The organism is Vibrio sp. TRT 2004 (assembly GCF_050113735.1).
Taxonomy (GTDB): Bacteria; Pseudomonadota; Gammaproteobacteria; order Enterobacterales; family Vibrionaceae; genus Vibrio.
On sequence record NZ_JBNJOH010000035.1, the window covers coordinates 1 to 47,047 of the forward strand.

Below are 47,047 nucleotides of genomic sequence, written 5' to 3' on the forward strand. Positions count from 1 at the left end.
AGTGCCCACACAGATTGATAGGTTTATATTGTTAAAGAGCTGCTCTTCTTTGTGACCAACATCACTTCGGAAGAGGCAGCCATTCTAGCGTTTCAATTCTAAGTGTCAAACACTTTTTTGAATTTTTTATTTCAAACTTTTCAATTCGAAATTTTGCTAGTTGGCTTTACTGATTTACCGCTGAGGCCTTGTGGCGTCTGCCGTGTCAGTGGATGCGCATTATAGGGAGTTGAGTTTTAAGCGCAAGCCCTTTTTCAAATTAAATTGAAAAAAAAGACCGTTCGCTGAATTTATATTCAAAACCATTAAAAAAGGGAGCGAAACGCTCCCTTTTTAACCATCTTATCTAGGTTTTAGATAAAGGCATACGCATCAGCAAACATGTTTTCAGCTAACGCCTGCTTGTTAAGCGTGAATTGTTCTCGCGCTGCGCCTGCCATTTCAAAGCGTCCCGCTATATAGATGTCGTACTGTGCAAGCGACTCGAAGTCTTGAGCAACTGCTTGTAAGACATTACCAACCTTCCCTTGCCACTCTTGCCCAGCGTCTTCTACAACAGGGATAAAGTGAACATGGCTGTTCTTGCTAGCAATCTCTTCTAATTCTTGTTTTGCATAAAGTTGGCGTTCATCACGCCCACCCCAGTATAGATGGATTTCGTTCTCTCGATTTTGAGCCAAGCAATGATCTAGGATTGAACGAACGTAACTAAAGCCTGTGCCACCAGCAATGAGCAATATTGGTCGTTCACTCGCTTCTCTCACCCACGCATCACCATGAGGCGCGTCTATTGTCACTTCGCCATCATTTTCCATTGCTGCTTTCATTGCTTCGACAACTTCCTGGGCATAAGCGTTGTGCTCGGCAGCACCAATATGAAGTTCTAATTCTCCTTCATGTCGGCATGGGCTGCTGGCGATTGAAAATGGGCGTTTGTCTTTTTCTCCCATTACAACCATTAGATATTGGCCAGCTTTAAAGCTAACAGGGCTCTCTGGATGTAATAAGATCTGGTAAGTATTGCAAGCCAACGGCTGAATTGACTTTACTTTGCATTGAATAGTCATGGTCTTCCTCTCGCTTACTCTTCAAAAGTAAGCACTAATCTACTTTCTGCGAAGGCTTGGCAGGCAAATATCCAACCCTGCTGTTGCTCTTTCTCTGTGAGCATTGGTTCCAGGTGATAAGAGACTTTCCCTTCGAGTTTACGACATAAACAGGCGGCGCATGCGCCAACCTGGCAGCGGTGGGGGAAGCGAATGTTATTGTTGAGCGCAGCTTCCAACACCGTTTGTCCATTCTGTACTTCAAATTGTATATTGTCTGGAAGCAGAATGACGGAATGGCTCATAGAATACTCAACTTATCCCAAAACGCATCGATTTTCGCCACAAGTTGTGGATCTTTCTTGATAGGTGTACCCCATTCTCGCACGACTTCCTCACCTTCAATCTTATTGGTTGCATCAAGAACAAGTCGAGAAAGGTGTTTATCCGTTTGCTGAACTTGTTTGGTATCACGAGCAGGATCCATACGTGTCGTGACAGCCCAAATAATATCGTTCCAGTCTTTGGCGTTGACATCTTGATCGCAAAGAATGACAAACTTAGGTTCCCCATGCTGCAATAAGTAGTCTTCTACTTTCTGGGCGAGTTCTTGCGATTGGCCTGAACGCGTCTTTTTCATCGTTACGATGGCAAAGCCGTTGTTACGTGCTTTCTCTGGAATATAGAAATCAACGACTTCAGGGTGGCTGTCGATAAATGCGGCAATCGCCGCCTCATCAAGTGCGGTATGCTGACTCTCGCTACCCTGCGATGATGCAAGTTCTGCATCCCATTTAATTGTTGCGTCGAGCCCCATCTTAGAGCCTAGGCCAACAACCGGAGACGCAAAATCTAATGAGTCGATGGGTGTATTTTCGATAAACAAGGTATCACGAGTCGGCTCCATATGCTGTGTCATCGCTTCAACGACTTGATTCCAGTCGCGTGCGTTCACCTTTTCATCGCATACAATAACGAATTTTGTATACATGAACTGACGTAGGAACGACCATACTCCCATCATGACTCGCTTAGCATGACCTGGATATTGTTTCTTCATCGTCACTACTGCCATTCGATACGAACAGCCCTCAGGTGGCAGATAGAAATCTTCTATCTCAGGGAACTGTTTTTGCAGTATCGGTACAAAGACTTCGTTGAGAGCGACACCTAATACGGCAGGTTCATCTGGCGGACGACCTGTGTAAGTACTGTGATAAATGGCGTCTCTGCGCATACTGATATGAGTAATGGTAAAGACGTGGTGCTTTTCCTTTTCGTTATAGTATCCAGTATGATCACCGTACGGCCCTTCATCAGCAAACTCGTTCGAATCAATGTAGCCCTCCATGACGATTTCAGCACTAGCAGGAACTTCAAGATCATTGCTGAGTGATTTCACCACTTCTGTCTTCTTACCACGTAGCAGACCGGCAAACGCATACTCAGATAAAGTATCTGGTACAGGCGTTACCGCACCTAAGATAGTCGCAGGATCTGCACCAAAGGCAACGGATACAGGGAAGGGTTTACCTGGATGAGTTTCCATCCAATCACGTAGGTCTAAAGCACCACCGCGATGCGCTAACCAGCGCATGATAATTTTGTTCTTCGCAATTTTCTGTTGGCGATAGATACCTAAGTTTTGGCGTTTTTTATTTGGCCCTTTAGTAACGGTCAACCCCCAAGTAAGCAATGGCGCCACATCATCTTGCCAGCAACTCATTACTGGAATTTTATCAAGATCAACATCGTCACCCTGCCAAACGATCTCCTGACACGGTGCCTTGCGCAAGCGTTTAGCGGGCATATTCAGAACTTGTTTGAAGACCGGCAACTTATCGAGTGCGTCTTTAAAGCCTTTAGGCGGCTCAGGCTCTTTTAGATACGCAAGCAACTTTCCAACTTCTCGCAACTCTTTGACATCCTGACGTCCCATACCAATAGCCACTCGTTCCGGTGTGCCAAATAGGTTGGTTAAGACTGGCATGTCATAGCCAATGGGATTTTCAAACAACAGTGCAGGACCACCCGCTCTAAGCGTTCGATCGCTGATCTCTGTCATTTCATAGTGAGGGTCAACAGGATGGGAAATTCGTTTCAGCTTCCCTTCTTGCTCTAGATGAGCGATAAAATCGCGTAAATCCTTAAAACTCATAGGCCTACTAATGGGCTGGTTAATCTGCATGCAGTATAACAAAAAAGAGGAATCGACCGATCCCTCTTTTTTATGTGGTTATTTCATCAATGATTACTGGCCGATAACAGTTAAAATTGCTCGACTGTTTACTTGTTGGTTGGTACTAGCCAACTCTTCTAGCCAAGATGAGTAACCCTGACGAGCTAACTCGCCAGCAATAAATCTCGCATCATCAGAAATCGCCATTCGAGTAATTAAAAACTCTTTTACCTCTTTAGACATCGGTCTTATCTTGGTCAACTCTGTAATTGCAGCTTCTTTCAAGCTCGGATTCTGCGTAGCTTGGATCACCTGATTTAGCGAAAAATCATTACCAACCTTAGCTAAGCGAACCAATTCAGATTCACTGTTAAAGTCTGCCTTCATTAACCAGAGCAACTTATACACTTCTGGATCTTCACTTACTTGCGCTAGACGAACCATTACTGCCGAAGATGGCAGCCAGCTGATTACCGCTTCACGAGTCAGCTGTTGGCAAAGACGAGTAATGGCTTCTGGTGATAGGCTATCGAGCTCTCTAATCAGCAAAGCTTCTCGAGCCTGAACCTGATATTCACTTCCTTGTAACCATTGCTTAAGAACCAACTCTCCTCTTTCTGCCTCTAATACGAATGCCAGTGTGGATTGGTCTTGGTGCCATTGTTTTAACAGTCGATTGGCGATGGCAGGATAGTTGAAAGCAGGCACCGTAAACTCATAGCCCTCACCTCTTTCTAGGAGCTGATAGGTAGGCACCATTGATTTTTGTTGCTCAACAAACAGCGCCATTTTAGGCGTCATGATCAGGTTTTGGTCTTCAATCTTTTTGAGCAATAGATAACGAGACACTTCTTGGACAGGAAGTGAGAGTCTTTGTAGAGCGAAGTTAAGGCCATCAATATCATCTTCGATAGCCAAAGAGAGTAGCTCAGCCACTTTATCATGCACTTGTGGCTCTTGAAGCCATTGTTCTATACGCTGCGGCTGCATCTCAGTTGCAGTGACAGGCGGAACCCCAAGCAGTATCAAGACAGACAGGAGTACCGACGACAACATTCCTTGTTGCATGTTAACCTCCTTGTAACATTTCAATCCATTGTGCTCGCAATCACTGGATAATGCAAACAAAAACGCCACCTAGCAAAGGTGGCGTTTATCAAGATCATTTAATGCTTATTGACGACGCATCGCGTCAAAGAATTCATCATTCGTCTTGGTCATAGCAAGCTTATCGATTAGGAATTCCATCGCATCGGTTTCACCCATTGGATGAACAATCTTACGTAGGATCCACATTTTCTGTAGCTCTTCGTTCTTAGTTAGCAACTCTTCACGACGAGTACCTGAGCGGTTGAAGTCAATCGCTGGGAAAACGCGTTTTTCTGCAATCTTACGGTTCAGGTGTATTTCCATGTTACCTGTACCTTTAAACTCTTCGTAGATAACTTCGTCCATCTTAGAACCCGTATCCACAAGTGCCGTTGCTAGAATAGTTAGGCTTCCGCCCTCTTCTACGTTACGAGCTGCACCGAAGAAGCGCTTAGGACGGTGCAATGCGTTAGCATCAACACCACCAGTCAGAACTTTACCTGATGAAGGAACAACTGTGTTGTACGCACGTGCTAGACGAGTAATCGAATCAAGCAGGATTACAACGTCTTTCTTGTGTTCAACAAGACGTTTCGCTTTTTCGATAACCATTTCAGCAACCTGAACGTGACGAGACGCTGGCTCATCAAACGTTGATGCAACCACTTCACCTTTAACTAGGCGTTGCATCTCAGTTACTTCTTCTGGACGTTCATCAATAAGAAGAACCATCAGCACACACTCTGGGTGATTGTAAGCAATGCTCTGTGCAATGTTTTGCAGCAGCATTGTTTTACCCGCTTTAGGTGGCGCTACAATCAGACCACGCTGGCCTTTACCGATTGGCGAAGCAAGGTCTAGAACACGAGCAGTAATATCTTCTGTCGAACCGTTACCACGCTCCATCACCATACGCTCGTTAGCGTGTAGTGGCGTCAAGTTTTCAAATAGAATCTTGTTACGCGCGTTGTCTGGTTTGTCATCGTTAACTGTATTGACTTTTAAAAGTGCAAAATAACGTTCACCGTCTTTAGGTGGACGAATTTTACCGGCAATAGAGTCACCTGTACGTAAGTTAAAGCGACGGATCTGGCTTGGTGATACATAAATATCGTCTGGGCCAGCTAAGTACGAACTATCCGCACTACGTAAGAAACCAAAGCCGTCTTGAAGTATTTCCAGAACCCCGTCGCCAAAAATATCTTCACCGCTTTTCGCGTGCGCTTTAAGGATCGCGAAGATAATGTCTTGTTTTCTTAGGCGCGCAAGGTTTTCAAGGCCTAAGCTCTCGCCAAGTTTGACAAGATCAGACACAGGTCTGTTCTTCAGTTCTGTTAGATTCATGGTGGTGGATACTTGTTTAGTCAAAATAGGATCTGTTTTTTTGGTTAAGATGGATTTGGTCACAGGATCGACCAAGAAGAGAAACTTGTTTATTTAACGTGCGATAAACTAGCACTAAATACTAGCCTAGTCTAGATTTTGTTGGTGTTCAAAAACAAAACCGTGCATTAGATAAAATGCACGGCCTTATTGGGTAACTGATTATAGGTTTGCGTCCAAGAACTCTTTTAGTTGAGTTTTTGATAGCGCACCTACTTTCGTTGCAGCCACGTTACCATCTTTGAATAGAAGCAACGTTGGGATACCACGAATACCAAACTTAGGTGGAGTACCTGCGTTTTGGTCGATATTTAGTTTACCGATAGTGAGTTTGCCTTCGTACTCGTCAGCGATTTCGTCCAAAATAGGCGCGATCATCTTACATGGACCACACCATTCTGCCCAAAAATCTACAAGAACTGGGCCTGCAGCGTTAATTACATCGGCTTCAAAACCGTCATCAGTTAGCTGCAAAATCTTATCACTCATCTTCCACTCCAATGTGTTTTTTCGGAACTGGTTGGATGATAACCAGTATTTAGATGCCCTATTGGAATGTATTTACTTCCGTATTGCAAGTGTAAGCTGATATTCTATAGCAATGAAAAAGACGCATATCACAGAGCAAAAGTTCGCCGATTTAGGTTTACACCCTAAAATTACTGAAGGTTTGGAGAAAAAAGGGTTCGATTTTTGTACCCCAATCCAAGCTTTGGCGTTGCCGGTACTGCTCACCGGCCAAGACATCGCAGGACAAGCCCAAACGGGTACAGGTAAGACATTGGCTTTCCTTACTGCTACTTTTAACCACTTACTGACGACGCCTGAACATGAGGGTCGCAAGCCAAATCAGCCTAGAGCAATTATTATGGCTCCAACGCGTGAACTGGCTATCCAGATTTACAACGATGCAGAACCTTTGATCGCTAGTACTGGTATCAAAGCTGCACTCGCTTATGGTGGCGAAAGCTACGATAAGCAATTAGCAACGCTTGAGAATGGTGTCGATATCCTGATCGGTACAACTGGTCGTATTATCGATTTTTACAAGCAACGTGTATTTAACCTAAACAACATCCAAGCTGTCGTTTTAGACGAAGCTGATCGCATGTTCGATCTTGGTTTTATTAAAGATATTCGTTTCTTGTTCCGTCGCATGCCTGAGCCAAAAGAACGTTTGAATATGCTGTTCTCTGCAACACTGTCTTACCGTGTTCAAGAGCTGGCGTTCGAGCATATGCATAATCCAGAGCACGTTGTTGTTGAGCCAAATGTGAAAACAGGTCACCGTATTCAGGAAGAACTGTTCTACCCATCCAACGAACACAAAATGGCTCTGCTTCAGACGCTTATTGAAGAAGAGTGGCCAGATCGTGCAATCATCTTTGCAAACACTAAACATAAGTGTGAATCAGTCTGGGGCCATCTTGCAGCAGACGGACACCGAGTAGGCCTGCTAACGGGTGATGTTCCTCAGAAGAAACGTGAGCGCATCTTAGAGCAATTTACGCTTGGTGAAGTTGACTTACTTGTTGCAACCGACGTTGCTGCACGTGGTCTTCATATTCCACAAGTGACGCACGTATTCAACTTTGATCTACCTGACGACTGCGAAGATTACGTACACCGTATCGGTCGTACTGGTCGAGCAGGCGCAAGCGGTCACTCTATTAGTTTCGCGTGTGAAGATTACGCAATTAACCTTCCACCAATTGAAGAGTATATCGAACACTCTATTCCTGTTTCTGATTACGACCCTAGTGCTCTGATCCAAGATCTACCAGCACCTATTCGCATGCGTTCAAACCGTCCGCAGCAGCAACGTCGTACGAACACTGGAGGTTCGAGATCAGGAAATCGTCGTTCGAACCATCGCTCTCGTCCACGCCAACAAAAGGATTCTTAAGTCGTCTATGAGCCAAGCAGTTTCATCTCCGCTATACGCAGCCATCGACCTCGGGTCGAACAGTTTTCATATGCTCGTTGTGCGTCACATTGATGGCAGCGTTCAGACTATGGCTAAAATAAAACGCAAAGTTCGTCTTGCGGCTGGCTTAAGCGACAATAACTCGCTAAGTCTAGAAGCCATGCAACGCGGATGGGACTGCTTGAGTCTTTTTGCTGAACGACTTCAAGATATCGATAAGGAAAACATCCGTATTGTTGGAACGGCAACACTACGAACAGCGACGAATGTGGATGTTTTTCTTGAGAAAGCCAACCAGATCCTCGGCCACAAAATCGAAGTCATCTGTGGTGAAGAGGAAGCTGCAACAATCTATAAAGGTGTTGCGCACACGTCAGGGGGGAGCGGCCGTCGCTTAGTGGTAGATATTGGCGGTGCCAGCACCGAGCTCATTATCGGAGAAGGCTTTGAAGCCAAAGCATTGACTAGTCTGAAAATGGGCTGCGTCACTTGGTTGGAGCGGCATTTTAAAGATCGCCAGCTGACGGTAAGCAATTTCAACAACGCGATTCAAGCCGCTAAAGAGACCTTACAACCTATCTTGCAGCAGTACACGCAAATCGGATGGGATGTTTGTGTTGGTGCTTCAGGTACCGTTCAAGCTCTTCAGGAGATTATGCTGGCGCAAGGTATGGACGAAGTCATCACCCACTCCAAACTCAAGCGTTTGCAGAAACAAGCCATGATGGCAGATCACCTCGAAGAGCTAGAAATTGAAGGATTAACTTTAGAACGCGCCTTGGTATTCCCAAGTGGTCTATCGATCTTGATAGCAATCTTCGAGCTGTTAGAAATCGAGTCCATGACGCTTGCTGGCGGTGCTCTACGCGAAGGTTTGGTCTATGAGATGGTGGATGAACTAAAGCAAGACGATATTCGTGCACGCACTATTTGCAGTGTTCAAAGTCGTTATCAGCTTGATGTTGATTATGGTCAGCAAGTTGCCGACATGGCAGCAAGACTACTGGCAGAATGTCAGCCTGACTGGATAACTGAGGCACAAGCAAAAGTCCTATTAGAGACAGCCGCCAAGCTACATGAAATCGGTTTGACCATCGACTATAAGAAAGGTGGTGAGCATAGCGCTTATCTACTTCAGCAACTTGACCTACCTGGTTACACTCGAGCGCAAAAACACCTGTTAGGTGAACTGGCACGACGTTATCGTGAGCAGCTAACTTCTTTGCCAGAGCAACACGCTCTTTCAGGTTCAAGCGCCAAACGGGTATTGCGCCTGTTACGCTTAGCGGTCTTGCTTACTCATCGCCGTAATCCTGATCTTGAGCCAAACATTACCTTTGGTTCTAATGATGACCAGCTAACACTGACTATCAAATCTGAATGGCTAAAAGCCAACCCACTGACCGCCGCAGAGCTTGAGATTGAAGCTAACCGTCAAAGTGATATCGGCTGGCCTTTATCGATTGTTGAATACTGAACTTCGAATCAATAAAAAGCCCGAGAGACATCATCACTCGGGCTTTTTTTATCTTTCCAGACTGAAATCAGTTGGCTCCAACCACTTTAAACTCAGGGTTAACCGCCGTCAGTTTTTTCACTAGGTAGTTAAGTAGCACACCATACATTGGAACAAACAGACCTAAACTGATCACCAGCTTAAATCCATAATCCACCAGCGCAATTTCAGTCCAGTGTTCAGCCATAAATGGATCAGGGCTTTGGTAAAACGCAATCGCAAAGAAGGCAATGGTATCGAGCGCATTACCAAACAAAGTCGAACACGTAGGAGCAACCCACCACTGTTTCATCTGACGCAGACGATTGAACACATGAACATCTAAGATCTGACCGAGTAGATAAGCCATAAAACTCGCAATCGCGATACGAGCGACGAATAGATTAAACTCGCCAAGATGTGCAAGACCTTGGAACTGCCCTTCAAAGAACAATACTGACAAAGCGTAAGAGACCGCTAACGCAGGAAGCATCACTAGAAAAATAATTTTTCGGGCAAGCTGAGCACCGAAAACGCGCACAGTGAGATCCGTTGCCAAAAAGATAAATGGGAAAGTGAATGCACCCCAAGTGGTATGGAAACCAAAGACGGTGAAAGGTAGCTGAACCAAGTAATTGCTGGAAGCAATAATCACTAGGTGGAACAGGACTAATAATAAAAGGGCTTTGCGCTGCTGCGCAGGGGTAAAGTTACTCATGCGATACCTTTTTAGTTTGGTTTGGGGGTGAGGGAACCCAAATCGACCACTTACGTAATAACGAAAGTCGCCTTACCAACAATGTAATGAAAAAATTCTCGATATTGACCATATAAAACGTGAACAATATCGCGGCGGGCGATTATACATTAACCAATCATCGCCGCAAGCATGAGTTTTCGAGCAATCGTTGACGTGTTCTTTTTTCTTAGAAACCACGTTCAAATAGTGAAGCGAGGAAATCCAACTCTTCTTTGCTCTCTTCGATAGAAAGCGCTTCTAGCCATAGACTTTCGCTGTAGTGTTCAGACTTGAGGAACAATTGACAACCTTCAAAATCAATCAACCAAGAGTGAATGTCCGCATCCCACTGTTTTTCAACCACAGTAGCCGAGAGTAGCTGGAGCATTCGCTGAGCTAAATCGGGAAAACTATCAAAATCAAAGCGAGGAGAACGAATGATAATACGACCTTCATCGGCCAGATAAGTATGCAGGCCAAACTCCGTTTGTTGCTCATTAGTGATGAGATTTTCAGCCATGGTGGGTCAAATGCTCCTGAATTAAATCTAAAAATGGATCTGCATATTTCTCTAATTTGCGTTGCCCTACCCCATTTACCGCCAACATTTCGCCATACGACGTCGGTAATATTTCCGCCATATCAATCAAGGTGGCATCGCTAAAGACAACATATGGCGGTAAGCCATCTTCGTCGGCAATGGACTTACGTAATCTGCGTAATTTAGCAAACAGCTTTTTATCGTAGTTTTTGCTCGATAATTTATCGGATTTCGCCGCGCGAGCGGCGGTATCAAGACGCGGAACGGCCAACTCCAAGGACATTTCACCGCGTAGCAACGGACGAGCTTCTTCAGTGAGCTGCAACGTCGAATTACGGGTGATATTTTGAAATAGCAATCCTTTGTGAATCAGTTGACGAAAGACACTGACCCAGTAGTCATGGCTATTTTCTCGTCCCAGACCATAAGTTGACAACTTATCGTGGCCATTTTCACGGATACGAATATTCTGCATACCGCGTAATACCTCAACCACGTACCCCATCCCAAAGGATTGGTTGACTCGGTAGACACATGACAAAGCTTTCTGAGCCTGCTCTGTGGCATCAAAGTGTTTAGGTGGATCAAGGCAGATATCGCAGTTTCCACATGGTTTGTCGCGGTACTCACCGAAATAGTTGAGCAATACCTGACGACGGCAGGTTTGCGCTTCAGCGAATGCACTCATGGCATTGAGTTTATGAGCTTCAACCTGCTTTTGCGGGCCTTCATCCTTTTCATCAAGCATACGGCGCAGCCAACTGATATCCGCAGGATCATAAAGCATCATCGCTTCAGCAGGTAAGCCATCACGGCCAGCTCGCCCCGTTTCCTGATAATATGACTCGATGTTTCTCGGAATATCAAAGTGAACAACAAAACGGACGTTAGGCTTGTTGATACCCATACCAAATGCGACTGTCGCCACCACAATTTGAATATCATCGCGTTGAAATGCATCTTGGACATAGGCGCGTTCATCGGCCTCTAAACCTGCGTGGTAGCTTGCCGCACGAAGACCGTTATTGCACAGTTTCTCCGTTACCATTTCGACTTTTTTACGGCTGCCACAATAAATAATCCCACAATTACCGCGCTGCTCTTCAAGGAAACGCACCACCTGAGAAATCGGTTTGTGCTTCTCTACCAAGGTATAACGAATATTTGGTCGGTCAAAGCTACCTAAGTAAACATGGGGGTCGTTGAGTTGAAGTCGCTGCGTAATATCAGAACGTGTCGCATCATCCGCTGTTGCGGTCAGAGCCATCACCGGCAGATGAGGAAAGTACTGTTTCAGTTGACCCAGTGACGCGTATTCCGGTCGAAAATCATGTCCCCACTGAGAAATACAGTGCGCCTCATCGACCGCAATCATAGATAAAGGTAAGCCTTCTAGACGCTCGATAAAATCTCGCATCAATACTCGCTCGGGTGACACATAGATAAGTTTAATCGCGCCAGAGTTCATGCGATTGTAGACGGAGATCAATTCTTCACGCGGCATCGTTGAGTTAATACACTCAGCCGCCACGCCGTTGGCTTTCAGTTGGTCAACCTGATCTTTCATCAAGGAGATCAACGGCGAGATAACTAAGGTTATTCCACTGCGCACTAGAGCGGGGATCTGGTAACACAAAGATTTACCGCCACCCGTAGGCATAATCACTAAACTGTCTAGCCCTGCGACCGCAGCATCGATCACTTCTTGCTGACCATCACGAAAGCTTTGGTAACCAAAAACATCTTCTAGGATGCTCTGTGGCGTCGGCTGTTCGGCTGGAGATTGCTGGGCTAAAAGAGTCGAGGTCATGAATTATCTCAATAGAATTGCAAGGCAAAGGCGTGTCAAACGCGAGGGGCACATTGTAGTGGGGTTTAGCGGTGAATAAAACCGCAAATTGTTAGGTGATTTTGATAGTCATTCGTATACTGCATGTTTCAATTTGTAAATTTCCTGATTACGAGTAATGTCGATGACTCCAGAAGAACAGCAAAGAGCCAAACAGGGTGTCTTTCTTGCCATTGGTGCTTACACCATGTGGGGTATCGCCCCAATCTATTTCAAGGCTCTGGCAGATGTATCTCCACTAGAAATTCTCAGCCATCGCGTCATTTGGTCGTTTTTCTTACTTGCCGCCCTGCTCCATTTGGGTCGCCGCTGGCGCAATGTCCGAGATGTCATCAAATCGAAGCAAAAACTCCTCTATCTGGTGACGACTGCACTTCTTGTTGGAGCCAACTGGCTTATCTTCATCTGGGCTGTCAATGCTGATCATATGCTCGACGCAAGTCTCGGGTACTACATCAATCCTTTGATTAACGTGTTACTTGGAATGCTATTTCTGGGAGAGCGTCTTAGAAAGCTTCAGTGGTTCGCCGTTGCTCTTGCTGCATGCGGTGTGCTAGTACAGCTCTTTGTCTTTGGTTCTATTCCAGTCGTTGCGATTGCGCTAGCTCTGAGCTTTGGTTTTTACGGTCTATTGCGCAAAAAAGTCAGCCTAGAAGCACAAACAGGACTGTTTATTGAGACCTTGGTTCTACTACCTGCTGCAGCGATTTATCTGCTGTGGATTGCTGATACGCCAACATCCAACATCATGGAAAATCCACTAAACCTTAATGTGTTGCTGATTTCCGCAGGCGTTATTACCACACTGCCCCTGCTCTGCTTTACTGGTGCTGCGACTCGACTAAAGTTATCGACACTGGGCTTTTTCCAGTACATTGGACCAAGCCTGATGTTCTTGCTTGCGGTATTGGTTTACGGAGAAGCATTTACCGTCGATAAAGCGATTACGTTCGCCTTTATTTGGGGAGCTTTGGTGATCTTCAGCGTCGATGGATTAAGAAGCAATCAGCAGTCAAAACGAGCTCTTAAAGCCAACTGATCGTTTTTTACAAGACAATCTCTACCACTAACTATAAGCTTGGTGAAATAATCACCAAGCTTTTTTGTTCTATGGATAAGGTCAACTACCACACGACGCAAAATAAAGAGATAAGCCTGATAGAAGCAAATTATCAGTCATTTGCTTTTTCGCGCCACTATCATCTTGATTTTCATATTGGTCTTATTACTGGTGGAGAACAAAAATTTCACTATCAAGGCGAAAAACATCATGTCGGCAAAGGCCAGCTAGTCATCATGCCTCCCGATGAACTGCATGATGGTCAATCCACCCTTGATTCCGGTTATCAAGTTCGAGTGTTCTCGCTAGAGCCTCAATGGTTGAGCAAGCTTGCCCAACTTAAACAACCAAACAGTTTGATTCACTTCAACCGACTCGTCGTATCGGACACTCAAGTATTTCAGTCACTCTCGCAGCTTCATCAATTATTAGCGAATGACGATGTCAGCCAACTCGCGAGAGATTGCTTGCCATACGAAGGATTTGAACGGCTCTTTAGTCACTACGGCAGCCTAGAACAAAAACGCGCTGTACCACTTGGCAATCAGTCGATGGCGACGCTCAAAGAGTATTTAATGCATAATCTTGATCAACCCGTTCGACTCGAACAGTTGTCTCAGTTGTGCCAACTCAGCCCGACCCAGTTTCAACGCCATTTCAAAGCAAAAGTGGGACTCACACCCTACGCTTGGTTAAGTCGTTTACGAATGGAACAAGGAATGAAACTCCTCAAGTCAGGTATCAGTGGAACCGAAGTGGCTCATCAGGTCGGGTTCTACGATCAAGCTCATTTCAGTAAAGCCTTCAAAGCAACTTTTGGTGTTCCACCTTCACAGATTAACTAGTGTCAGTTTTTTACAATCCTCGCTAAGAATTTGTTGACACACTGGATGTATTAATCACGAATCAATTTACCGTCATGAATGAACTCACCATCCTATCCACTCTTGCCATCGTACACTTCATTGCGCTGATGAGCCCAGGGCCTGACTTTGCCTTAGTGGTCCAAAATGCCACTCGCTATGGCCGACAGACTGGCTTTTACATCGCTCTCGGCCTCTCTTTTGGCATCTTGCTGCACTCCATTCTCAGCCTAACTGGTGTCAGCTATTTGGTTCACCAGCAGCCGGCTCTGTTCGCTCTGTTGCAACTGGCTGGTGGCAGCTATTTAACCTATCTCGGTTACGGTGCTCTAAATGCGACAATCGTTGCCTTTCGTAGAAACCATTGCGAAGGCGAGAAGGACGAATCTTCCTCTTTGTTACTCACCAACAAGCGCGAAGCTTTCTCTCGTGGTTTTGCCACCAACATTCTTAATCCCAAGGCGCTGGTGTTTTTTGTCAGTTTAATGTCGAGCCTAGTTCCTGCCGGCATGTCTTTAGGAGGCAAAGGTATTGCCCTAATGATTCTTTGGAGTTTGTCGTTATTTTGGTTTTCTTTTCTTGCTTGGGCGCTATCCACACAGCGTATGCAACGCAAAGTTAAAGCATTTGCTGTCTACATTGATGTCTTATGTGGTGTTATTTTTAGCGTGATTGGTTTAAGTATTTTGTGGCAATCAGCATCAAATTTACTGGCGCAGCTTTGAGTCACCCTCACAATTGTTTGAGCAACCTCACACCTTGCCATCAGACTCATATCGGAAATAGTACCGAAATGCCCGCCACCTTGTGCGAGATTTCTCACATGCAAGTAAGTAAAAATAACTTTTTCATTAAGAAAAATACATCACAACCAACTCAAGCCATTGATAAATAAAGATACGTACAAATTTCGAGCGAATTTTTATGTAGAAAAACGTTTGCGTAGTATTGCTGAACATCTACGAATCGGTAATATGAACCTTGTCGGAAGGATGCTGACACGGAACAGGAAATTACCACGGATTAGGTAATCTTCAGGAAGAAGATACGGTTATTCAGGATGAATAGTCGGCATGGAAAGCAAATTGGACATTGAACGGACGCAATAGTAACTAGGATGGTTGCTACTAAGGATGGGAAATGGACACCTCTGGATGAGGCAAGGACTGATCATCAGGATGATGAAAAGGACACCGCTCAGGGAACAAGCGAAGTGAGCTAACGAGGATTGTTAGCAGACCAGGATAGGGTCAAGGACACCGCTAGGATGGCGATGAATGGACTAAGCTGAAGGATGTCAGCATACTATCAAGGATTAGATGCATGGAGCACCTATAGTAGCCGGATTGCTGCGAGTAAGACTATAACCCCGATGGGCGCAAGCCCTCGGGGTTTTTCTTTATTCTTCAAAAGATAAATGAAGTTAACGCCACCTTTACAGCTTTTCTAACTTAGCGTAAGCAGTGACTAACCATTTGATCCCTTCACCATTAAAGGCGACCTGAACTCGGCTCTGCGGGCCACTGCCTTCAAAGTTGATGATCGTTCCTTCACCAAACTTAGGGTGAAGCACTCGAGAACCTAGGCTAAAGCCTGTTTCATTAAAGTTCTCTTTGACCACGGTTTGACTAAAGCGTCCCGAGCTTGCTGGGCGGCTCACTTGCGCTTTCATACGCACTTCATCAAGACAGGTTTCCGGTAGTTCGCGAATAAAGCGCGATGGTTTATGGTACTTGTCTTGACCATATAAGCGGCGCATCTCTGCATAAGTGATGTAAAGCTTCTCCATTGCACGGGTCATACCCACATAGCAAAGACGTCGCTCTTCTTCTAAGCGACCCGCTTCTTCTACCGACATTTGGCTTGGGAACATACCCTCTTCGACACCAACCATGAAGACAAGTGGAAACTCCAGACCTTTCGCACTGTGCAGCGTCATTAGCTGCACGGCATCATCAAATTCATCAGCCTGACCTTCACCAGCCTCTAGAGCGGCGTGCGTCAAAAAGGCCGTCAATAGCGTCATTTCTTCCGCTTCTTCTGGCTTTTCAAATTGGCGGGTTGCCGTGACAAGTTCTTCCAAGTTCTCAATACGAGCCTTGGACTTCTCGCCTTTCTCCTGTTCGTACATTGCGAACAGACCAGAGTATTTGATGACGTGGTCGGTTTGCTCATGGAGCGACATCTCACATGTGTCATCTTCAAGCGCAAGAATCAGCTCGACAAAGCGACTTAATGCCCCCGCAGCTCTTCCTGCCAGTACTTTTTCGTCTAGCAAAGCGATACTCGCTTCCCACATGGTGCAACCACGGTCGCGTGCAGCAAAGCGAATTGTCTCGAGTGTTTTATCTCCAAGGCCACGCGTCGGTGTATTGACCACTCGCTCGAAGGCTGAGTCATCATTTCGATTACTCATTAAACGCAGGTAGCTAAGTGCATCTTTAATCTCTTGACGCTCGAAGAATCGCATACCTCCGTAAATACGATACGGGAGACCCGCCTGAATTAACGCTTCTTCTAACACACGCGATTGGGCGTTATTGCGGTACAGCATAGCGGCATCGTTGAGTGCTCCGCCTTTGTCTTGCCACTCTTTAATTTTGTTGACGACAAAACGGGCTTCATCCAGCTCGTTATAAGCGGAGTAAACAGAAATAGGCTCACCTTCAACCCCATCCGTCCACAACTCTTTGCCCATACGTTCGGTATTATTGGCGATCAGAGTATTAGACGCTTCGAGAATCGTTTTTGTCGAACGGTAATTCTGCTCAAGGCGAATGGTATTAACGCTAGGGAACTCACGAGTAAATTTTTCAATATTTTCGATTTTAGCGCCACGCCAGCCATAAATGGACTGGTCATCATCACCAACAATCATTACATGAGCTTCAGACCCTGCCATCATGCGTAACCACGCATACTGAATGTTGTTGGTATCCTGAAATTCGTCGACCAGAATATGCTTGAAACGAGCCTGATAGTGTTCACGGATATGCTTTTTATCCCGCAGTAACTCATGCGCTCGCAGCAATATTTCGGCAAAGTCGACCAATCCTGCTCTATCACAAGCCTCCTGATAAGCGGTATAGAGTTGCAGATACGTTTTTGTCAAGGGGTCATGGTACGCATCAATGTGATTAGGACGTAGACCCTCATCTTTTTTGCCATTGATCCACCAGCCTACTTGGCGAGCTGGCCACTGCTTCTCATCGAGATTCTGTGCCTTGATTAAGCGACGCAATAAACGCTGCTGATCATCACTATCAATGATCTGAAAATCTTCAGGTAGCTGAGCATCCAAATAGTGAGCGCGTAGAATACGGTGACAAATTCCGTGGAAAGTCCCATTCCACATTCCAGATGCGCTGCCCATCATCAGTTCTTCGATACGCCCACGCATTTCTGCTGCCGCTTTATTGGTAAAAGTGACCGACATAATTGAAAAAGGCGAAGCTTGCTCAACCGACATCAGCCATGCAATACGGTGAACTAACACACGTGTTTTACCACTGCCCGCACCGGCTAGGACAAGTAAATTTTCTAGGGGGGCGGCAACAGCCTCACGCTGTTTATCGTTCAGGCCATCGAGAAGTAATGAAGGATCCATGGGGGCTCAGCTACTGGTTATCTATACATGAAAAACCATTATACCCGAGTGACTTCAAGATGCTAGCAGCAGTAGACCCAAGTCTATTGATTGAACCTTTACGGATTCACGACGAAATGCGCCCCATTTCACCATAAAAATATCTCAATACGAATCTATTAAAATCATCAGGTTAGATTCACGAAAAAAATAAATGTAGGATTTTTTATTATCACAGTGAAAGTTTTTAACTCTATTTTCTATCCTTTTAACTAAGCAAGTTGCTCAAATACTTCGTGATTAGCTTGCCAACATAAGTAAAGGAACTAAGTCTGAGGAAAATACTATGAAAAAGTCTAATCTTGCTGTTACCGCTGCTGTTACAGGTTTAATCGCTCTAGGTGGCACAATGCTAACGGCGGCTCCTGCTATCGCAGCAGAGAAAGAGAAATGCTATGGCGTTGCAAAAGCGGGCAAAAATGACTGCGCAACTAAAAACAGTTCATGTGCTGGTACAGCAAAAGAAGATAACCAAGCAGACGCATTCGTAGTCGTGCCAAAAGGACTATGTGGCAAGCTAACAGGTGGTAGCACACAGTCTTCTTAATCCCCAAAACTGGGTGGCTATTGCTCAACTAGCCACCTTATTTCCCTTCAACTTCAAGGAATATGGCGTGAACTTAGATCATTTTCACAATAAAGTTGGGGTTGGATTGCGTTCTCCACACCTTGATTACTTCACCAGCGAAACTCCGCCCATTTCTTGGTTAGAAATTCATAGCGAAAACTACTTCCAACCCTACTCTGCCGCTAGGCAAAGCTTGCTCAAGTTAACCGATACGTACCAAATTAGCTGTCATGGCATTGGTTTGTCACTCGGAAGCGTTGCACGCGTCAGCCGCCAGCATCTAAAACAGCTGCAGCAACTAGTCAAAGAAGTAAACCCGTTTTTAATTTCTGATCATCTTAGCTGGAGTGAAAATGGTGGGCACTACTTTAATGATTTGCTGCCACTGCCATACACCGAAGAGGCACTGGCTATTTTTTGTCGAAATGTCCTTGAAGTGCAGGAGGCATTACAACGTCCAATTCTGATAGAGAATCCATCCAGCTACGTTAAGTTCAATCACTCGACCATTAGCGAATGGGAGTTCTTGAGCGAAGTACAAAACCGAACTCAATGTCGCCTGTTACTCGATCTCAACAATATTCATGTATCCGCGTTTAACCACGGTTTCGATAGTCTGCACTACTTACAGTCTATTCCTGCTCATGCGGTCGATGAAATTCATCTTGCTGGTTTCACCATCAAACAACTCGACAAAGGGGAAATTTGGATCGACACCCATAGCAAACCTGTGAGTGAAGAGGTTTGGCAACTTTACCAATACTGGCTGGAACAGTATGGCGAGCGCCATACCTTGATTGAATGGGATTTGGATATACCAGAGCCACAAGTGCTTCTCCAAGAAGCCGCGAAAGCAAGCCAATATTTAGAGAGTTGGCAACGCACTGAAAGGAAGGTCTCATGACAATTAACCCAAATGAGCTTTCTCTTGCCCAGTTACAAAGTACTTTCGCACAAGCACTGCATTACCAAGCTCGGGGAGAGGACTGCAACATCAGCAGTGATACTTTCACTGCCGATGAACGAATGCAGATTTATCGCAATAACTTCATCATTAGTCTGAGAGAAGTTCTAGAAGCGACTTACCCTATGCTTTATGCATTATTAGGCGCAGAGTGCTTTGCTCAGCTTGCCAGACAGCATGTACTTAATCATCCACTTGAGTGCGGCGATGTCAGCCACTATGGTGAACAGTTTGAGCAGACACTAGAGCAATTTCCATCAGTATTAAGCGAGGCGCCCTACTGCCTCGACGTCGCCCGATACGAGTGGCAGATTGACCTCGCTCAACAGCGGCATAACCAAGTTAAGAATCCCCAAGACTTGCTGCCTCTCGAGCAATTGAGTCAGCTATCTGCTGAGCAACATCAACACCTTCGCCTTCATCTTAAACCCGGTGTACTTGCCTTTCAGTCTAGTTACTCGCTCTTTTCACTACAGCAAGCCATTGAAAAAGAGGACTTCAGTAACTTAACTCTCGATACACCTCAGCAGGGGGTAATTGTTTGCACTTCAGATGCTGGAGTGTGGACTTTGGCGCTCGAAATGGAAGCCTATCAATTACTCACTCATCTAGAGTCTGGTTGTGTCTTGGGGGAGATTCCTCCAGAACAACTGACCTATATCAATACCTTAGCTCAGCATGACCTCATTGCTGGTTTCTCACTCGCAGTATAAAAGGAAAAAATTATGTCTAGCTCAATAAAAGACTTACTTGAGAGATATGACCAAGGAGTGGATAAGCTGCAAATGGCGTTTGTACCCCTGTTGCTGTTGTTCTGCCGCCTTTGGGTTGCTTGGGTATTTTTTAATTCAGGCCTAACGAAAATAGCCTCTTGGGAAAGCACACTATTTTTATTTGAATACGAATATCAGGTGCCAGTTCTACCGTGGGCACTGGCCGCCTATCTAGGTACTGCGGCCGAGCTTATTTTACCAATCTTTCTAGCCCTAGGGCTGTTAACCCGACCAATGGCGGCGGTATTGTTTGTATTCAATATTATCGCCGTCGTGTCTTACCCTGTTTTGTGGGAAAAAGGCTTCTATGACCACCAGTTATGGGGATTGATGATGCTCATCGTTGTAGTTTGGGGCCCAGGGTCCATTTCAGCGGACAAACTTCTGCGCCGCAAGCTAGGCTAATTTTCCGTACTCAAATCATCTTTTACTGAGTTAACCGCATCTCGGGAAGCGTGACCTATTGCTTTAGTGGTATCACGTGTGGCGTGACCAATCGCAGTTGTCGTATCACGGGTCGCATGACCTATTGCCGTACCCGCTTCTTTAAGCTCTGCACAGCCGCTCAACATCGTGATTAAAACCGCACTGAATAACAGTGTATTTGAAAATCTGAACATACTACCTCCATGTGACGAGTGCCGACATAGTAACAAAAAAAGCATCGCTACAGCAGCGATGCTCTTCATTATTGATACTGTTGTTATTTTTGAGATCTATTAAGCAGCAATACCCGCATGACGAAGTAATGCGTCAATCTGCGGCTCACGGCCTCGGAAACGCTTAAACAGTTCCATTGGCTCTTCGCTGCCACCCATCTCTAGAATATTGTTCAGGAAGCTCTTACCCGTTTCAGTGTTGAAGATTCCCTCTTCTTCAAAACGAGAAAACGCATCCGCTGAAAGTACCTCTGCCCACAGATAGCTGTAGTAACCCGCACTATAGCCACCAGCAAAGATATGACTGAAGCTGTGCGAGAATCGGTTCCATTCTAAGCTCGGTAGAACGGCCACTTTAGATTTTACGTCTGCCAATGTTTCAAGCACTCGTGGACCGATATCTGGATCAAATTGAGTATGCAGAGTGAAATCAAACAAACCAAATTCTAGCTGACGAAGAATAAACATCGCAGACTGGAAGTTTTTCGCTGCTAGCATCTTCTCTAGCATCTCTTTTGGTAAGGGTTCACCCGTTTCAAAATGGCCAGAGATAAAGGCGAGAGCCTCTTCTTCCCAGCACCAATTTTCTAAGAACTGACTTGGCAGTTCCACTGCATCCCAAGGAACACCATTTATGCCAGAGACCGCGCCAGTCTCAACCTGAGTCAACATATGATGGATACCGTGGCCAAATTCATGGAACAAGGTGACGACTTCATCATGAGTAAATAGTGCAGGTTTATCACCAACTGGACAGTTAAAGTTACAAGTCAGGTAAGCAACCGGTGTTTGCAGCTCACCCTGCTCATTGATGCGACGAACACGACATTCGTCCATCCAAGCACCGCCACGCTTATGCTCACGAGCGTACAGATCGAGGTAGAAGCTACCACGAAGCTGGTCATCAGCGTCAAAAATATCAAAGAAGCGCACTGACTCATGCCAGGTGTCGACACCTTCACGCTCTTTAACTGTCATGCCGAAGACTCGATTTAGCACTTCAAACAGACCACTCACCGCTTTTGCTTCTGGGAAGTAAGGACGCAGTTCCTCATCAGAAATCTGGAACAAATGCTGTTTCTGTTTCTCACTGTAATAAGCGATATCCCATAAATTCAGCTCATCTACACCAAATTCACTTTTCGCAAACTGGCGTAACTCTTCAACCTCTCGCTCACCCTGAGGTTTTGCTTTGCTTGCCAAATCGTTGAGGAAGCCAAGGACCTGCGACGGACTTTCTGCCATCTTGGTTGCTAACGACTTTTCACTGTAGGTATTGAAACCCAGCATACGTGCAATTTCAAAACGCAGCTTCAATTGCTCATTGATGATTTCAGTGTTATCCCATTCACCCGCTTTCGGTCCACGGTCTGATGCTCGAGTCACATAGGCTTCATATAGCTCTTTGCGTAGCTCTTGATTGTCGCAGTAGGTCATTACCGGAAGATAAGATGGAATGTCCAACGTCAGTAAATAGCCATCCAGCTCTTTCGCTTCAGCAGCGGCTTTGGCTGCCGCCAGTGCCGACTCAGGCATACCTGCCAACTGTTCTTCATCTTCAATGTGCTTAGTCCAGCCCATAGTGGCATCAAGCACATTGTTGGAGAACTTCGACCCTAACTCAGACATGCGCTTACTGATTTCGCCGTAGCGATGCTGTTCATCGGCTGGTAAACCAATCCCAGACAACTCAAAGTCGCGTAACGAGTCGGTGATCGTTTTCTTCTGCGCTTGAGTTAACGAAGCAAAAGCTTCACTCGATTTCATCGCTTTATACGCTTCAAACAGACCTTTGTGCTGACCAACCCAAGTACCATATTCGGATAAAAGCGGCAGACAGCTCTCGTACGCGTCACGAAGCTCATCACTGTTCATGACTGAGTTCATATGACTGACAGGAGACCAAATACGACTTAAGTGATCATCCACTTCTTCAATCGGCGCAACAAGGTTGTCCCATGTTGGTTCCGTATTACCCGCCAAAACCTGTTCAATTTTAGCGCGGCAATCAGCAATCGCCTTTTCTACCGCTGGCTTAACATGTTCCGGTTTAATCTGAGAAAATGGCGGCAAATCGGTAAAGTTAAGAAGTGGGTTCGACATAAATCATTCCTTTTTTTGGATAACGCAAACCTAGATAAAATTGGTTATCTAGAGCATGTTGGTCTGTGTTAATTCTTATTGGTCTTAAATAGTAAATATAGGTAGGTTCAGCAATTTTCAATAGTAACGTATACTAACTACCATCATTCATCATGCTCTTTGCACCTATTCTGAGAGAAATATTTTGTTAAGTTACCGCCATAGCTTTCACGCAGGCAACCATGCCGACGTCATTAAGCATATTGTTCAAAGTCTTATCCTCGACTCTTTGAAGCAAAAAGAGAAGCCGTTTGTCTATCATGACACCCATTCAGGTGTAGGTCGCTACGATCTAACCCACGAGTGGTCAGAGAAAACTGGTGAGTATAAGCAAGGCATTGCACGCGTTTGGCAACAAAATGATATCCCAGACGAAATTCACAGCTATTTAGATTCGATTAAAGTGCTGAATAACGGTGACACGCTACGTTACTACCCGGGTTCACCTCGTGTTGCTCGTGCTCATTTACGTCAGCAGGATCGTATGGTACTGACTGAGCTGCACCCAGCCGATCACCCATTGCTTGAGCAAGAATTCCATCGAGATCGTCAAGTGAGCATCTACAAAGAAGATGGCTTCAAACGACTAAAAGCCAGTTTGCCACCGCAAGAGCGACGTGGTTTGGTGTTAATTGACCCTCCCTACGAGCTGGCTAAAGAGTACCGTGATGTAGTGCAGGCAATTTTCCAAAGCTATAAGCGTTGGGCGACGGGTATCTATGCCATTTGGTATCCTGTGGTTAACCGTTGCGATATCGAAGATATGATTGAAGGTCTACAAGGTCTTGGCATTCGTAAGATTCTTCAAATCGAACTCGGTGTTGCGCCAGATACCAATGAACGCGGTATGACTGCCTCTGGCATGATTGTCATTAACCCGCCTTGGAAACTGGAAAGCCAAATGCAGGAAATTCTGCCGTTTCTTAAGCAAGCAATTGCGCCTGCGACGGGTCACTATAAAGTGGAATGGATTGTTCCTGAATAACTCGACTGGCGGCGTAACCGCACCAAGATTAAAGCAAAACAACGCAGAAAAATTAAGCAGGATAGATTGAGTTCAACCGATCTATCCTCCATATCTACAATAACAAATTATTATTTGCAGGATGCTTGCGACCTGACTCACCAGAATGAGCCGAGTCGCTGCACCTCAGAACATGGAGAAAGTCATGGCGACTCATTTTGATTACATCTGTATCGGCGGCGGCTCAGGCGGCATTGCATCAGCAAACCGTGCGGCAATGTACGGCGCAAAAGTAGCCCTAATTGAAGCTCAAGACCTAGGTGGCACGTGTGTTAATGTTGGCTGTGTTCCTAAGAAAGTGATGTGGCACGGAGCCCAAATTGCTGAAGCAATGCATTTATACGCGGAAGACTATGGTTTTGATGTTGATGTAAAAAGCTTTGACTGGAGCAAGTTGGTTGAAAGTCGTCAGGCATACATCGGTCGTATTCACGAATCTTACGATCGCGTTCTTGGCAACAATAAAGTTAATGTCATCAAAGGCTTTGCTAAATTTGTCGACGAGAAAACCGTTGAAGTGAACGGTGAACACTACACTGCCGATCATATCCTGATTGCCGTGGGTGGACGCCCAACGATTCCGAACATCCCTGGTGCAGAATACGGCATCGACTCTAACGGTTTCTTCGAACTAAACGAGCAACCAAAACGTGTTGCTGTTATTGGCGCAGGCTACATTGCGGTTGAGATCGCAGGGGTACTGAACGCTTTAGGGACAGAAACGCACCTATTCTGCCGCAAGGAATCTCCGCTACGTAGCTTCGACCCAATGATCATTGATACTTTGGTTGAAGTGATGGCAGCAGAAGGTCCAACTCTGCATACTCACTCAGTACCGAAAGAAGTGGTAAAAGAAGCGGATGGTAGCCTGACTCTGCACCTAGAAAATGGCAATACACAAAACGTTGACCAATTAATCTGGGCTATCGGCCGTCATCCTGCAACCGATGCGATCAATCTTGCATCGACTGGCGTACAAATCAATGATCACGGTTACATCAAAGTAGACGAATTCCAAGCCACTAACGTTCCTGGCATCTACTGTGTTGGCGACATTATGGAAGGTGGTATCGAACTCACTCCTGTCGCCGTTAAAGCGGGTCGTCAGCTTTCTGAGCGCCTGTTTAATAATAAACCAAACGCTAAGATGGACTATGAACTCGTACCTACAGTTGTATTCAGCCACCCACCAATCGGTACTATCGGCCTAACGACTCAGGAAGCCGAAGAGAAGTACGGTAAAGAGAACATCAAGGTCTATACTTCTGGCTTTACAGCGATGTACACCGCCGTCACTCAGCATCGTCAACCATGTAAAATGAAGCTGGTATGTGCTGGTGAAGAAGAGACAGTCGTTGGCCTACATGGTATCGGTTTCGCGGTAGATGAAATGATCCAAGGATTTGGCGTAGCGATGAAGATGGGCGCAACTAAAGCAGATTTTGACTCTGTTGTGGCTATTCACCCAACGGGCTCTGAAGAGTTCGTGACAATGCGTTAATCTGCATGAGTCTTGAAAAGGATGCCTCGGCATCCTTTTTTATTACCCTATATCATTTAGAAACCAACTAAAGTCACTTTCCCCAACGCCATATCGCCAAACTGACAAGCAAAATCGATTCGTTTACCGGCTTCTTTGCCATACAGTGTTTTTAGCTTATCAAATACTTCAGGTATGTAACTGACGTTCTTGAGGCGTAAGCTCTTACGCGTTTGGCTATCAAGAAAGGCAAGAGCGGAAAGCGATAGCACCTTTTGGCAGCCATCCAGCATCGCTTTACCAACCAGTTTACTGTGCAAAGCCTGAGAAATATCCTGAGTCGAAACTCCATTCTTCGCTTGTGACATGATACATATTGCTGGCAAATCTAGCATAGCAACCGCTCTTGGACGCTGCGTGGCACTATCCTCATACACGGCCAACAAACAGGGAATTTTACTTTCATCGAATGGCTCTGGAGGCAGCTGACACAGTACCAACTTTTCACCCAGCTCGCGTTGCAACAGCTTTTCGAGTTGAGAGAGTTTAGGTAATGCCAACTCTTTGTGGACTTCACCAATAGAGTCCAAGGTTTTCTTACTTTCCTCCACACCTTGAACCAAAGGCAGTAAGAGCTTATGCAGATCGGCATCTTCAAATGGCTTTGTAAGAACAAAACTTGCTCCTGCCTCTTTGGCTTGTCGGATTTGCAACTGGTCATCGACCGTCGTGATCATCCCGATTTTTATCGCATCACCCAGCTTCATCAGTTCGTTAATCAAGGTAAGGCCGGACATTTCAGGCATATACCAATCGGTTAGCACAATCTCAGGATGCCACTCCTGAGCAATCTTTACTGCTTCGCGAGCATCGCAGGTTTTTTTGATCGATAGACGGCAGTAACCAAAGCTTTCTAAGCCTCGCCTGACAATCTCCAATGTCGCTTTACTGTCATCTACTATCAAGATTTTCACGAGCTGACGTACCCCAAAAGAACAGAACTGTCTAAATTATAGGCATATTTTTTTAGACCAACTAAACTTACAGACGACAAACCTCTCAGCTTACGATATTAATTTATGGATTTAGCACAACTGATGACCTCAGAAAATCTAACAGCCCTTGCGATTGACCTCGGGCTACTGGTGCTTTTGGGCTGGTTTATCATCCTGCTGCTGATCTTACGAGAATTTCGTCATTTTGCGGCTCAGATGACGGGAGGAAATAATCTCGATAAAGACACCTATGAGCTTTGCCAAACTTCCGTCGATAACGCCTTGAACTACACTGCAGATAACAGTGATACGTTGAATGATCTGATCCTCATTCAGCAGGCTCTAGAGGCTCAAGTTACTCAAATTAAGATGGCTAAGAATGAGCTCAGCGATCAGGAGCAAGCTTCCATTGATGAACTAAATCTAAAACTCAGCAAGTCGCACAAGTTAATTAAAAAGCTCAAAGGCGACTTAGATAAAAGCGTCAAGGGACTACGTCAAGCAAGAAATAAGCTACTGAAACAAACGGATACGGTGGATGAGCTTCAGCAAGCAAAGAAACAGCTTGAGAAGCAGTTCGAACAACTAGAGCAGGAATATATTCAGATTACCGAAGCGGGTGGTACCGATAACTTAGCGAAAGAGCTGCAAAAAGAGAAACAACAGATGCTAGCGACCATCGAAGCTTACAAACAGAAGTTAGCCGAAAAAGGCGATGTCGATTCTCTCACCGCAAAACTAGAAGCATCTCAACAGCAGTTGCATCATATGACAAAAGAGAAGGACTTTGTTGAAAAGAAATATCTCGAACTGGTGCAAGAGTCGCAAACGAAAAATCAGTAGCGCACACTACTGATTTTTCCTCTACTTCACACAAACCACATTGAGCAGCGACGTTCCTTTCAATTGGTTGACCTTGCCACTGCTAAATAAGCCTGTTTTTTCGGCGCCCCAATAAGGTAAATGGACTGGCCACTCATCTTTTGTCATCACATTAGAGTCGAGGAGAGCCTGCCATTCTGACGCTGTCGCCATACGCATTTTCATACGGTAACAAGTTTTGTACGCACCTTCATAGTCTAAGCGATTCCAAGGGATCTCATGTTCCATATAAAACTGTTCGTCTTTAAGCATCCAATATGGAACGACATACTCCACTCCCGCTATCGATGCTGAACGACGAACTGTAATGGATTTATCTTCTGCTGGTTCATTCGTCGCTTTAGGTTGAGGAACCACCGCTGGCTGAGCTTTGGCTGGAGCGGGAATCACTGTCGTCGCTTGACCTTTACCCTGACTCAACTCACTGACAACCGGTTTAGGCTTAGACGGCTGAGTTTTTGGCGTCGCACTGGGCTTTTTAGCGGAAGCCCCTTTTACAATTTCACGAATGAATGATTGCTGATAGCCAGATTGCTTCTGAACCTTATCTAAATCTTGTCTAGCCGTGGTGAAGTCCTTATATGGACCAATGAGGCAGCGGTAGACTTTTGCCTCCGGCTTATTCCATACATCCGTCGTAATATGAGGATAGATTTTCTTAGCCTGGGCAACCGAAAATGGCTGACTAAAAACACCACACTGAATCCAAAATGTCGATTCTTGGCCTACCGGCTTGGATTTGCCCCACAAACCTTTCCCTATTGGACAAGTCTGATCCAAAAGCGGCAACTCATCCGCCGATACCTGAATTGCATCGCAAAGGATTTCTTCTGCCAAGGTTGGTAATGACACGGTAGGCAACGCCAATATTGCGAGAAAAGACCAATACTTGAAAAATGATTGCTTCGGCTTTGAGGCCATATCTATACCCATACTATCTAAACTAATCTAAGTGTACTCACCTAGGATGATAACTATAGTGACGCAGTAGAGGTTTTACTGCCCAGAAAATGAGAATGCAAAAAAAGAGCCGTAATAGATTACGGCCCTTAGTTTAGTGAGTTTTTTATCGCCAAATCTTAGGCTTGGATCACCCTTTGTAGATTTTTGGGTTAAATACATCACGTAACCAGTCACCAAGTAGATTGATAACCAGTACCAATGTAACCAGTACGATACCTGGGAAGGCTGTGATCCACCATGCACCAGAGAAAATGTAGTTAAATCCAATACTAATCAAGGCACCCAGTGAAGGTTGGTCTACTGGCAGACCCAAACCTAGGAATGAAAGTGCCGCTTCAGACATGATAGCATTTGCCACCTGTACAGTAGAGATAACCAAAATCGGCGACAGACAGTTCGGTAGGATGTGACGGAACATGATACGTGGTGCTTTAAAGCCCATTACACGTGCCGCTTCTACGTACTCTTTCTTCTTCTCGGCAAGCACGGAAGCACGAATCGTACGCGCATACTGAGGCCATTCAGCCACACCGATGATAACCACCAGCATCACTACCGCATATTGGCTATAAAAGTCACTACCGAAGCTCGCCTTAAAGATAGCAGAAACGATGATAGCAACCATCATGGTTGAGAAAGATAGCTGCACATCAGCGAAACGCATCAAGAAGCTATCAATACGTCCACCGAAGTAACCTGCTGATAGACCAATGATGATACCAAGAACTAACTGCAAGCCTACAGCTAGAAAGCCGATGGTCAGCGATAGACGAGAGCCGTATAGGATTGTAGAAAGGATGTCACGCCCCTGCTCATCGGTACCAAGAACAAAGCGCTCGTCACCACCGTCCATCCAAGATGGCGGCAGTTCAGAATCCATGATATCGATGGAGGCAAGATCGTAAGGGTCTGTCGGTGCCAATACAGGTGCGGCTAACGCCATGACTAAAAACATCATAAACACAGTAAAGCTCGCCATCGCAACTTTATCGCGTTTGAAGTAATACAAGAAATCCGATTGTTTGAAACGCTCCCAATGAGAAGGAGCAGCTGCTGTTTGACTCATGATTATGCTCCTTTACCTGTCAGGTTTACCGTCGGGTTGATGATGCCATACAGCAAATCAACAATGGTGTTGGTTACCACGAAAATCAGACCAACAAAAATGACGTACGCAGTGATAAGTGGTGTATCAACGCGGTTGATTGCCTCTAGGAAAAGGAAACCTGTACCAGGCCATTGGAAAACCGTTTCAGTCAAGATGGTATACGCAACCATAGTACCAATCTGTACACCACCTACGGTAAGTACAGGTAGCATGGTGTTCTTCAATGCGTGCTGGTAATAGATTTTATTCAGAGCCAGACCTTTCGCTTTGCCAAACTTGATGTATTCCGAGCTTAGTACTTCAAGCATTTCAGAACGTACAAGACGAATAAACAGAGGTAGCATGATTGATGCGAGCGCGATACATGGCAAGATCAGGTGCGCTAAGCCGTCGAGAGTAAAATATCCAGACTCCCAGCCTAGAACATTTGCCGTCTCCCCTCGACCATAAGATGGTAACCAGTTTAGCTCTATCGAGAAGACGTACATCAGCATAATTGCGGTCAAGAACACCGGAATCGATATGCCAATGCTACTGAAAGCCATCACCACTTTGGTCAATATACTTTTTGGGTGAATGGCAGAGTAAACGCCCAATGGAATCGAACAAGCAACGATAATTACCGTTGCGCCAAATACCAGCTCAAGCGTTGCAACCAGCTTATCTAGAATGACTTCAACCGCAGGGCGTTTGAAGAAATAAGAAGTACCTAAATCACCTTGTAGCGCAGAGGTTACAAAGCGAGTGTATTTTGTAATGAAGGGATCATTCAGACCCAGCTCGTCACGCAGAGCTTGACGCTCAGCTTCCGAAACTGATTGACCAACAAGCTCACGCAATGGGTCGCCGAGGTTATCCTGAATGGCAAACGCCACTAGACTGATCACAAACATCACTATCAGTGCCTGAAACAGGCGCTTGACCAGAAACGAAAACATTCCTTGCCCCTTAACTTTCCATAGATTTCAGTCTGCGAACCCGAATCCCTTTCACCGGCTGGGCGAAGAGGGCTGCTGGTCGCAATCTTCAGTCTTAAAAATGGCACTTAACCCGACTGAAACAAAGTTAAGCACCAAAAATTAGCGGGCATCTGCATGACGCAGATGCCCTACTTACTTCAACTTATTTAACGACTAGGTCACCGAAGTAAGGGAAGTCCATCGCATTCACGATTGGAGCGATATCTACATTAGATTTCGCACCCCATGCTAGGTTCTGCCAGTGTAGAGGAACAAACGCAGCTTCGTTGTACAGAGTCGCTTCTACTTTCTGAAGCATTTGCGCACGCTTAGCTGGATCCGTTTCTACGTTTGAATCCATAACCAGCTTGTCAACTTCAGCGTTTGAGTAGTGGCCACAGTTGTACTGACCTTTACCCGTTTCTTCGTTACGAGTCATTGTTAGGAACTCAGAGAAGTTCGCTGAATCTTCTGTATCTGAGTGCCAACCGATCATCAGCATGTCTGCCGCACACTTATCAAACTCTGGCCAGTATTGCGCTTTAGGCATAGTTTTTAGATCAACCTTAATGCCAATCTTAGATAGCATCGCTGCCGCTGCCTGAGCAATTTTCGCATCGTTCACGTAACGGTTGTTTGGCGCCATCATCGTTAGCGTAAAGCCATCTTCGTAGCCCGCTTCCTTCATTAGAGCTTTCGCTTTCTTCAGGTCATAACGAGGCACTAGATCTGCACTGTAACCTGCGTAGCCTTCAGGGCCTTGTTGACCAGCAACAGTCGCGAAACCTTTCATGATTTTCTGAACAATGCCTTCGTTGTTGATTGCATGAACAATCGCCTGACGAACGCGAACATCTTTAAGTGCTTCGTTACTGTTTTGGTTCATTTGGAAGGTGATAATACGTGTCCCTGGTAGTGTTACTAGGTTTACGTTTTTCGCATCTTCTACACGCTTGTGGTCATTTGGTGCTACAGGCGCGATCATATCTACGTCACCAGAAAGAAGAGCCGCTACGCGAGTTGCATCTTCCTTGATTGGAACAAGAGTTAGCTTATCAACATTACCTTTAGACTCTTTGTCCCAGTAACCTGGGAAGCGTTCAAACTCAACTTTTACGCCTTGCTCACGAGAAGTAACGATGAATGGACCTGTACCAGAAACGTTGGTCGAAGCGAATGAGTTACCGTGCTTCACAACTTCGCCTTTATCTTTACCGTCAGCCGTTGTACCTGAGTAGAACTTGCTGTCCATTGGGAAGATGTAAGTCGCAGTTTGAAGAACCAGTGGGTAAGCACCCTTAGAAACAAGTTCAACTGTGTAGTCGTCTACTTTGACCATCTTTTCATATGGTTCAAAGATAGCTTTAAAGTCTGGAGAATTTTTCAGACGCTCAAACGTCCAAACCACGTCATCTGCCGTTAGCTCGTTACCAGAGTGGAACTTAACGCCTTGACGCAATGTGAAACGGAATGTTGTCTCATCAACACGTTCCCATTTTTCAGCAAGACGAGGTTCAAAATCTAACTTTTGTGTGTAACGAACTAGTGGATCAAACACCATGTGAGACATTTGCAGTGTGCCGCCAGATAGCTGCTCATGCGGGTCAAGTGATACTGGATCTGCGTCATACGCGACGGTGATATCTGCTGCAGCTGCGCTAAAGCTTAAGCCTGCTGCCATCAAAGCCACTGCTAGTTTGCTTTTCATGGTTTTCATGCATAACTCCTTATGCGGGATTCATCCCTAGTTGTTGTATTTGCTTCTGTTTATGTCCCGTCAACCGATGTAGACGGGAAAGACTTACGACTTACGCCGTTTTTACTTCTTCTCTTAAGCCTGTAAATTCAGGCATTAAAGAAATCAGTTGTTTACTGTATTCGTGCTGAGGTGTTCTAAACAGCTGCTCAGTTGGGGCAACTTCCAATAATGTCCCCATTTGCATCACACCCACTCGATCGCACATCTGGCGAATGACTGGCAAGTCGTGACTGATAAACAGCATGGTAAGGTTCAACTCGTCTTGTAAATCTTTAAGTAGGTTGAGTATCTGTGCCTGTACCGACACATCGAGTGCCGATGTCGGTTCATCACAAATTAGCAGACGCGGGCGCGTCGCAAGTGCACGGGCAATCGAAATACGCTGACGCTGACCGCCTGAAAATTCATGTGGGTATTTCACCCCAGCCATCTGACTCAGACCAACGTGATCAAGTAGATCGTTAACGATCTGTCTGGTTTCTGCTTCACTGTTAGTCAACTTATGGAAACGAATCGGCTCTGCGATGATATCGAAAATCTTCATACGCGGATTCATTGAAGTGTATGGATTCTGAAACACCATCTGCATCTGACGGCGTAAAGGACGACGCTCTTTCTCTGATTTCAGTGATGTTAAGTCGATCCCTTCGAATGTTACCTTGCCTGAGTTAGGCGCATACAAACCAGCGATGACACGTGCAATCGTCGATTTGCCCGAACCAGACTCACCAACTAGACCAAATGTTTCACCTTCAAATACTTCAAAACTGACGTTGTTAGATGCTTGAACATATTCACGACGACTTTCAAATAACGAATCTTTCGTCACAAAACGTAGATTTACGTTTTCTACACTAAGCAGAGAGCCAGTGTATTGACGGTGATCCTGACTTTGACCTAGCCAGTGATTTTTCACATCTAGCGGCTCCATTTCTTGAGCTTCTTCGATGTAACTTACCAATGGAAAGCGATCCAGCTTCATATCTGAACGTGGAACCGCAGAAATCAAACTGCGTGTATAGGCGTGATCAGGGTCGCCAAGTACTTTTGTCGTAGGACCAAACTCAACCAAGTCACCACGATACATAACCGCAACGCGATCAGTCACGTTGGAAACCACACCCATATCGTGTGTTACCAACATACAACCTACGTTGTTCTTGATACACAACTCACGAATAAGCGATAGGATCTGATCTTGAATAGAAACGTCTAATGCCGTCGTTGGTTCATCGGCAATGATCAAGTCTGGCTCACCCGCAAGCGCAATCGCAATCACAACGCGCTGACGCATACCACCAGAGAACTGGTGCGGATACTGTTTCAAACGGTTTTCTGGTTGTGGAATACCCACCTGCTGCATTAGAGAAAGCGCACGCTTATAGGCTTCCTCATCCGTTACCTTCATGTTGGCATGAATGGTTTCTTTCAACTGCTGCTCAACGGTAAATAGTGGGTTTAGAGAAGTCATTGGATCTTGGAAAATAAATCCAATTTTTGAACCGCGAACACTGCGCATCTGCTCCGGACTTAGTCCAGAAATCAACTCACCATCTAGATAAACATCGCCGCTTGCAATTCGCCCAGGGGGGCTTAATAGATCGATAACCGCATTTCCAACGGTCGATTTGCCCGCGCCTGACTCGCCCACTACGCCGACGATTTCACCACGTTCGATATTGAATGAGAGAGATTTAACTGCGGCATGAACACCATGACGCGAAGGGTACTCTATTCGAAGGTTTTTAACTTCTAAAAGTGACATTACCAGACCTCTACTGCTTTGGCAGCTTTCTGCCCTGTCTGAAAAGTGAATCCATTCATACCAGTCCTATACCTAGGTTTCGATACCAAAATTAGGTATAGCGTTCTGGTAATTTATAAGCTCATCAATTTGGCAAAAAATTCACAGAAAAGCAACAAATATAGGATAAAAAGTCGAAATAGAACAAGAAGCAAGCAGTTTTAGGAAATAAATATGCAATCACACTAGATCATTGCTCAATTCAAAAATCTTAAAAACGCGCTAAAAAGGCTTATTTTTAAATGCCTATAGTTATTTAATACAGCTTTTGGTTATAAGAAAGCCAAAACAACAATAGAATAAAAATTCACACAATCAACCTTTGAGCGCTTTAACAAAATAAAAACAAAACACCAGTCAAAGAATAAAAAGCCGAATCAAATCACAAATTAAAGCCACAAAGGCGAAGCTTATAATAAATAAATCACACAAAGTCAGACTAAAACACTGCTGTTTTTGTGCGAAATTTACTCACATTAAAATAGGAATAATACAAACTGATGAGTTGGAGTATATAGCGGTAGTTTGTTGGTTTACTCACTATTTCTCTGAGCTCTATTGAAGGCAATGTTAAGGGATGAAAAGCAATCTTTGAGATGCAAAAAAGCCCTAGTCTTTCGACCAGGGCTTCTCAATAATGGTCGGTGAAGAGGGATTCGAACCCCCGACCCTCTGGTCCCAAACCAGATGCGCTACCAAGCTGCGCTATTCACCGACTTGTGTTTTATCTCGACTTTCATCAAGAATGGAAGCAAAGCTACCATAATAATGGGGTGGCTAACGAGACTTGAACTCGCGACAACCGGAATCACAATCCGGGGCTCTACCAACTGAGCTATAGCCACCATCAATTTTAGGTTTACCGCTTTAATGTAGCCATAAACTAAGATAGTGGTCGGTGAAGAGGGATTCGAACCCCCGACCCTCTGGTCCCAAACCAGATGCGCTACCAAGCTGCGCTATTCACCGAGCAAATAATGGGGTGGCTAACGAGACTTGAACTCGCGACAACCGGAATCACAATCCGGGGCTCTACCAACTGAGCTATAGCCACCACTGAAATTTTTACCGATACACCTTTAGACGAATGGCACGCCCGAAAGGATTCGAACCTTCGACCTTTGGCTCCGGAGGCCAACGCTCTATCCAACTGAGCTACGGGCGCATGCCCTATCGGCGGAGTGGAATAATACGTATATCACACAATGTCGTCTAGTACTTTTTCAACTTTTTTTATCGTTTGGTGCCTTTTTGGGCAATTAAAGTGTGATAAACCCCTATTTCCCACCAGATATACCCCTTGATGCGGTTAACTTGTTGTTTATTGCAACAAGTTATCAGGATATAATCACCCATTATTTACATTGATTTAACAGCAAATCATCTTATGAAGGGCTGTTGGTCAGTCACAATCTAATAATAGGTAAGCACGAACTTACCTTCAGGAATGTAAAGTGAGTTTAATGGATATGTCTCGAAAATTATTAACCGCTTTGGTCGCTGCGATTACTTTTTCTAGCGCCTCTTTTGCAGCCAGCGTAAGCCAAGAAGAATATGATGCAATTGCAGAACGTATCAAACCTGTTGGTGATGTCTATCTTGCAGGCGCAGAGCCAGTGAAAGCTGAACCTACTGGTCCACGCGACGGTGCGACAGTGTACGGTACTTTCTGTATCGCTTGTCACTCTTCAGGCGTAAGTGGTGCACCAAAAACCGGTGATGCTGGTGACTGGGCTCCGCGTATCGCTCAAGGTAAAGACGTGCTAACTAACCACGCAATAAATGGCTTCAATGCGATGCCTGCTAAAGGTTCATGTATGGACTGTTCAGATGACGAAATCATCGCTGCAATTGAGCACATGATTAAAGATCTATAAACCGTTCTATATCGATAAGATGGAAAAGGCTTGGATTGTCCAAGCCTTTTTTGTTTTTGCTACTTTTTGAACATCGCTCTTAGATTGGCGATATGTGCTTGGCCTTTTGCCATCCGTTCTTCGGCAGAGACTGGTTTCTTCGTTTGTTCCCACTCAACGTCGTCAAAAGGTAGTTCATCTAAGAATCGACTTTGAGTCGGCTTAATCAACTCACCAAACTGTCGGCGCTCCTTGCACATGGTAAAAGTCAGCTCTCGCTGAGCTCGGGTAATACCTACGTACATCAAACGGCGCTCTTCCTCGACATTGTCTTCATCTATGCTGGTTTGATGTGGCAGTATCCCCTCTTCACTACCAATTAAGTAAACATAAGGAAATTCCAGACCTTTAGAGGCATGCAATGTCATCAGTTGAACCGCATCGCTATCATCGTCCTCTTCACCACGCTCCATCATGTCACGCAGGGTCAAACGCTGAACCACCTCTTTAAGGCTTTTCTCTTCTTGGTCATAGTTGTCACCTTCAAGATCCGCCACTATCCAAGAGTACAGATCGGAGACGTTCTTCATGCGCATTTCTGCCACTTTCGGACTCGACGACGTTTCGTATAACCAATCTTCATAGTTAATGTCTCGAACCAAAGAGCGTACTGCCTCGACGGTATCGCCACGCTCAGCCTGATCCGCAATTTTAACCAACCAAGTCGTAAAGCGACGTAGGTTTTCTAGCCCTCTCCCTGAGAGCGTTTGCTCTAAGCCCATTTCGAAACTTGCGTCAAATAAGCTTTTGCCGCGCATGTTGGCATAACTGCCCAGTTTTTCTAAAGTTACTGGACCAATTTCACGTCTTGGCGTATTCACAATGCGCAAAAATGCATTGTCATCATCAGGATTCACCAACATTCTCAGGTATGCCATGATGTCTTTAATTTCTGCGCGGGCAAAAAATGACGTTCCTCCCGAGAGCTTGTACGGCACACGGTTTTGCATCAACGACTTTTCAATTAAGCGTGACTGGTGATTACCACGATAAAGAACAGCATAGTCCTTGTAATCGGTCCGATTAAGAAACTTATGAGCAATCAGTTCGCCCGTGACACGTTCCGCTTCATGATCTTCATTCTTAGCCAGTAGGACTTTGAGTTTTTCCCCATCTGGAATTTCAGAGAACAACGATTTTTCATAAACGTGTGGATTGTTGGCGATTAAAATATTCGCCGCTCTCAGGATGCGGCTCGTTGATCGGTAGTTTTGCTCTAACTTAATCAAACGAAGATTCGGAAAGTCTTCACCAAGCAGGACAAGGTTTTGAGGCTTTGCTCCACGCCATGAGTAAATTGACTGGTCATCATCACCAACCACGGTTAAGCGTCCACGTTCACCTACGATAAGTTTGACCAAATCATATTGGCTAGTGTTGGTGTCTTGGTACTCATCCACCAACAAGTAACGAATTCTATTTTGCCAACGCTGACGAACTTCTTGATTGGTTTTTAGTAGCAATACTGGCAATGAAATCAGATCATCAAAGTCGAGCGCGTTATAGGCTTTCATCTGTTTCTGATACATCTCAAAGCAGAACGCAAACAGTTGTTGCTGCTCACCTTTCGCCTGAGCTTTTGCTTGCTCCGGCGTCAACATGTCGTTCTTCCAATTCGAAATAGTGCTCAACAATTGGCGTAACAGGTCTTTATCACCATCGAGCTGTTTCTCTGTCAGCTCTTTCAGTAATGCCATTTGGTCCTGATCATCAAACAGAGAAAAACCTGCTTTTAAACCGAGCGCTTTGTATTCGCGTTTAATGATGTTGAGACCAAGGGTATGAAAAGTCGAGACCATCAACCCCTTTGATTCTTGCTTACCCAATGTCTGGCCAACCCGTTCTTTCATTTCCCGGGCGGCTTTATTCGTAAAGGTCACAGCGGCAATGTTACGAGCCTTGTAGCCACACTGCTGGACCAAATAAGCGATTTTATTGGTAATCACGCGCGTCTTACCTGAACCCGCGCCCGCTAATACTAGGCATGGACCAGATACATACTTTACCGCTTCGTCTTGATTTGGATTCAGCTTCATCGTGTTCTCAGGTGAATAATTCAAATGGTGACTATAATAATGCTGCAACACAGTGATTGCTATGCTCTCAACAACAAGAATTTTGCTTAGTTAGCTAAATAATTTGTTGCATATAACCATCCCTTTTGCATTATAATGAATGAACGTTCATTCACAACCAGATCAATGTAGAATATGTCTGACTCTGAACTCAACGTAGATAAAAGGCAAAAGATCATGGATGCCGCTGAAAAACTGATTGCAGAATCAGGATTTCAGGGACTATCCATGCAAAAGCTAGCTAAAGAGGCTCGTGTAGCTGCGGGCACAATTTATCGCTACTTTTCAGACAAAGAAGATCTCTTGCTGCAAGTTCGCCTAGCTGTCGTTCAACGCAATGCTGAGACTATTCAGCAAGGTGTTACGAACGAAATGACTCTCAAACAGCGTTTTCGAAAAATGTGGTTAAACATTTTCGATTTGTCAGGGTCGAATATCAGCACTTTGAAAAATCGAGCTCAATATGACTCTTTACCATGTGTTCGTAGCCATGAAACTAAAGAGCTTGAGCGCGCGATGTTCAGCAAAGTCGAACAACTGTTTGAAGAAGGGCGTGAACAAGGGATATTTAAACCTTTGGAAAATCCAGTACTTGCTGCTCTCAGTCTTGAGGTTAGCGTCACTCTGGCACGTAAACAATCTCTCGGATATTACCACCTGGATGAAAAAGCGATTGAAGCCGCTATTGAAGCCAGTTGGGATGCGATTACAAAACACTAATTTGGAGTTCTTATCAGAATGAAAAAGTGGACATTCTTTATGCTTCTTATCGCGGTACTGCTGTTTGGCAGCGTGATAGGTTTCAACTTATTTAAACAACAGAAGATTGCCGAGTATATGGCTAATCGCCCCGAGCCAGAGTTTCCTGTCACCGTTACAGATGTCAAACCGGTTGATTGGGTTCCTGTCATTGAAGCCATTGGTTTTATTGAACCTAACCAAGGTGTTACGGTTGCCAATGAAACCAGCGGTGTCATTGATAAAATCGCATTTGAATCCGGTACTCAAGTTCAAGAAGGCCAACCACTGGTGTTACTCGATTCTGCGGTAGAAAAAGCGAATCTAAAGAGCTCTCAGGCTCGCTTACCTGCGGCTGAAGCGAAATACAAGCGCTACAAAGGTCTATTCACTAAAGGTTCTATCTCTAAAGAAGCCTACGATGAAGCAGAAGCTAACTACTTCTCTCTTCAAGCAGATATTGAAAGTCTAAAAGCTTCAATTGACCGCCGTGAAATCAAAGCGCCATTTGCTGGTGTCGTAGGTATTCGTAATGTTTACCTAGGTCAATACCTGCAAGCTGGTACTGATATCGTACGTTTAGAAGATACTAGCGTTATGCGTCTGCGCTTTACGGTTCCACAAACGGACATTTCTCGTATTTCACTTGACCAAGAAGTCGATATCTTTGTTGATGCTTACCCTGAAAAACCATTTAAAGGTTCTATTTCAGCAATCGAGCCTGCGGTAAATATCCAAAGTGGTCTGATTCAAGTTCAGGCAGATATTCCAAACAGTGATGGCCAGCTACGTAGCGGTATGTTTGCTCGTGCAAATATCATCCTGCCTAAGCTTGAAAACCAAGTGACTCTGCCTCAAACCGCAATCACATTTACGTTATACGGCGACAACGTCTACATCATTTCAGATAAAGATGGTGAAAAGCGCGTAATACAGCAAGTCGTAAAAGTGGGTGAACGCACTCAAGATATCGCACACATCCTTGAAGGTGTTAAACCAGGTGATGTTGTGGTTACTTCAGGTCAAGTGCGTCTAAGCAACCACGCTAAAGTTCGTGTAGTAGAAAGCGATGCAACTACTCCACCAGCTGAAACACCAATGCTGTAACTGGAGGCCTCATGCGCTTTACTGATGTTTTTATTAAACGTCCAGTTTTAGCGGTATCGATCAGCTTTTTGATTGCGCTGCTTGGTTTACAAGCAATCTTCAAAATGCAGGTCCGTGAATACCCTGAAATGACGAATACGGTAGTTACGGTTTCGACCAGTTACTACGGTGCGAGTGCAGACCTAATCCAAGGCTTTATTACTCAGCCTTTGGAGCAAGCGGTCGCACAAGCAGACAATATCGACTATATGACTTCACAATCGGTTTTGGGTAAATCAACCATTACCGTCAACATGAAGTTAAATACGGATCCAAATGCGGCACTGTCAGATGTTCTAGCAAAGACTAACTCGGTTCGTTCTCAGCTTCCTAAAGAGGCCGAAGACCCAACCGTTACTATGTCTACGGGTTCAACAACCGCGGTTCTTTACATCGGTTTCACCAGTGATGAACTCTCTTCAAGCCAAATCACTGACTACCTTGAGCGTGTAATTAACCCTCAGTTGTTCACCGTAAATGGTGTATCTAAAGTTGATTTGTACGGTGGTATGAAATACGCACTGCGTATCTGGCTAGATCCATCAAAAATGGCTGCGTTGGGTCTTACCGCTACGGATGTAATGGCCGTACTGAATGCCAACAACTATCAGTCAGCGACAGGTCAAGCAGTTGGTGAATATGTTCTGTACAACGGTAGCGCGGATACTCAGGTATCAAACGTTGATGAGTTGTCGAATCTTGTTATTAGTACAGACGAAGGCGATGTAACTCGCCTAAGCGATATCGCTAAAGTAACGCTAGAGAAAAGTCACGACGTTTACCGCGCAAGTGCTAACGGTCAGGAAGCGGTTGTTGCAGCAATCAACGCAGCACCAAGTGCTAACCCGATCAATATTGCTGCAGATGTACTAGACCTGTTACCTCAGTTAGAGCGTAACCTACCAAGTACAATCAAGATGAACATCATGTATGACTCAACGATTGCAATCAATGAGTCCATCAATGAAGTAATCAAAACGATTGTTGAAGCAGCGGTTATCGTACTTATCGTGATCACCCTGTTCCTAGGTTCGTTCCGTGCGGTCATCATCCCTATCGTGACTATCCCGCTTTCACTAATCGGTGTAGCGATGGTCATGCAAGGTATGGGTTTCTCGTGGAACCTGATGACACTACTGGCAATGGTACTGGCGATCGGTCTGGTAGTAGATGATGCGATCGTTGTTCTGGAGAACGTCGACCGCCACATCAAGTTGGGTGAGTCTCCGTTCCGTGCAGCCATCATAGGTACGCGTGAAATCGCAGTGCCTGTTATTGCCATGACACTCACGCTAGGTGCGGTATATGCGCCAATCGCGTTAATGGGCGGTATTACTGGCTCACTATTTAAAGAGTTCGCATTAACTCTGGCAGGCTCGGTGTTCGTATCTGGTATCGTGGCACTAACACTATCGCCAATGATGTGTTCAAAAATGCTCAAAGCTAACGAAGAGCCAAGCAAGTTTGAGCAGAAAGTTCACCACATACTGGATGGTATGACTAATCGCTACGCGAAGATGCTTGCAGCAGTTATGCAGCATCGTCCTGTTGTCATTGGCTTTGCTGTCATTGTATTCGCCAGTCTGCCTATGCTGTTCAAGTTCATCCCAAGTGAACTTGCACCATCGGAAGATAAAGGCGTTGTGATGTTGATGGGTACTGCGCCGTCTAACGCAAACTTAGACTTTATGCAGAACACCATGAATGACGTGAACACGATTCTATCTGACCAACCAGAAGTTGCGTTTGCCCAGGTGTTTACTGGTGTACCTAACTCGAACCAAGCGTTTGGTATTGCATCAATGGTACCTTGGAGTGAGCGTGAAGCGAGTCAGTCTGAAGTCGCAAACCGCGTAGGTGGCCTAGTTAAAAATGTCCCAGGTATGGCGGTTACTGCTTTCCAGATGCCAGAACTACCAGGCGCGGGTTCAGGTCTACCGATTCAGTTCGTTATCACCACACCAAATGCGTTTGAAAGTTTATTCTCTATCGCGACAGACGTACTGACTGAAGTGAAGTCTAGCCCTATGTTCGTTTATTCAGATCTCGATCTGAACTACGACTCTGCAACGATGAAAATCAACATCGACAAAGACAAAGCGGGTGCATACGGCGTCACAATGCAAGACATTGGTATTACGCTAAGTACTATGATGGCTGACGGTTACGTAAACCGTATCGACCTGAATGGTCGTTCTTACGAGGTTATTCCTCAGGTTGAACGTAAGTGGCGTCTAAACCCAGAGTCGATGAACAACTACTACGTACGCTCGGCCAATGGCAAAGCAGTACCTCTAGGCAGCTTGATTACTATTGATGTTGTGGCAGAGCCTCGCTCTCTCCCTCACTTCAACCAGCTTAACTCTGCGACTGTGGGTGCGGTTCCTGCACCAGGCACTGCAATGGGTGATGCAATCAACTGGTTCGAAGGTATCGCAGCCGACAAGCTGCCAAGTGGTTACAACCATGACTACATGGGTGAAGCACGTCAGTACGTAACAGAGGGTAGCGCACTTTACGCTACCTTTGGTCTAGCACTAGCGATCATCTTCTTGGTTCTGGCGATTCAGTTTGAATCACTAAAAGATCCATTGGTTATCATGGTGTCGGTGCCCCTCGCGATTTGTGGTGCTCTGATCGCTCTAGCTTGGGGTGCAGCAACGATGAACATCTACTCTCAGGTAGGTCTAATCACGCTGGTTGGCCTGATCACCAAGCACGGCATCTTGATCTGTGAAGTCGCGAAAGAAGAGCAGCTACACAACAAACTCAGTAAGACTGAGGCGGTAATGGAAGCGGCGAAAGTACGTTTACGCCCTATCCTAATGACAACAGCAGCGATGATTGCTGGTCTTATCCCGCTAATGTACGCAACAGGTGCAGGTGCCGCTCAGCGCTTTAGTATTGGTATCGTAATCGTTGCTGGTCTAGCAATCGGTACTATCTTTACGCTGTTTGTACTACCTGTTATCTACAGCTACCTAGCTGAGAAACACAAGCCACTGCCTGTGTTTGTAGAAGATAAAGATTTGGAAAAGCTGGCACGAGTTGATGAAGCGAAAGCGGCTCAGCGTGAACTGTCAGAAAGCAAATAATCTTGAGTAAATGAAAAAGGTCACTTCGGTGGCCTTTTTTTTATTGGGCACATTCACTGATGGTCGCTTCGAATTTTTACTATCCAAATAGCGACTTTCCCGTATCAATTACATAGAATGAGGGCAAATTGAAAGGAGTTTTAGTCACATGTTTGATCCAAAGAAACTAGAGCAAATTGCTAAACAAATTCACGACTCTATGCCAACACCAGTAAAAGAGCTTGGCGCAGACGTTGACCAAAAAGTGCGTCAGGTTATTCAAGGCCAACTGAACAAACTAGACGTTGTTAGCCGTGAAGAGTTCGATGTCCAAACTCAGGTTCTACTGCGTACTCGTCAGAAGCTTACTGAAATGGAAAAAAAGCTGGCTGATCTAGAAGAGAAGTTAAGCGAGAAAGAATAGCGAGAAGCAAAGCGTTCTTAAAAAAAAGCTTGGTCTACGGAGACCAAGCTTTTTGATTAGATGTTGTGTTTTATGTTGTATTTATTGACCCCAGTCTACCCGGAGTTCTTGCCTAATTTACGTTAACAGATAACGCAAATTAGAGATTCTAAGCTAAGAAGATCAGCCGCCTACCGCGATATTTTTCATATCAGTCATGTAACCACGTAGCTCTTCACCAATGTATTCAACTGGGTGGTTACGGATAACATCGTTAACTTCGATAAGACGCGCGTTATCGACTTGGTTAGATGTTTCACCTAAGCCACGACCGATTACGTCAGTACCAATTGAAGGCATGAATTTCTCACGCAGTAGCGGTGTTGCTACGTTTGCAAATAGGTAGTTACCGTATTCAGCCGTGTCTGAAATAACAACGTTCATTTCGTATAGACGCTTACGTGCAACCGTATTAGCAATTAGCGGTAGTTCGTGTAGAGACTCGTAGTACGCAGACTCATCAATGATGCCTGATGCTGTCATCGCTTCGAATGCGAGCTCAACACCTGCACGAACCATTGCAACCATTAGGATACCGTTGTCGAAATACTCTTGTTCAGAGATCTCAACGTCCCCTGCTGGGTAGTTTTCGAATGCTGTTTCGCCTGTCTCAGCACGCCAGCCAAGTAGGTTCGCGTCATCATTAGCCCAGTCAGCCATCATAGTACTTGAGAAATGACCAGTGATGATGTCATCCATGTGCTTGTTGTATAGCGGACGCATTAGCTCTTTTAGCTCTTCAGAAAGCTCAAATGCTTTGATTTTTGCTGGGTTCGATAGACGATCCATCATGTGTGTGATGCCACCAAACTTCAGTGCTTCTGTGATGGTTTCCCAACCGTATTGCAGAAGTTTACCTGCGTAGCTCGGGTCAATACCGTCAGCAACCATTTTCTCGTAAGAAACGATAGAGCCTGCTTGTAGCATGCCACATAGAATAGTTTGCTCACCCATAAGGTCAGACTTAACTTCAGCAACAAATGAAGACTCTAGACAACCCGCGCGGTGACCGCCTGTACCAGCTGCCCATGCTTTCGCGATATCCCAGCCTTCACCTTTAGGATCATTTTCTGGGTGAACAGCGATCAGGGTTGGTACACCAAAGCCACGTTTGTATTCTTCACGAACTTCTGTACCTGGACATTTAGGAGCAACCATGACAACCGTTAGGTCTTTACGGATTTGCATACCTTCTTCAACTACGTTGAAACCGTGTGAGTAACCTAGTGCTGCCCCTTCTTTCATTAGCGGCATGACTGTTTCTACTACGTTAGTGTGCTGCTTGTCTGGCGTTAGGTTGATCACAAGATCTGCGTCAGGGATTAGGTTCTCGTAGCTGTCTACTTCAAAGCCATTTTCTTTTGCATTTTTGTATGACTGACGTTGCTCATCAATCGCAGCCTGACGTAGTGCGTACGCGACGTTTAGACCTGAGTCACGCATGTTGAGACCTTGGTTTAGGCCTTGAGCACCACAACCAACGATAACGACTTTTTTACCTTTCAAGTAATCCGCTTCGGTCGCGAATTCGCTGCGATCCATGAAACGACAACGACCTAATTGGTCTAGCTGCTCGCGTAGGTTTAAAGTATTGAAATAGTTAGCCATATGGGCGCTCCTTTAAAGAATTTTTCCGTTGAGGTCGGTAGCTCTGGTACCGAATGAGTTCATACTAAAACAGACAGACTGTTGCCGAAAGTGATATATTCACAATTAGTAATTGCAATTAATGCAACAAAGGTGTGACCATTTCATGAACATTAAATGTCTCCAGCTATTTATTCACCTGTGTGATAGTAAAAGCTTTGCTAAGACGGCTTCTGCGATGCATATCAGCCCTTCAGCGCTAAGTCGCCAGATTCAAAAGCTGGAGAGTGATACCAATCAGGTTCTTTTTGTGCGTGACAACCGTAGTGTCGAACTCACGCCCGCGGCCAAGAAGCTTCTCCCCGTCGCACTTAAAATTCTCGGTGAGTGGCAAAACTATAACGCTCAGTTAAAAGGCCATGAGCAGGAGCTTAGAGGAGAAATTCGCTTATTCTGTTCAGTAACCGCCAGCTATAGCCATTTACCAGAACTGTTGTCTGAGTTTCGCCTGCAGCACCCATTTATCGAGTTTAAACTCTCTACCGGCGATCCAGCACAAGCCATAGAGAAAGTTCTCGCCAACGAAGTAGATATTGCTATCTCTGCCAAACCGGAACAGCTGCCAGCTCGAATCGAATTCGAAACCATCAGTGAAATCCCCCTTTCCGTTATTGCACCAGCCGGGATCAGTAACTTTGCCGAAGAATTACAGAAGGACCAGCCAGATTGGTCTGCGATCCCTTTTATTGTTCCAGAATCAGGAACGGCACGTGACCGTGCCAATGCGTGGTTTAAGGCGATGAAGATTAAACCGACCATTTACGCACAGGTATCGGGGCATGAAGCGATTGTTAGTATGGTGGCCTTGGGGTGTGGTGTTGGCATAGCGCCGGATGTTGTCATCAACAATAGCCCGGTGAAAGAGAAAATACAGCGCCTCAAAGTCGCCTCTATTAAGCCATTTAAACTCGGAGTGTGCTGCAACCGTTCACAACTAGACAATCCCTTGGTGAAGGCGTTGTGGGAAATGGCACACGATACCTACATCGCACCATAAACTGATGCTGAGAAGTTGTGTTCAAACTTAAAACTCTCGTTGTAAATTCCTATATTTGCTTTTCCACTGCCTGCATTCCATGACCATCCGGAGCAGCTTTCCCCACGGCCAAAGTAGTTTACGCGAACACTGATATTGGCATCTGCTGGCTTTTTCCCGGCTATCACCATATACGGCTCTTCGCCCGCGCCCCATATTCGCTCCGATGGCCCCAAATAATAGACGAATAGAATTACTGTAATGATGATAAGCACAATCGATAATATTCGCTGTTTGTTACCCATACCCAGTTACTTACCTGTTTGAGGATCTAACGGGGTACTACGATACTCTTCACCAGCTAAAATATCGTAGTGAATCACCGTATCGCTATTGAACTGAGAGAAATCAAAGTAGACAGTTTCTGCATTGTAATTTGGTTTTTGAGATATTTTTTCGTCATCTACAAACAAATAGCAGCCAAGCGAACCAGACCAAACTTTCCCTAAACCCTTAAATATATAAGAATTACAATTTCTCGATTCTATTTTGGAAGCTAAATCTCTCGGTTTATTGCCATAATCAGTACCGGCTCGATAGATGCGTAGGTTCGCAAACCCTACTGTATCGAAGGCATTGATTAGCTCCACTTCCATATTAGATAGGTAAGTTATGCAGCCTCTCTCTGGTTGTCTTGGTTGGTAAGGGATCCTTAGTTCATAAAAATTTTCATCTGCTGAGAAGTTGTGTTCCAACTTAAAACTCTCGTTGTAAATTCCTGTATTTACTTTTCCACTGCCTGCATTCCATGACCATCCGGAGCAGCTTTCCCCACGGCCAAAGTAGTTTACGCGAACACTGATATTGGCATCTGCTGGCTTTTTCCCGGCTATCACCATATACGGCTCTTCGCCCGCGCCCCATATTCGCTCCGATGGCCCCAAATAATAGACGAATAGAATTACTGTAATGATGATAAGCACAATCGATAATATTCGCTGTTTGTTACCCATACCCAGTTACTTACCTGTTTGAGGATCTAACGGGGTACTACGATACTCTTCACCAGCTAAAATATCGTAGTGAATCACCGTATCGCTATTAAACTGAGAGAA

At 45.2% G+C, this 47,047-nt stretch carries 40 protein-coding genes and 5 tRNA genes; 18 read left to right on the forward strand and 27 right to left on the reverse strand.

Annotation, left to right across the window (positions count from 1 at the left end; translation table 11 throughout):
• Window positions 1–353: 353 nt before the first annotated feature.
• From fre to trxA, 6 genes are all read right to left on the reverse strand, one after another.
• A complete protein-coding gene (fre, locus tag ACQEXR_RS14075) occupies window positions 354–1,067 on the reverse strand; it encodes an NAD(P)H-flavin reductase (protein WP_331417624.1) in 714 nt (237 codons plus the stop codon).
• Between the two features lie 14 nt (window positions 1,068–1,081).
• Window positions 1,082–1,351, reverse strand: coding sequence for a 2Fe-2S iron-sulfur cluster-binding protein (locus ACQEXR_RS14080; protein ID WP_269378092.1), 270 nt, complete (start codon window positions 1,349–1,351; stop codon window positions 1,082–1,084).
• Window positions 1,348–3,204 carry a 4-hydroxy-3-polyprenylbenzoate decarboxylase gene (gene ubiD / locus ACQEXR_RS14085; protein WP_427020573.1) on the reverse strand — a complete coding sequence of 619 codons (1,857 nt, stop codon included), beginning with the start codon at window positions 3,202–3,204 and terminating at the stop codon, window positions 1,348–1,350. Before ubiD ends, ACQEXR_RS14080 begins: the two co-directional genes overlap by 4 nt.
• Window positions 3,205–3,297: 93 nt before the next feature.
• The gene (locus tag ACQEXR_RS14090; RefSeq protein WP_331417626.1) at window positions 3,298–4,293 is read right to left on the reverse strand and encodes a hypothetical protein; all 996 of its coding nucleotides are present in this window, start codon (window positions 4,291–4,293) and stop codon (window positions 3,298–3,300) included.
• Between the two features lie 105 nt (window positions 4,294–4,398).
• The gene (rho, locus tag ACQEXR_RS14095; RefSeq protein ID WP_138971480.1) at window positions 4,399–5,658 is read right to left on the reverse strand and encodes a transcription termination factor Rho; all 1,260 of its coding nucleotides are present in this window, start codon (window positions 5,656–5,658) and stop codon (window positions 4,399–4,401) included.
• A gap of 201 nt (window positions 5,659–5,859) precedes the next feature.
• Window positions 5,860–6,186, reverse strand: coding sequence for a thioredoxin TrxA (gene trxA, locus ACQEXR_RS14100; RefSeq protein ID WP_138971474.1), 327 nt, complete (start codon window positions 6,184–6,186; stop codon window positions 5,860–5,862).
• A gap of 112 nt (window positions 6,187–6,298) precedes the next feature.
• Here trxA and rhlB point away from each other — a divergent pair, with 112 nt between their 5' ends.
• Window positions 6,299–7,603, forward strand: coding sequence for an ATP-dependent RNA helicase RhlB (gene rhlB / locus ACQEXR_RS14105; RefSeq protein WP_331417627.1), 1,305 nt, complete (start codon window positions 6,299–6,301; stop codon window positions 7,601–7,603).
• A 7-nt stretch (window positions 7,604–7,610) separates the two neighbouring features.
• On the forward strand, window positions 7,611–9,101 hold the full coding sequence (gppA, locus tag ACQEXR_RS14110) for a guanosine-5'-triphosphate,3'-diphosphate diphosphatase (RefSeq protein WP_331417628.1): 1,491 nt from the start codon (window positions 7,611–7,613) through the stop codon (window positions 9,099–9,101).
• Window positions 9,102–9,168: 67 nt separating this feature from the next.
• Here gppA and ACQEXR_RS14115 read toward each other — a convergent pair whose 3' ends face one another.
• The 3 genes from ACQEXR_RS14115 to recQ all read right to left on the reverse strand — a co-directional run bounded on the left by ACQEXR_RS14115 (window position 9,169) and on the right by recQ (window position 12,209).
• Window positions 9,169–9,837 carry a 7-cyano-7-deazaguanine/7-aminomethyl-7-deazaguanine transporter gene (locus ACQEXR_RS14115; protein ID WP_138971471.1) on the reverse strand — a complete coding sequence of 223 codons (669 nt, stop codon included), beginning with the start codon at window positions 9,835–9,837 and terminating at the stop codon, window positions 9,169–9,171.
• A 208-nt stretch (window positions 9,838–10,045) separates the two neighbouring features.
• Entirely contained in the window at window positions 10,046–10,378 is a 333-nt protein-coding gene (locus tag ACQEXR_RS14120) for a DUF3630 family protein (RefSeq protein ID WP_269378098.1), read from the reverse strand.
• Entirely contained in the window at window positions 10,371–12,209 is a 1,839-nt protein-coding gene (recQ, locus tag ACQEXR_RS14125; protein ID WP_331417629.1) for an ATP-dependent DNA helicase RecQ, read from the reverse strand. Before recQ ends, ACQEXR_RS14120 begins: the two co-directional genes overlap by 8 nt.
• Window positions 12,210–12,372: 163 nt before the next feature.
• Here recQ and rarD point away from each other — a divergent pair, with 163 nt between their 5' ends.
• From rarD to ACQEXR_RS14140, 3 genes are all read left to right on the forward strand, one after another.
• Window positions 12,373–13,287 (forward strand): EamA family transporter RarD, encoded by a 915-nt coding sequence (gene rarD / locus ACQEXR_RS14130; protein ID WP_427020574.1) that lies wholly within the window; start codon window positions 12,373–12,375, stop codon window positions 13,285–13,287.
• 71 nt (window positions 13,288–13,358) lie between these two features.
• Complete coding sequence (locus ACQEXR_RS14135) at window positions 13,359–14,153, forward strand: AraC family transcriptional regulator (RefSeq protein ID WP_331417631.1); 795 nt, start codon at window positions 13,359–13,361, stop codon at window positions 14,151–14,153.
• Window positions 14,154–14,227: 74 nt separating this feature from the next.
• Window positions 14,228–14,896 (forward strand): LysE family translocator, encoded by a 669-nt coding sequence (locus ACQEXR_RS14140; RefSeq protein ID WP_427020575.1) that lies wholly within the window; start codon window positions 14,228–14,230, stop codon window positions 14,894–14,896.
• Window positions 14,897–15,606: 710 nt separating this feature from the next.
• Here the strand turns inward: ACQEXR_RS14140 and uvrD are convergent.
• Window positions 15,607–17,778, reverse strand: coding sequence for a DNA helicase II (gene uvrD, locus ACQEXR_RS14145; protein WP_427020576.1), 2,172 nt, complete (start codon window positions 17,776–17,778; stop codon window positions 15,607–15,609).
• 325 nt (window positions 17,779–18,103) lie between these two features.
• Here uvrD and ACQEXR_RS14150 point away from each other — a divergent pair, with 325 nt between their 5' ends.
• From ACQEXR_RS14150 to ACQEXR_RS14165, 4 genes are all read left to right on the forward strand, one after another.
• A complete protein-coding gene (locus ACQEXR_RS14150; protein ID WP_427020577.1) occupies window positions 18,104–18,364 on the forward strand; it encodes a DUF2282 domain-containing protein in 261 nt (86 codons plus the stop codon).
• Window positions 18,365–18,431: 67 nt separating this feature from the next.
• The gene (locus tag ACQEXR_RS14155) at window positions 18,432–19,289 is read left to right on the forward strand and encodes a DUF692 domain-containing protein (protein ID WP_426953289.1); all 858 of its coding nucleotides are present in this window, start codon (window positions 18,432–18,434) and stop codon (window positions 19,287–19,289) included.
• Window positions 19,286–20,062: a DNA-binding domain-containing protein gene (locus tag ACQEXR_RS14160; protein WP_426953288.1), complete on the forward strand. Its 777-nt coding sequence runs from the start codon at window positions 19,286–19,288 to the stop codon at window positions 20,060–20,062. The genes ACQEXR_RS14155 and ACQEXR_RS14160 overlap by 4 nt, the downstream gene beginning before the upstream one ends.
• A 12-nt stretch (window positions 20,063–20,074) precedes the next feature.
• Window positions 20,075–20,527 carry a DoxX family protein gene (locus ACQEXR_RS14165; RefSeq protein WP_426953287.1) on the forward strand — a complete coding sequence of 151 codons (453 nt, stop codon included), beginning with the start codon at window positions 20,075–20,077 and terminating at the stop codon, window positions 20,525–20,527.
• Here ACQEXR_RS14165 and ACQEXR_RS14170 read toward each other — a convergent pair.
• Both ACQEXR_RS14170 and prlC read right to left on the reverse strand, forming a co-directional pair.
• Window positions 20,524–20,742 (reverse strand): hypothetical protein, encoded by a 219-nt coding sequence (locus ACQEXR_RS14170; protein WP_269378108.1) that lies wholly within the window; start codon window positions 20,740–20,742, stop codon window positions 20,524–20,526. The genes ACQEXR_RS14165 and ACQEXR_RS14170 overlap by 4 nt on opposite strands.
• Window positions 20,743–20,841: 99 nt before the next feature.
• A complete protein-coding gene (gene prlC / locus ACQEXR_RS14175) occupies window positions 20,842–22,884 on the reverse strand; it encodes an oligopeptidase A (protein WP_426953286.1) in 2,043 nt (680 codons plus the stop codon).
• 184 nt (window positions 22,885–23,068) lie between these two features.
• On the opposite strand from prlC, the gene ACQEXR_RS14180 reads away from it, so the two are divergent.
• The gene (locus ACQEXR_RS14180) at window positions 23,069–23,908 is read left to right on the forward strand and encodes a 23S rRNA (adenine(2030)-N(6))-methyltransferase RlmJ (protein ID WP_331417635.1); all 840 of its coding nucleotides are present in this window, start codon (window positions 23,069–23,071) and stop codon (window positions 23,906–23,908) included.
• A gap of 184 nt (window positions 23,909–24,092) precedes the next feature.
• Window positions 24,093–25,448: a glutathione-disulfide reductase gene (gene gorA, locus ACQEXR_RS14185; RefSeq protein ID WP_331427899.1), complete on the forward strand. Its 1,356-nt coding sequence runs from the start codon at window positions 24,093–24,095 to the stop codon at window positions 25,446–25,448.
• A 56-nt stretch (window positions 25,449–25,504) separates the two neighbouring features.
• On the opposite strand, the gene ACQEXR_RS14190 is transcribed toward gorA, so the two are convergent.
• Window positions 25,505–26,401 (reverse strand): response regulator, encoded by an 897-nt coding sequence (locus tag ACQEXR_RS14190; RefSeq protein WP_427020578.1) that lies wholly within the window; start codon window positions 26,399–26,401, stop codon window positions 25,505–25,507.
• Between the two features lie 105 nt (window positions 26,402–26,506).
• Between ACQEXR_RS14190 and ACQEXR_RS14195 the strand changes: the two genes are divergently transcribed.
• The gene (locus tag ACQEXR_RS14195) at window positions 26,507–27,265 is read left to right on the forward strand and encodes a chromosome partitioning protein ParA (protein WP_426953283.1); all 759 of its coding nucleotides are present in this window, start codon (window positions 26,507–26,509) and stop codon (window positions 27,263–27,265) included.
• Between the two features lie 21 nt (window positions 27,266–27,286).
• Here ACQEXR_RS14195 and ACQEXR_RS14200 read toward each other — a convergent pair whose 3' ends face one another.
• The 10 genes from ACQEXR_RS14200 to ACQEXR_RS14245 all read right to left on the reverse strand — a co-directional run bounded on the left by ACQEXR_RS14200 (window position 27,287) and on the right by ACQEXR_RS14245 (window position 35,062).
• Window positions 27,287–28,225, reverse strand: coding sequence for an SPOR domain-containing protein (locus tag ACQEXR_RS14200; RefSeq protein WP_427020579.1), 939 nt, complete (start codon window positions 28,223–28,225; stop codon window positions 27,287–27,289).
• A gap of 169 nt (window positions 28,226–28,394) precedes the next feature.
• Window positions 28,395–29,333 (reverse strand): ABC transporter permease, encoded by a 939-nt coding sequence (locus ACQEXR_RS14205; protein ID WP_138972068.1) that lies wholly within the window; start codon window positions 29,331–29,333, stop codon window positions 28,395–28,397.
• 2 nt (window positions 29,334–29,335) lie between these two features.
• A complete protein-coding gene (locus ACQEXR_RS14210; protein ID WP_138972067.1) occupies window positions 29,336–30,313 on the reverse strand; it encodes an ABC transporter permease in 978 nt (325 codons plus the stop codon).
• A 184-nt stretch (window positions 30,314–30,497) separates the two neighbouring features.
• A complete protein-coding gene (locus tag ACQEXR_RS14215; RefSeq protein ID WP_426953281.1) occupies window positions 30,498–32,051 on the reverse strand; it encodes an ABC transporter substrate-binding protein in 1,554 nt (517 codons plus the stop codon).
• Between the two features lie 91 nt (window positions 32,052–32,142).
• Complete coding sequence (locus tag ACQEXR_RS14220; protein WP_427020580.1) at window positions 32,143–33,858, reverse strand: dipeptide ABC transporter ATP-binding protein; 1,716 nt, start codon at window positions 33,856–33,858, stop codon at window positions 32,143–32,145.
• 677 nt (window positions 33,859–34,535) lie between these two features.
• Window positions 34,536–34,612: transfer RNA gene (locus ACQEXR_RS14225), tRNA-Pro, on the reverse strand.
• A 54-nt stretch (window positions 34,613–34,666) separates the two neighbouring features.
• A tRNA-His gene (locus ACQEXR_RS14230) sits at window positions 34,667–34,742 on the reverse strand.
• Between the two features lie 47 nt (window positions 34,743–34,789).
• A tRNA-Pro gene (locus ACQEXR_RS14235) sits at window positions 34,790–34,866 on the reverse strand.
• A gap of 9 nt (window positions 34,867–34,875) precedes the next feature.
• A tRNA-His gene (locus ACQEXR_RS14240) sits at window positions 34,876–34,951 on the reverse strand.
• A gap of 34 nt (window positions 34,952–34,985) precedes the next feature.
• A tRNA-Arg gene (locus ACQEXR_RS14245) sits at window positions 34,986–35,062 on the reverse strand.
• A 298-nt stretch (window positions 35,063–35,360) separates the two neighbouring features.
• On the opposite strand from ACQEXR_RS14245, the gene ACQEXR_RS14250 reads away from it, so the two are divergent.
• A complete protein-coding gene (locus ACQEXR_RS14250; protein WP_331417641.1) occupies window positions 35,361–35,774 on the forward strand; it encodes a cytochrome c5 family protein in 414 nt (137 codons plus the stop codon).
• Between the two features lie 59 nt (window positions 35,775–35,833).
• Here ACQEXR_RS14250 and rep read toward each other — a convergent pair whose 3' ends face one another.
• Complete coding sequence (gene rep, locus ACQEXR_RS14255; protein WP_427020581.1) at window positions 35,834–37,849, reverse strand: DNA helicase Rep; 2,016 nt, start codon at window positions 37,847–37,849, stop codon at window positions 35,834–35,836.
• 174 nt (window positions 37,850–38,023) lie between these two features.
• Between rep and ACQEXR_RS14260 the strand changes: the two genes are divergently transcribed.
• From ACQEXR_RS14260 to ubiK, 4 genes are all read left to right on the forward strand, one after another.
• Window positions 38,024–38,608, forward strand: a complete 585-nt coding sequence (locus tag ACQEXR_RS14260) for a TetR/AcrR family transcriptional regulator (protein ID WP_331417643.1) — start codon at window positions 38,024–38,026, stop codon at window positions 38,606–38,608.
• A gap of 18 nt (window positions 38,609–38,626) precedes the next feature.
• Window positions 38,627–39,733, forward strand: a complete 1,107-nt coding sequence (locus ACQEXR_RS14265) for an efflux RND transporter periplasmic adaptor subunit (protein ID WP_331427892.1) — start codon at window positions 38,627–38,629, stop codon at window positions 39,731–39,733.
• A gap of 11 nt (window positions 39,734–39,744) precedes the next feature.
• On the forward strand, window positions 39,745–42,867 hold the full coding sequence (locus ACQEXR_RS14270) for a multidrug efflux RND transporter permease subunit (RefSeq protein WP_331417645.1): 3,123 nt from the start codon (window positions 39,745–39,747) through the stop codon (window positions 42,865–42,867).
• Window positions 42,868–43,015: 148 nt separating this feature from the next.
• Complete coding sequence (ubiK, locus tag ACQEXR_RS14275; RefSeq protein WP_138972059.1) at window positions 43,016–43,270, forward strand: ubiquinone biosynthesis accessory factor UbiK; 255 nt, start codon at window positions 43,016–43,018, stop codon at window positions 43,268–43,270.
• Between the two features lie 162 nt (window positions 43,271–43,432).
• Here ubiK and ilvC read toward each other — a convergent pair whose 3' ends face one another.
• On the reverse strand, window positions 43,433–44,917 hold the full coding sequence (ilvC, locus tag ACQEXR_RS14280; RefSeq protein ID WP_138972058.1) for a ketol-acid reductoisomerase: 1,485 nt from the start codon (window positions 44,915–44,917) through the stop codon (window positions 43,433–43,435).
• A gap of 145 nt (window positions 44,918–45,062) precedes the next feature.
• Between ilvC and ilvY the strand changes: the two genes are divergently transcribed.
• Window positions 45,063–45,953, forward strand: coding sequence for an HTH-type transcriptional activator IlvY (gene ilvY / locus ACQEXR_RS14285; protein WP_138972057.1), 891 nt, complete (start codon window positions 45,063–45,065; stop codon window positions 45,951–45,953).
• On the opposite strand, the gene ACQEXR_RS14290 is transcribed toward ilvY, so the two are convergent.
• Window positions 45,938–46,237, reverse strand: coding sequence for a hypothetical protein (locus ACQEXR_RS14290; RefSeq protein ID WP_427020582.1), 300 nt, complete (start codon window positions 46,235–46,237; stop codon window positions 45,938–45,940). The two genes, ilvY and ACQEXR_RS14290, sit on opposite strands and share 16 nt — an antisense overlap.
• A gap of 6 nt (window positions 46,238–46,243) precedes the next feature.
• Window positions 46,244–46,945, reverse strand: coding sequence for a hypothetical protein (locus tag ACQEXR_RS14295; RefSeq protein WP_427020583.1), 702 nt, complete (start codon window positions 46,943–46,945; stop codon window positions 46,244–46,246).
• Between the last annotated feature and the right edge of the window lie 102 nt (window positions 46,946–47,047).

Bases quoted from the DNA above. Each gene is read 5' to 3' on its own strand.
- fre (WP_331417624.1), bottom strand. From the start codon at position 1,067: ATGACTATTCAATGCAAAGTAAAGTCAATTCAGCCGTTGGCTTGCAAT.
- ACQEXR_RS14080 (WP_269378092.1), bottom strand. From the start codon at position 1,351: ATGAGCCATTCCGTCATTCTGCTTCCAGACAATATACAATTTGAAGTA.
- ubiD (WP_427020573.1), bottom strand. From the start codon at position 3,204: ATGAGTTTTAAGGATTTACGCGATTTTATCGCTCATCTAGAGCAAGAA.
- ACQEXR_RS14090 (WP_331417626.1), bottom strand. From the start codon at position 4,293: ATGCAACAAGGAATGTTGTCGTCGGTACTCCTGTCTGTCTTGATACTG.
- rho (WP_138971480.1), bottom strand. From the start codon at position 5,658: ATGAATCTAACAGAACTGAAGAACAGACCTGTGTCTGATCTTGTCAAA.
- trxA (WP_138971474.1), bottom strand. From the start codon at position 6,186: ATGAGTGATAAGATTTTGCAGCTAACTGATGACGGTTTTGAAGCCGAT.
- rhlB (WP_331417627.1), top strand. From the start codon at position 6,299: ATGAAAAAGACGCATATCACAGAGCAAAAGTTCGCCGATTTAGGTTTA.
- gppA (WP_331417628.1), top strand. From the start codon at position 7,611: ATGAGCCAAGCAGTTTCATCTCCGCTATACGCAGCCATCGACCTCGGG.
- ACQEXR_RS14115 (WP_138971471.1), bottom strand. From the start codon at position 9,837: ATGAGTAACTTTACCCCTGCGCAGCAGCGCAAAGCCCTTTTATTATTA.
- ACQEXR_RS14120 (WP_269378098.1), bottom strand. From the start codon at position 10,378: ATGGCTGAAAATCTCATCACTAATGAGCAACAAACGGAGTTTGGCCTG.
- recQ (WP_331417629.1), bottom strand. From the start codon at position 12,209: ATGACCTCGACTCTTTTAGCCCAGCAATCTCCAGCCGAACAGCCGACG.
- rarD (WP_427020574.1), top strand. From the start codon at position 12,373: ATGACTCCAGAAGAACAGCAAAGAGCCAAACAGGGTGTCTTTCTTGCC.
- ACQEXR_RS14135 (WP_331417631.1), top strand. From the start codon at position 13,359: ATGGATAAGGTCAACTACCACACGACGCAAAATAAAGAGATAAGCCTG.
- ACQEXR_RS14140 (WP_427020575.1), top strand. From the start codon at position 14,228: ATGAATGAACTCACCATCCTATCCACTCTTGCCATCGTACACTTCATT.
- uvrD (WP_427020576.1), bottom strand. From the start codon at position 17,778: ATGGATCCTTCATTACTTCTCGATGGCCTGAACGATAAACAGCGTGAG.
- ACQEXR_RS14150 (WP_427020577.1), top strand. From the start codon at position 18,104: ATGAAAAAGTCTAATCTTGCTGTTACCGCTGCTGTTACAGGTTTAATC.
- ACQEXR_RS14160 (WP_426953288.1), top strand. From the start codon at position 19,286: ATGACAATTAACCCAAATGAGCTTTCTCTTGCCCAGTTACAAAGTACT.
- ACQEXR_RS14165 (WP_426953287.1), top strand. From the start codon at position 20,075: ATGTCTAGCTCAATAAAAGACTTACTTGAGAGATATGACCAAGGAGTG.
- ACQEXR_RS14170 (WP_269378108.1), bottom strand. From the start codon at position 20,742: ATGTTCAGATTTTCAAATACACTGTTATTCAGTGCGGTTTTAATCACG.
- prlC (WP_426953286.1), bottom strand. From the start codon at position 22,884: ATGTCGAACCCACTTCTTAACTTTACCGATTTGCCGCCATTTTCTCAG.
- gorA (WP_331427899.1), top strand. From the start codon at position 24,093: ATGGCGACTCATTTTGATTACATCTGTATCGGCGGCGGCTCAGGCGGC.
- ACQEXR_RS14195 (WP_426953283.1), top strand. From the start codon at position 26,507: ATGGATTTAGCACAACTGATGACCTCAGAAAATCTAACAGCCCTTGCG.
- ACQEXR_RS14200 (WP_427020579.1), bottom strand. From the start codon at position 28,225: ATGGCCTCAAAGCCGAAGCAATCATTTTTCAAGTATTGGTCTTTTCTC.
- ACQEXR_RS14205 (WP_138972068.1), bottom strand. From the start codon at position 29,333: ATGAGTCAAACAGCAGCTGCTCCTTCTCATTGGGAGCGTTTCAAACAA.
- ACQEXR_RS14210 (WP_138972067.1), bottom strand. From the start codon at position 30,313: ATGTTTTCGTTTCTGGTCAAGCGCCTGTTTCAGGCACTGATAGTGATG.
- ACQEXR_RS14215 (WP_426953281.1), bottom strand. From the start codon at position 32,051: ATGAAAACCATGAAAAGCAAACTAGCAGTGGCTTTGATGGCAGCAGGC.
- ACQEXR_RS14220 (WP_427020580.1), bottom strand. From the start codon at position 33,858: ATGTCACTTTTAGAAGTTAAAAACCTTCGAATAGAGTACCCTTCGCGT.
- ACQEXR_RS14250 (WP_331417641.1), top strand. From the start codon at position 35,361: ATGGATATGTCTCGAAAATTATTAACCGCTTTGGTCGCTGCGATTACT.
- rep (WP_427020581.1), bottom strand. From the start codon at position 37,849: ATGAAGCTGAATCCAAATCAAGACGAAGCGGTAAAGTATGTATCTGGT.
- ACQEXR_RS14260 (WP_331417643.1), top strand. From the start codon at position 38,024: ATGTCTGACTCTGAACTCAACGTAGATAAAAGGCAAAAGATCATGGAT.
- ACQEXR_RS14265 (WP_331427892.1), top strand. From the start codon at position 38,627: ATGAAAAAGTGGACATTCTTTATGCTTCTTATCGCGGTACTGCTGTTT.
- ACQEXR_RS14270 (WP_331417645.1), top strand. From the start codon at position 39,745: ATGCGCTTTACTGATGTTTTTATTAAACGTCCAGTTTTAGCGGTATCG.
- ubiK (WP_138972059.1), top strand. From the start codon at position 43,016: ATGTTTGATCCAAAGAAACTAGAGCAAATTGCTAAACAAATTCACGAC.
- ilvC (WP_138972058.1), bottom strand. From the start codon at position 44,917: ATGGCTAACTATTTCAATACTTTAAACCTACGCGAGCAGCTAGACCAA.
- ilvY (WP_138972057.1), top strand. From the start codon at position 45,063: ATGAACATTAAATGTCTCCAGCTATTTATTCACCTGTGTGATAGTAAA.
- ACQEXR_RS14290 (WP_427020582.1), bottom strand. From the start codon at position 46,237: ATGGGTAACAAACAGCGAATATTATCGATTGTGCTTATCATCATTACA.
- ACQEXR_RS14295 (WP_427020583.1), bottom strand. From the start codon at position 46,945: ATGGGTAACAAACAGCGAATATTATCGATTGTGCTTATCATCATTACA.